The following is a 56,482-nucleotide window of genomic DNA, read 5'->3' as shown; positions in this document are numbered from 1 at the left end:
AAGTGGGCTCGTCAAACAGCATCAGCTCAGGTTGCATGCAGAGGGAGCGGGCGATGGCGACCCGCTGCTGCTGACCGCCGGAGAGCTGGTGGGGGTACTTGTCGGCCTGTGCCTGAATGCGCACCCGCTCGAGCAGCCCGAGCGCCCGGGCTTTGGCCTCCTGAGGGCGCAATCCCAGGGTATGCACCGGCGCCACCATCAGGTTCTCCAGCACCGTCATATGGGGGAAGAGGTTGAACTGCTGAAACACCATGCCCACCCGCCCTTGCAGGCGGCGCAGGTAGGCGGGGGTCACCGGCTCGCCAAACAGGCACAGCTGGCCGCCGTCGATCCCCTCCAGCCCGTTGATGGTGCGGATCAACGTCGATTTACCCGAGCCTGATGGGCCACAGATAACCCACTTCTCTCCCCGTTCAATGGTGAGATCGATGTGATGAAGAGCCTGAAAGTCGCCATAGAATTTGTCGACGCCACAAAAGCGCACACAGGGTTGCGAGCTGGTCAAGAAATGGGTTCCACTGAGAATCATTTACGCCATGGTATTGATTTTATAGGGGGATGACAAAGAAAACCCCCTTGTCAGTATCCTGATGGCTATTCACAATGGCGCCATTTCGTGATGACAGGAGCTTTTCATGCGTATTACATCCTTGCTTGCCGGTTCGCAGGTGCAGCTGTTGATGCCGCCAGCGGTGCGCTATCGCTGCGTCATTTTTCTGCTGTTGCTGGTGAGTTGGGGCGTGGTGGCGGCCTCCTTGTGGGATGGCTGGGGCGCCATGGGGCTGCTCAACTGGGTGGGGGTGGTGTTTGGTGGCATCACCGGGATCATGGTATCGCTGCCCCGCAGCTGGCAGCCCTGGCGCCTGGCGGAGCTGGGGTGGGATGAACAGCATATCTATTTGCTCAATGGCAACAAGGATGAGGCGCTGGCGCTGCCGCGCAGCCAGCTGGTGGCGCTTGAACGGGAGCGGCGAGTGGGCCACGACGGCCAGTGGCTCGACTTCAGCCTCGATCTGCAACTGAGTGAAGAGGAGCTGGCGGCGGCCATGGTCTTGCTGGATCTCAAGGCAGAGGAACTTCATCTGGTGAGCCCGTCGGTCTATCGTTTCGGCTTTAAACGGACCTGGCACGGTCGCCGGATGCTGGCGCGGCGATTGTCAGATCTGCAATCGGTCTGAATCGACTATTTTCTCGACAATTCCCGGCAAAGCTCAGATACTGCCAGTGACTCGAATTGATCTTGTCTGCACTGTTAACCCAAGAGATCAATCACTTGAAGACAGTGTAGTGAGGGCCACGGCATGACGCCATGGCAGGTCCGGCAGAGGGGTTGTGCCCTTACCGTTATGCCGGGAATTGCATAGAGAAGGCACCTTGAATCGAGAGTGGATGGCATGAAGATTTACGTAGGAAATCTGTCGTACCGGATGACGGCCGACGAACTGAAAACCCTGTTCAGCCAGTTTGGACAGGTCGACAAGGTTGATATCATCATCGACCGCGATACCGGCCAGTCAAAGGGATTTGGTTTTATTGAAATGCCGGTCAATGGTGATGCCGAAAAGGCCATCGCTGGTCTGCATGGCACGGAAGTCGGTGGCCGTACCATCACCGTCAACCAGGCCAAACCGAAGACAGATGCTCCCCGTGGTCGACCGCAACAGCGCCACCGCTAAGGTGCCTCGGCAATGAAAAACGGCATGGGTTTCCCCCATGCCGTTTTTGTTTCTGGACGTTTTTGTTTGTATCAGGGGACGTCGTAACCGAGCGCCGCCTTGCGGATGCGGAACCACTGCTGGCGGTTGAGGATGATGGATTCGGCAGCCACGGCGGCGGCAATCCGCTCCCGCTTGCCGGAGCCAATCAATGGCAGCGGTTGGCTCGGCAGCATCATCACCCAAGCGTAGACCACCTGCTCGATAGTCTGGGCACCCACTTCGTGGCGGATCTGCTCCAGTTCGGCGCGCAGCGGCCCGTAGGCGTCATCGCTGAATAGTCGGCCGCCGCCGAGACATGACCAGGCCATCGGCTTAATGCCAAGCTGCTGGCACTGATCCAGAGTGCCATCGAGGGTTCCTTCCTGATGGAGCGGCGAGATCTCCAGCTGGTTGGTGACCAGCGGGAAGGGGAGGCGTGATTGCAGCAGCTCGAACTGACGGGCGGTGAAGTTGGATACCCCGGCGTGCTTGATCTTGCCCGCCTGTTGCAGGGTGATGAAGGCGTCGGCCACTTCATCGGCGTTCATCAGGGGATCCGGGCGGTGGATCAGCAGCAGGTCCAGATGGTCGGTGCCGAGCTTGCGCAGCGAGGCCTCGGCGCTGGCGATGATATGGCCCTTGCCGGTGTTGTAGTGGTTGAGGGCATGCTCCGGCTTGGCGGTGAGGGCGATGCCGCACTTGCTGACGATCTCCATCCGCTCGCGCAGTGAGGGTTCGAGGCGCAGGGCGTGACCAAAGGCCTCTTCGCACTGATAGCCGCCGTAGATATCGGCGTGATCGATGGTGGTGACCCCCAGATCCAGATGATATTTCATCAGATCGAGCAGGGCGGCCGGGGAGAGCTGCCACTCCATCAGGCGCCAGTAACCCATGATGAGGCGAGAGAAGGTGGGGCCTTGCGGGTGCAGGGCGACACGGGATACAGACATGATTGACTCCTTGACAAACGAGATGCGAAAACGATGTGCAACATAGATGACTGCGGGCATCTTGGCCTCATGTGGTTGGCAAAGCAATAATGGGCAGTGGCATGATTCGAACTTTAGTTCTGACCAGAGAGGCATAGGGAGATAGATAGATGGAAGGATTTGCCGAGCGCTTGCAGAGCCTGATCGGGGAGATGAGCGTGAGTGCTTTTGCCCGCAAGGTGGGGCTCAGTGAAGCGCTGATCCGCAAATATTTGAAAGGGGCCGAGCCCGGCCTGGCGCGGGCCAACCAGATCGCCATGGGGGCCAACTGCTCGCTGGAGTGGCTGGCAACCGGCTGCGGTTATCTCTACCGTCAGGCGGAAGTGGTGGACAGGGAGGCGCTGGCGGCGGCGCAGCAACTGCTCAGCGAGCAGCAACCCGGGGTGGGGCTGCCCGATGAGGAGGCGCTGGTCACCCTGCTCGCCTATTACCAGTTTTTGCGCACCCACAAGAAAGCGGACGGTTTTCTCGATCTGGCGCTGGCGCGGGAGTTTGGCCGCCATCTGGGGGAAGCGTGATGAGGGGCGTATTACCCTTTGGTCGTGTCACGGCCGGTTGATTATTCTGATACGCTCTAAGCAAGATAACTCTCCATGGAATGGGCGATGAGCTACTTGATCCTCGGAAGCGGTGCGCTGGGCTCGGCGCTGGCAAGAGAGCTGATGGCAAGGGGGGAATCCTTCCTGCTGGCCGGGCGCACCTATCCAAAAGGGATCGAGATGGGGGCCTTCTTCCCGCTGCAAGAGATCGATGCCATCTCGTTCGATGCTCTGTTTACCCTCTACGATACCGATCCGCTTCCCACTGTGGTCATCAACACCATCGGCGTGTTGCACGATGTCAGCTTTATGCCGGAACGGCGGGTCGAAGAGGTGCACCCCAAGTGGCTATGCGACAGCCTGCTGGCCAATGCTTGGCCAACGCTGGCGCTGGCTGCCCGCTTCAGCCGGTTGATGGGGAATGACCATCCGCTGTGGCTCTGCGCCATCTCCGATCTGGCGGGCTCCATCGCTGCCAACCAGGAAGGGGGGCGTTACAGCTACCGGATGAGCAAGGCGGCCCTCGATATGGGGGTGAAAACATTGGCTCTTGAGTGGGCGCAACGTTTCCCGCAAGCGGGGGTGGTGGCGGTGGCGCCCGGTTTGATGGACTCCCCGATGAACGCTCCCTTTCTGAGCGAGTTGCCTGCGGAAAAAATGCAGGATCCTGCCGAGGTGGCGGTGAAACTGCTCAATCTCATCAAGGGGTTATCGTTGACTCAATCGGGCCAGCTACTGGATCTCAACGGTCAGCCGCTGCCCTGGTAAATCCCGCCTGCGGGTTCCCCGGACGCCTATTGGCTTCACATTCTGCTCATGCGCCCCTTGCCAAGCGAGGGGCGCATGGCTAACGTCACTCTCCTGTTTCAGGAGGGATCTCATGCGCTATATCGATTTACGAAGTGACACCGTCACCCAGCCTACTGATGCCATGCGTCAGGCCATGCTCCACGCCGAAGTTGGTGACGATGTCTATGGTGAAGATCCGGGCGTCAACGCGCTGGAGGCCCATGGGGCCAGATTGCTGGGTAAGCAGGCTGCGCTGTTTGTGCCGTCCGGCACCATGTCCAACCTGCTGGCGGTGATGAGCCACTGTCAGCGCGGTGAGGGGGCCATCCTCGGCAACGCCGCTCACATCTATCGCTATGAAGCGCAGGGGAGTGCCGTGCTGGGCTCCGTGGCCTTGCAACCCTTGCCGATGCAGCGCGACGGCACGCTGGCCTTCGATGATATCAAGGCGGCGCTGGCCCCTGATGATGCCCACTTTGTCCAGACTCGCCTTATCTGTCTTGAGAACACCCACAACGGCAAGGTGCTGCCGCTCTCCTATCTGCAGGAGATGGGGGCATTCGTTGCCGAGCGCGGATTGAAGCTCCATCTCGATGGTGCCCGGCTCTTTAACGCCGCCGTGGCCAGCAAAACCCCGGTCGAGGTGATCGCCGCGCCGTTTGACAGTATCTCGATTTGCCTTTCCAAAGGGTTGGGGGCACCGGTTGGTTCGCTGCTGGTGGGCAGTTACGACTTCATCGCCCGTGCGCGCCGTCTGCGCAAGATGCTGGGGGGCGGCATGCGTCAGGCGGGCATTCTGGCGCAAGCCGGTCTGTTTGCTCTCGAGCAGCATGTGACCCGTTTGGCCGATGATCACCGCCGTGCCAAACGGCTGGCCGAAGGGCTGGCGGCGCTGCCTGGCATCGAGCTCGACCTCTCGCTGGTGCAGAGCAATATGGTGTTCCTGCGGCTGCGTGAGGGGGAGTCCACCCCTCTGCTGGCCTTTATGAAGGAGCGGGGGATCCTCTTCTCCGGTTACGGCGAACTGCGGCTGGTGACCCATCTGCAGATCAACGACGACGATATTGAAGAGGTGATCGACGCTTTCACCGAGTATCTCGGGGTGCGTTGAGAGGGCTTGGTGATGTAGACGTTATACCGAGACTTGTTTATACCGAAACAACAGAGGGCGCCGCGGCGCCCTCTGTTGTTTGCAGCAAGCTTAAGCCTGCCGCTGGCCGCTCATCAGCATAGCCTCATCGGTGGCATCATAGATCATCACCGCGATGTGAGTCACCTGACCACCGAAATCGGCCAGTGGCACCAAGGTCAGGTTCTGGAACATGTGGGGGGCCGAGCCGGTAATGGGGCGATAGTTGGAGAAACGCAGCAGATAGGGCTTTTGCTCCCAGGTGCTGAAGGCGCGGTTGTTGAGTTTGAAGACCATGTTGGCCTTGCGTTCGAACCAGGCTTTGTCCACATCGGGGAACAGCTCGAACAGCACGCCGTCGCGCACTTCGCCGGCCAGTCGACCGCTGTGGCTCTCCATAAAGCCGTTCCACACCTGTACCTTGTACTCCTTGTCGAGTACCACCAAGCCTACGTCCAGGTTCTGGACTATGTTCATCAGCCAATGAAATTCACGGATTTCCATAGTCACTCCTAGAGCATGTGCATGATTTTGTTGTTCATGGTGGCGATGGAATCTTCGGTAAACAGCAGCAGCAGATCACACTGCACCGCGTAATCCTGGATCCGGTAGTTGATCTCGATGGCGAGCGTGCGGCGCCAGCGACTCTTGTTGGTGTTGATCAGTTCGTTGATAGATCTGTGCTGGCCAAGGACCACAGGATGCCCCTGACTGAAGGGGGTATCGAGCTGGTTGGCGTAGCCGCGCAGGAAGGCGCCGATCAGCACGTTGGCGGTGTCCATCAGCAGCTCCAGTTCGGCGGTGCGATCCAGCGTCCCCTGATGGTTCATCAGCTTGGCCAAATCTTTGAAGCTGGAGTCATGGAACAGGATCAGCGCTTCGCCGGCGATCCCCGCCCCGATAAACCCCTGACAGACGGCGGAGAGGGTATCCGAATCCGCGGCCGCCGAGAGGGCCATGTGCAGCTCGGAGACCTCCAGCACGTTGACGTTGGGGATGGGCAGCACCACGAAGGCGTTGAGCAGCCGCGCCAGCAAGTCGGCCGCCTGACCCATGGAGACGTTGGCCAGCTCCTGATAGACGTCACGAATTTCCGGTGTGATGATGACGCCCGCATCTGCTATCACGCCGCCGAGCAATTGCTCGATGGCGCCCGAATGACCGCTTGGGGCTGCGCTCCAGAAACCATGTTGTTTGAGCAGGGCGAGCAGGGTGTCAGGGGCGGCAGGCTTCTTGATGAAATCGAGCGCCCCCAGCCCCATGACCCGCTGATAGGCTTCCGGCTGGATGTCGCCGGAGACCACGATCACCTTGTTGCGCAGCCCCTCCCGTTTGAGGGTCTCCAGCACGCCGTAACCGTCCATCTCAGGCATGGTGAGATCGAGGAAGATGAGATCGCCATGACCCATCAGCACCTGTTCGATCCCTTCGAGACCATTGGCCGCGTAGTGCAAATCGACTTTCCAGTCGGCGGGGAGTGCCCGCGCCAGCTGTTTGCGGGCGAACCCGGAGTCATCACATATCAATACATTCATGGCGTTAGGCAGGCTCTGTTGGCAAGGATTGCTATAAGTGTGGCCCGCTAACGGTCAGATGCAATGGGTGAGGGTATCACCTTGTGAAAATTGGTTGTCCCATTGACGATTGCGATAGCGCGCTGAGTATTTTTCAACAAATTCAACGAACATCTTAACACGCAACGGGGCGAACTGGTGCTGGCAACACAACATGTAGAAGGGGCGGTTGCCAGTTTGCCAGTCAGTCAGTACCGGCACCAGCTGCTCGTCATGGAGGAAGCTGTTCAAATAGTGCAGGGGGGCATTGACGATCCCCAGATGACGCCTTGCCGCCCGCACCGCAGCCTGAGTCTGATTGACGGTCAGTTTGGCGGCGCGTTTGACACAGACACTCTGGCCATCCTGGTCGGTCAACTGCCAGTGTTGGTGCGGCCAGCAGTAGATGAGATCGTGTTCTTCCAGCTGATTGGGGTGGGATGGAGTTCCTTTTTTGGCCAGATAGAGCGGCGAGGCAAACAGGCCGTACTCGATATGACCGAGACAGATCGCATTGGGCAGCGATTGGGGCAGCTCACCATTGAAGAACACCAGATCCCGATCATTGTCGAACAGGTGCTGGTGATCATTGGTCTGGGTGATATCGAACTGCACCTCGGGATAGTGCAGCCCGAATTCGGCCAGCATATCGATCAGGATGGTGTTGGAGAGCGCGATCGGCGCGGCTATCCGGATAAGCCCGGTGATGTCGGCTTCTTTGCCCTGGATCTCGCTGGTGGCCTGTTCGATTTGCGCGAGCGGCGTGCAGATCCGTTCGTAGTATCTGAGACCCTCATCAGTAAGCCGGATTTTGCGAGTAGAACGATGTAGCAGGGAGCAACCCAGTTGCTCTTCCAGCTGGGATATGCGTCGACTGATGGTGCCTGTTGGCATGCCCAGTGCGGCGGCAGCGTGGGAGAATCCCCCCTCTTGCACCACCTTGACGAACAGGTAGAACTCTTCGATGTGCTTCATAAACGCTGTTCTGGGTGTAACAAGGGGGCAACCATAAAAAGAGCGTCCAGGGTTGGCAAGCGTAATTCAGCGTTTAATTGATCTGGATTCGATTTCTGCTGATACCACTTTTGCCGTGGCTTGTTAACTAAATGATTACACCCAGGTGGTAATATGGCACTCGCTACGTTTGCTGAGTGCGATATGGTCAATCGCATAGTCGGTGTGCAAAGGGGATGTGACTCGGTTGTATGATGCCGTCGTTTTGGTATGGCAGTAGTGGCGCGCTGAGTGATCGTCACATCGGCCTCCGATAAAAATGAGATCACGATCACGTATTCACGTTTTTCCCCTGTTTTGCCGGAGAATGAATATGGTGTATTTCAGAATCATGAATAATGCATAAATATTGTCCGCATGGGTGTGTTTTTGTCTGTTTCTCCATCCACTTGGTTAATTAATGGATGTTTTGTGAAAGGAATGACGACTATTTTTGTCGCTGATTAAACTGTTAATAAAAAAGTCGCCGCCGCAAAACAGTAATTCGAGTTGAAAGGGCTCGACTGAGCATCTCTTAGTGCTTGTTTTTAATGGAGAAAAAAGTTAAAAATTGACAATGGAACGCACTTGAATTAGCGGTGAAAACTGGCATTTCCCTTCGCTCTATTGCTGGAAATGCCTTTTTGTTACTGATTTTTGAAGTCGTGTTGTCTGCTCTTGGCCATATTAAAAATGGTGGTCGAGCGGTGTTTGCTCCTTGCATTCGACCTCTGGCAGTTTGCTAGATTTCTCTCTTGGTTAGCCAGTGACCATCCAGCAGGAATGACCTTGATCTGATGAATACCCTTGACGAACGGTTACTGAAAACCATGGATGTGCTACATACCCCGATTTGGGTGTATGACATCGAGCATCATCATATTTTCTGGGCAAATCGTGCGGCTCTTCCCGTCTGGGAGGCCTCGTCCCTCGCGGAGCTCTGTGGCCGTGATTTTTCGGCCGATATGGCCACCGCCATCGATCTGTTGTTGCAGCGCTATCTGGGGGATTTCCAGCAGGGACGCAGTTACAACGAGTGGTGGACCCTCTCCCCAAAGGGGGTCAAGAAGCAGATCTATCTGCGCCTCTCCGGCATTCAGCTGGCTGGCCGTTTGATGATGATGACCGAGGCTGTGCTCGACTCCGATACCCTCTATCAGGAGTCCTCTCTGGCGACCGGCGATACCCTGGCCTGCCTGTTCGATAGCCACGGTGTGTTCGAGAGTGGCAACTACCACTTCGAGATGTGTTTTGGTCACCAGATCGCCAAACTCTCCCAGATCTTCTCCGGCAATGACGACAGTTTTTACCAGAAGCTTTCTCGCCTTGATGAGGTGGTGACCGAGGGGGAGTGCCGTACCCTCAAGGGGATGCGCTGGTTTCAGTATCAGTTCCGCTATATCCAGCAGGGTGCCCGCATTCTGCTCACCATGCGGGACATTACCGATCGCAAACTCGAGGAGCTGGAGCATCGCCACCTCGCCTGGCACGACTCCCTGACCGGTCTGCTCAACCGTTATGGTTTGATGAAATCCCTTGAAGCCTATTGCGGCCTGGGTGAGCGTTTCGCGCTGGTATTCATGGATTTGGACAACTTCAAGCTGGTCAACGACAACTACGGCCACAAGGCGGGAGATCGCCTGCTGGAGCGGGTCGCCGGTCGCCTCAAACAGATCTGCCCGCGGGATGTTGAGCTGGCTCGCCTCGGTGGCGATGAGTTCACCGCACTGGTGCCGCTGGGCAATCAGGGGGATCGGGCACAAGAGGTGGCCGATCAGATGCTCTCCCAGATGACCAAACCGCTGCAGCTGAGCGGGCTGCCGGAGGTGACCATCGGCGGCAGCATCGGCATCGCCATCTATCCCGACGATGCCGATGATGGGGATAACCTCATCACCCGGGCTGACATGGCGATGTATCAGGCCAAGCAGATGGGGCGGCTGCGCTGGCAGCGCTTCACCCCCAGCATGCAGCAGACCCTGCAGCGCAAGCTCAACCTCAAGCAGTTTCTGGCCAAGGCCATCGGCCGTCAGGAGTTGAGTCTCTGTTACCAGCCGCAGGTTGATGCGGCCAAGGGAAGGTTGATTGGCTATGAAGCGCTGCTGCGCTGGTACAACCCGGTACTCGGCCATGTCTCACCGGTGGAATTTATTCCGCTGGCCGAAGAGATGGGGTTGATCCGCGAAATTGGCAGTTGGGTGCTCTCCACCGCCCTGGCTCAGATGGCCAGTTGGAAAACGCGCTTTGCGCAGCGAGTGCCGGTCTCCGTCAACCTGTCCGGTTTTCAGCTTTCATCTTCTCTGCCGGGAAAAGTGCGCCAGCAGTTGGTAATGCACGGGGTCGATGCCTCGTTACTGACGCTGGAGCTGACCGAAACCGTGCTGATGCTCGATATGAAGGGGTGTCTCGGCATTCTCGATGCGTTGAGCGAGCAGGGGATCAAGATTGCCATCGACGATTTTGGCACCGGCTACTCATCCCTTGCTTACCTGAATCGCTTGCCCATCGACACCATCAAGCTGGACCGATCCTTCGTGGTTGGCCTCAACCTGCCGGTGATCCGGGCAACCGCCGCCATGGCCACCAATCTGGGGTTGGAGATCATGGCGGAAGGGGTTGAGGAGCCTCACGAACTGGCTGCCCTGCAGACCCAGGGGTGTCAGGTATTCCAGGGCTACCTGTTCAGCAAACCGCTGACAGTGGCGCAAGTTGAGGCGAGTGGTTTCGTGGTGGAGTGTCAGGTTGGGCGTTATCCACTGCTTGACGCCGTAATGGCAGAGTGAAAAGTGTGCGTTAGGCCACAATTTGGGATTTTATCCCGCCATATTTAATCAATATTAATCATGTTTTTGCGGCCCGTCATGGGACGGATTGGCAGGGATTGCTAGCATGCGACCTCGTTTCTAGGGAAAGGAGTATCGCAATAATGAGTCATGCTGCTGTCAATGACCGTCCAGCCAGCCCTCCCAACGGCTGGCTGAACCGTTTCCTCAATGGCGTCGAGAAAGCCGGGAACAAATTACCCGACCCCGCCATGCTGTTCCTCTATGCCTTGCTGATCGTCTGGGTCAGCTCCTGGGTGTTGTCACAATTCCAGTTTGATCTGGTCAATCCCCGCACCGGGGAGGCGGTGGTGGTCAACAACCTGCTGACCGGCGCCGGTCTGGCCGAGTTTCTCTCCACCATGGTGACCACCTTCACCGGCTTTGCCCCGCTGGGCATCGTGCTGGTGGCCATGCTGGGGGTCGGGGTGGCCGAGCAGTCCGGTTTTATCAACACCGGCCTGAAAAAGCTGCTGAAAGTGACGCCTGCCCGTTTCCTCACCCCCATGTTGATCCTGGTGGCGATCGTCAGCCATACCGCCGCAGATGCAGGTTATGTGCTGGTGATCCCCATCGGTGGCATCATCTTCCACGCTGCCGGGCGCCATCCATTGGCGGGGATCGCCGCCGCCTTTGCCGGCGTCTCCGGTGGTTTTGCCGCCAACTTTTTGCCCTCCGGCGGGGATGCGCTGCTGCAGGGCTTTACCCAGTCCGCCGCTCAGTTGCTCGACCCCGACTACATGGTCAATACCCTGTGCAACATCATCTTCACCGGAGCTTCTTCGCTGCTGATCATCTGCGTCGGCTGGTTTGTCACCGAAAAAGTGGTGGAGCCGCGTCTCAAGCATGTGGCACTCAACGAGGATCTGGAGAGTGCCGACGAGATGGGCCGCTACAGCGCGCAAGAGAGCCGGGCGTTCAACTGGGCCGGGTTTGCCATGCTGGCGGCCATCGTGCTGCTGGCGTTGGCCTTGTCGCCGGCTGATTCCCCGCTACGTGCCGCTGACGGCTCCCTGACTACCTTCGCCGCGCCGGTGATGAAATCCATCGTGCCGCTGATCTTCCTGCTCTTTATCCTGCCCGGGATTGTCTACGGCTTTGCCGCAGGCAGCTTCAAGAGTGGCAAGGATGTGATCGATGCCATGTCGGCCACCATGAACAAGATGGGCTCCTACATGGTGATGGCCTTCTTCTGCGCGCTCTTTATCAAGGCGTTTGGCGACTCCAACCTGGGTACTCTGCTGGCCCTCTCCGGTGCCGAAGTGCTCCATGCGCTGGCGTTGCCTGGTCAGGTCACCATCGTCGGGATGATCTTGCTTACCGCAGCCGTCAATTTGGTGGTGGGATCAGCATCGGCCAAATGGGCGCTGATCAGCCCGATCCTGGTGCCGATGCTGATGGCGGTGGGGATCTCCCCCGAGCTGACCCAGGCGGCCTATCGGGTGGGGGATTCTGCCTCCAACATCATCACCCCGCTGATGGTCTTCTTCCCGCTGGTGGTGGTCTATTGCCAGCAGTATGTGAAGAGCACCGGGATCGGTACCCTGGTCTCCATGATGTTGCCTTACTCGCTGGCCTTCCTGGTTAGCTGGACCATTTTCCTGCTGCTTTACTGGGCGCTCGGCTTCCCGCTCGGGTTGCAAGCCCCTTACATTTATCCTGCCCCTTAAACAGGGTTATGCGAGGGAGCCTTGGGCTCTCTCGTTTTTTTCGCTATGGTGTGACCTCATTTTGGAGGTGCCATGAATCAGACCATCGATCTTATCCTTTCCCATCGCTCCATCCGTCAGTTCACTGCCGAGCCGATCGCCCCGCAGCAGCTGGATGCCATTCTCGCCGCAGCCCAGTCAGCCTCGACCTCGAGCTTCATGCAGGTGACCAGCATTGTGCGGGTGACCGAACCCGAGGTGCGTCAGCAGCTGGCCATGTTGGCTGGCAATCAACCCTATGTGGTGCAGGCGGCCGAGTTTCTGGTGTTCTGCGCCGATTACCATCGTCACAGCCAGATTGTGCCCGAGGCCCAGACCGGTTATGCGGAGCAACTGCTGATCGGTGCCATCGACGGGGCCCTGATGGCACAAAATGCCCTGCTGGCGGCCCAGTCGCTAGGGCTGGGCGGTGTCTATATCGGCGGCATTCGCAACCATCCGGCCGAGGTGAGCGAGTCGTTAGGCTTGCCCCATCAGGTGATCCCGCTGTTTGGCCTCTGTCTCGGTCATCCGGATCAACAACCAGAGCAGAAACCCCGTTTGCCCCAGGCGCTGGTGGTGCATCAGGATCGCTATCAACAGCAGCTGGATCGCGATCTGCTGGCCCGGTACGATCAGCAGATCGCGGACTACTATCAGGCGCGCAGCAACAACAATAAGCAGCAGACCTGGAGTGGCCAGATCCGCACAATTTTCAGTAAAGAGTCCCGCCCTTTCATGATGGGCTTCTTGCAATCGCGGGGCTATAACCTCAAGTAATGGCGCTGATGGGCGATACTATGGGGAAGTGGCCACCATGGTCATCATCCCCTGATCATGCAATCTCTCCCTGAGACCGGGGGTACAGCTTGGCGACAAATCGTGGGTAAGGGGGGATCTGCAGGCTACCTTAAGTGGGTAAGCTGTTGTAGGATCACGCAATTGGATTGGGACAGGGGTTTGGACATCCTATGATTTTAACTTTGGTATTGCTGTCTATCGGCGCACTCCTGTTTTTGGTTATCGCCTATAACGTGGTGCAGCAATATAAGCAGAAGGCTGAGGCGGACAAGCGTCACGCCGTTGCCAGACACAAGACGGTGGCCGACGAGACCGAAGAGGTGCTGCTGAACGTCAATCTGGTGCCTTTTTCCAAGAACATGGTGTTGCTGTTGCAGCACCGGATCCTCGATGCCTATCGTGCCATCGCCCAGGTGATGCCCAACAACCAGATCAAGCAGCGCATCGCCGATGTGCAGACCCAGATCAAGAACGTGCAGGAAAACTACAGTCCTCATGATGAAGGGCATTTCAAAACCCCTGAGTCTGATCGCCAGGCGATCCAGATGCTGCAACTGGTCAAAAAGATGCGGGCCGTGCTGCGAGTCGAGCACAACAAGGGCAAGATTGACCCGCAGGGGTTTGCTCAGGAAGAGCGCCGGCTCGAGCTGATGCAGCTCAAAATCAATATCTCCAATTTGATCAAGCGGGCGATGGATGCGCAGATCCAGGGCCAATTTGGTACCTGTCGCCAACTCTATACCAAGGGACTCGCTGCCATCAGCAATGTCGGCGACAAAGATCCGTATCTGGTCGCCCGAGAAGAGGATATGCGGCAGGGTCTCAAGGCGCTTGATGAGCAACAGCAACAGAACAGCGCGCAGGATCTGCAGAATATCAAGGACAAGGAAACCGACGAGCTCGATGTCCTGTTTCAACCCAAGAAGAAATGGTAAGTATGTCTCATTCACTCGATTCCACACTGGGGCCAATGGCCCCATTTGTTTCTCAGCTGTTGGCCGAACTGGCCGCCAGTGGCGTCACTATTCCCCAGCCAACGGTCGATCACCTCTGTTATCGGGCTGCTACGTTGCAGGAGTACCGCGCGCTATGCGCTGTGCTGGCCGAGGCGGGCACCTTGCTGGTGGAGGGGATGATCGGCGGTCGTCCCATCGTCACCTATCAGCTGCATCAGTCGGTGCAGGTTGGCGAGGTGCAGGTGCCCTGTATCGAACTGGCTGCGCCGAAACCGGGTCGCGTCCATCAGGCCGGGCTTGAGCATATCGAGCTGGTGGTTGCCTCGCTCCCTGCACTTGTGGCGCGCTATCCCGAGCTGCCGTTCAAAACCGGCAATATGCAAGATACCCGCAATCCTGATATCGGCCTGATGTTGCCCTCCGGCCAGATCAAGTTTCACCTGCGCCCGCTGGCTGAGGTGATCGCCGAAGAGGTGGCGACCGGCGCTGTGGTGGCGGTGCCTGCGGATTATTTCGAGCAGGATTGATTGTGCGCACAATGCCGTGCGAGCCTGACAGGCTCTTGAGTAACGCAGCAAAAGGGGTCACCAGTGTGACCCCTTTTGCTATCTGGCTGTCTTGATCGCGAGATGGCTATCGGGTTGTGAGTGACCCTGTTTGCGCTGATCCCGTTACCCGTGCCGGTGGGGTTGCTGGGCGGGCAGTGGGGATTCGGTTCGTTGCTTGAGGCGGCCGAGCCAGAGGCTCAAGCCCGCCGTCAGGATGAGGACCAGCTCAATCCCCATGACCAGCCCGCCAAGCTGGCCCTGCTCCCAAAATGGGTGTAAGTAAAGCCCCCCAGACTCGCCCCCAGATAGTAGGCCACCAGATAGAGGGAGGAGGCGAGGGCCCGGTGGTGTTCAACATGATGACCAACCCAGGCACTGGCGCAGGCGTGTGCCAGGAAAAAGCCGAAGCTGGAGACCAGCAAGCCACTCAGGATCCCGGGTAGACTACCCAGCAGCAGCCACAGAGTGCCGAGGGCCATCAGGGCGATCCCGACCAGCAGCATACGTTGTGCCCCCCAGCGGTTGGCAAAGCGGCCGCTCAGGGAGGAGGCAACCGTCCCCGAGAGATAGGTAAGAAACAACATGCCGAGCCACTGGGTAGGCAGGGAGAAGGGAGGCTTGGCCAGCAGGAAGGTGAGATAGCTGAACTGGTTCAGAAACACCATAAAGTTGAGCCCGCCGATAAGGTAAGCCCCTACCAGCAAGGGGTTGGTCAGGTGTTGCTGCAAGGCGCGGGCAAATTGGCCGCGAACGGGGGCGCTTGCCACAAAGCGGGTCTGATGGGGCAGCAGCCAGAAGACCAACGGCAGCAGCGACAGGCTGATAACACCAATCCCCAGAAAGGTGTGCTGCCAGTCGCCAAACCAGCCTGCCAGCAGGCCGCCCACCACCCGACCGGCAATACCACCGAGGGAGTTGGCGGCAATATAGACCCCCACCGCCGAGAGCAGCGCCCGTTTGCTGAACTCTTCCCCCATGTAGGCGATGGCGGTGGCGGGCAGCCCCGCCAGCAGCGCCCCCTGTACAATGCGCAGCAGCAGCAGGGAGCCAAACTGTTCAACCAGCGGGATCAGCAATGAGAGCAGGATCGCCAGGGTCAGCGTGCCCAGCATGACCTGTCGACGGCCATGGCGATCCGCCAGTCTGGCGCAGATCAGCAGGGAGGCGGCGAGGCCAGCAGTGCATCCGGCTAGCGTCCAGCTGGCCGACAGGGAGTTGACCGAGAAGACCTCGGCAATCAGGGGTAACAGGGGGTGGGTCTGGTAGAGGTTCAGAAACACCAGAAAAGATCCCAGGCTGAGGGCCAGGGTTGCGCGTATCCACTCGCGACTTCCGACTTCAATCATTGCGTATTGTCCTGACTGCTTTTGGTCAGGGTAGAGCCCTTGGCGTTATAAATATAATATATTTAAATTATCCATCTCATAAGATGAATTGATACATGGATCTGAAACAGCTCACCTATCTGCTGGCGGTCAGGGATGCCGGCTCGTTTACCAAGGCAGCCAACAGTCTGCACGTGGCACAACCGGCCATCAGCATGGCTATCGCTAAACTGGAGCAGCAGCTCGAGTTGCGGCTGTTTGATCGGCAGGACCGGGCGGTACGGCTGACCCCGGAGGGGGAGGTACTCTGCCGCCATGCCGAGCGCCTGTTGCTGCAAATGCATCAGGCCGAGGCCGAGATGGCCGAACTCAAGGGGTTGGAGCGGGGGGAGGTGCGGATCGGGATCCCCTACATGATGGGCTCCTACTATTTTCCCCCTCGCCTGATGGCCTTCAAGCATCGCTACCCCGGCCTCAAGATCCGGGTCGAAGAGGCCGGCACCCGCGAGTTGCTCAGCCGGATGGTGGATGGCTCCCTCGATCTGGCCATTCTCATCACCAGTGATCTGCCGCCCGCCATCGAGGGGGCACATCTGCTGAGTGAAGAGATGTTGATGGTTGTAGGGGACGATCACCCCCTGCGCGGCGAACCGGCCGTGACCCTCTCGCAGTTTTTTGCTCAGGAGCTGGCGCTGTTTCGCCGTGGTTTCTATCACCGGGAGCATATGGAGGTGCTGGCACAGAGCCTGGGTGTTGAACCCGACATCGCTTTTGAGAGCAATCTGATCCCTCTGCTCAAGGCGGTGGTGCGGCAAGGTTTTGCGGTGACCACCTTCTTGCGGATGGTGCTGGAAGAGGAGCCTGATCTGAGCGGTGTGCCCTTCGACCCGCCTATCTACCTCGATCTTTGCGTGGCATGGCGGCGTGGCGATCCGCTCTCCATGGCCAACCGTGCCTTGCGCGATTTCCTACTCAAGGATCGCCCAGCCTGATGGCTGCGGGCCATTGCTGAAAGTTTGTTACTATTAACGTGGGTTCGCTTGAGGGCTACACCATGAAACTGCAGCAATTGCGCTATATCGTCGAGGTAGCCAACCACAGGCTGAATCTGTCGGCCACCGCCGAGAGCCTCTTCACCTCCCAGCCCGGGATCAGCAAACAGGTGAGAATGCTGGAGGATGAGCTGGGGATCCAGATCTTCGAGCGCAGCGGCAAACACCTGACCCAGATCACCCCCATCGGTCGGGATGTGATCAAAGTGGCTGCCGAGGTGCTGGACAAGGTCGCCACCATCAAGGTGATGGCCAAGCAGCATGTGCATCCGGAGCAGGGAACCCTCACCATAGCAGCCACTCATCTGCAGGCTCGTTATATTCTGCCTGCCATTCTCAAGGGCTTCATGACCCGCTTTCCCAAAGTTGCCGTAATGGTGATGCAGGGGAGTGCGGCGCAGTGCCGTGCAGCCGTGTTTGATGGCGTTGCCAATCTGTTACTTGTCGATGATCTGCAAGAGGGGAGCGATCTGCTGATGCTTCCCTGTTTTCAGTGGCAACGGGGCTTGGTGCTGCCAAAGGATCATCCGTTGGCCAAAGCGACATCGCTGACCCCGGCCGAGCTGGTTGAGTTTGCGCTGGTGACCGACGGAAGGGCGCTCTCTGCCACTCATGGCACCGATTGTGCCCATGCCGAGAGCCGGATCGCCTGCAGTGCGAGCGACAGCGATGTGCTCAAGACCTATGTCAGACAAGGGATGGGCATTGGTGTCATGACAACCTTTGCCTGGGAGCCCCAGCGAGATGGCGATCTGGTGCTCAAAGCTGTGCCCTGGCTACCTGGTGGCGTGGCTGCTATCGGTCTGCGCAGAGGGGCCTTTTTGTGCGGCTATCTGTACGAACTGATTGAACGTCTCGCGCCGCAATTGGCCCGAGCGCAGGTCGATCAATGCTGCTCAGCCCGCATTGGCGAAGAGTTTGATGCACTGCTGGCCAATCTGACTGTGCCACTGCGATAGCCTTGGTCGCTGTGCGGTCGTCATAAGAAAAACGCCTCCCAACGGGAGGCGTTTGACCATCTCGCATTCGTCAATGCAGTCTCACTTCTTCAGCATGTGATCCAGCTTGTTGGCCTTGGTCGACAAATAGAACTCGTTGTGGGGATTACGCCCTTCCTGCAAGGGCACCCGTTCGGCGACCGGAATGCCGAAGGATTCCATCGCCTTCATCTTGCGCGGGTTGTTGGTCATCAAGCGTAGGGATTTCACCTCGAGCTGCTTGAGCATATCGGCGCAGATGGTGTAATCGCGCATATCGGCGGCAAAGCCGAGGGCCACGTTGGCCTCGACAGTGTCGGCCCCCTGATCCTGCAGGTGATAAGCGCGGATCTTGTTGAGCAAGCCGATACCACGGCCCTCTTGACGCACATATAACAAGACACCACGGCCTGCCTTGGCAATATTTTCCATGGCGGCTTGCAACTGGAATCCGCAGTCGCAACGCAGACTGAACAGGGCGTCACCGGTCAGACATTCAGAGTGGATACGACCCAACACGGGGTCATCGCCGGTAACGTCGCCCATCACCAGTGCGGCGTGATCCTTGCCTGTGCCGGTTTCCTGAAAACCTACCAGCGTGAAGGTGCCCCAGGGGGTTGGCAATTTGGATTTGGCCACGAGGGTAACGCTGCTCATAGGTTGCTCCTTACTACTCACTGCTCAAAAAAGGGGGGCCAGTTTAACGTGCCTTGTCGGGAACAACCATAAGAACAAGTCCCTGCATTGCTTACTGAAATTTCCAAACGTGATACTGGACTGCCACGAAGTGGCGCTTTTCAGTCTTTGTGCCGATTGATGACTGCCAGGCACATCACATTCGGGTATAATCGGCGCCCATTAACCCACCCCTTCGGGATGGGAGCAACACAGTGCAGGAGAGAAGTTATGCCTCAGATGGCCCCCGTAATGACAATTGATGGCCCCAGTGGTGCAGGTAAAGGCACCTTGTGTCAGCTGCTTGCTGAAAAGCTGGGTTGGCACTTGCTGGATTCCGGCGCCATCTATCGGGTGTTATCCCTGGCCGCTCTGCATCACGACGTGGCGTTGGATAGTGAAGCCTCACTGGTGCCGCTGGCCGCCAATCTGGATGTCCAATTTCAGGTGGAAGGCGATGCCGTGAAGGTGATCCTGGAAGGGGAGGATGTGTCACGCACCATTCGTACCGAAGAGGTGGGTAATGCCGCCAGTAAAATCGCTGCTTTCCCCCGGGTGCGTGAAGCGTTACTACGTCGTCAACGGGCATTTCGTCAAGCTCCGGGTCTGATTGCCGACGGTCGAGATATGGGCACCGTGGTTTTCCCAGAAGCTGAAGTGAAGATTTTCCTCGATGCCAGCGCTGAAGAACGGGCCCAGCGCCGCTATAAGCAGTTGCAAGATAAGGGCTTTGATGTTAACTTTGAGCGTCTTTTAACCGAGATTCGGGAACGTGACGACCGCGATAGAAATCGCGCCGTAGCGCCCCTTAAAGCGGCAGAAGATGCTCTGGTGGTGGATTCTACCGCCATGAGCATAGAGGAAGTGCTGGCAACAGTACTTGCCTATGCAGAGCAACAACTTGGTGATGCCAGCGCAAGCTGACATCCGGTCGTCTGCACCATGGATGGCGCAGATTATTTAAAACAGCCCCGCTTGTGCCGGATTGCAAGTGGATGTTTCATTTGTGACATAAACAATGATCGAATCTTTTGCTCAACTCTTTGAAGAGTCCCTGAACTCCGTTGAAACCCGTCAAGGTTCCATCGTCAAGGGTACTGTCGTTGCTATCGAAAATGGTTTTGTACTGGTTGACGCCGGTCTGAAATCCGAGTCTGCCATCCCGGCTGAAGAATTCAAGAACGCCCTGGGCGAGCTGGAAATCAGCGTGGGTGACACTGTTGACGTAGCTCTGGACTCTATCGAAGATGGTTTCGGCGAAACCAAGCTGTCCCGTGAAAAAGCCAAGCGCCACGAAGCCTGGCTGCAGCTTGAGAAGGCTTACGAAGAGCAAGCTACCGTTATCGGTATCATCAACGGCAAGGTCAAGGGTGGTTTCACCGTTGAACTGAATGGCATCCGTGCCTTCCTGCCGGGTTCTCTGGTTGACGTGCGTCCGATCCGTGACACCGCTCACCTGGAAAACAAAGAACTCGAGTTCAAAGTCATCAAGCTGGACCAGAAGCGCAACAACGTTGTTGTTTCCCGTCGTGCTGTGATCGAGACCGAGAACACCTCCGAGCGCGAAAGCCTGCTGGCTAACCTGCAAGAAGGTCAAGAAGTTAAGGGTATCGTTAAGAACCTGACCGACTACGGTGCATTCGTAGATCTGGGCGGTGTTGACGGCCTGCTGCACATCACTGACATGGCGTGGAAGCGCGTTAAGCATCCTTCCGAAATCGTCAACGTTGGCGACGAGATTGCTGTCAAGGTTCTGAAGTTTGACCGCGAGCGTACCCGTGTATCTCTGGGTCTGAAGCAGCTGGGCGAAGATCCTTGGGTTGCTATCGCCAAGCGTTACCCGGAGACCACCCGTCTGTCTGGCCGCGTGACCAACCTGACCGACTACGGCTGCTTCGTTGAAATCGAAGAAGGCGTTGAAGGCCTGGTACACGTATCCGAGATGGATTGGACCAACAAGAACATCCACCCGTCCAAAGTTGTTAACGTTGGCGACGTGGTTGACGTGATGGTTCTGGACATCGACGAAGAGCGTCGTCGTATCTCCCTGGGTCTGAAGCAGTGCAAATCTAACCCATGGCAGCTGTTTGCCGAAACTCACGCTAAAGGCGACCGTGTTTCTGGCAAGATCAAGTCCATCACTGACTTCGGTATCTTCATCGGTCTGGATGGCGGCATCGACGGCCTGGTTCACCTGTCTGACATCTCCTGGAACAACCAGGGCGAAGAAGCCGTGCGTGAATTCAAGAAAGGCGACGAGATCGAAGCCGTTGTTCTGCAAGTGGATCCGGAGCGTGAGCGCATCTCCCTGGGTGTCAAGCAGATCGAAGAAGACCCATTCAACAAGTACCTGGCTGATAACAAGAAAGGTGCTATCGTGAAGGGTAAGGTTACCGAGGTTGATGCCAAAGGTGCCGTTATCGAACTGGCTGACGGCGTAGAAGGCTACCTGCGTGCCTCCGACGCTGCTCGTGACCGTGTAGAAGACGCCACTCTGGTGTTGTCTGTTGGTGACGAAGTTGAAGCTCGTTTCATGGGTGTTGATCGTAAGAACCGCACTGTAAGCCTGTCTGTCCGTGCTAAGGACGAGGCTGATGAGCGTGTTGCTATCGATAGCCTGAACCAACAAGAAGAAGTTGTGTTCAGCAATGCTATGATGGAAGCATTCAAAGCCGCCAAGGGTGAGTAATCCTTGATGCATAAAAAGGGCGGCATTGCGCCGCCCTTTTTTATCTTGGCATAAATGAATATTGCATGTGATCGGGGAAGGAGATTTAACGTTATGACCAAATCAGATCTCATCGAACAACTGGCATCCAGCCGCATGCATATGCCGGCCAAGGATGTCGAAGCCGCCATCAAGGAAATCCTTGAACAAATGGCGTCGACCTTGCAAAACGGCGACCGGATTGAAATCCGCGGATTTGGCAGTTTTTCACTGCATTATCGTGCGCCCCGAGTGGGACGTAACCCCAAGACTGGGGACAAGGTTGAACTGACCGGGAAATATGTTCCGCACTTCAAGCCTGGTAAAGAGTTGCGCGAGCGCGTCAACATCATCGAATAATGTAGAAATGGGCATACCTGAGGTATGCCTTTTTTGTTTTTGGCATGGATTCCTGTGCCAATCGTCTTGTTTCTGAAACTCTTTTCCCATTCACGCTAGAGTCTGCCTGCGATTTTAAGGATAATCAGCCTCTCATTAGATACTGACAGGGAGCTCTTATGAAGCGTATCTTGGCACTCATTCCGTTGGTGCTGGCATTCATTCTGACGCTGGCGCTGGGTTCACAAAATGGCCAGCTGGTTCAGTTCAATTACCTGATCGCTCAGGGTGAGTTCTCACTTGCCATGTTGTTGGGCTTCTTTTTCGCTGGCGGTTTTTTGCTGGGCTGGCTGGTATTTGGTCTGCTGTTCCTGCGCCTGAAGATGCAAAACCGCACCCTCAACCGCACCATGCGTCGTCAATCCCGCGAGTTGGAGCTGGCCCGTTCACCGGGTAAGGAATAATGTTCCTCCATGCTTGAACTGCTTTTCCTGCTATTACCCATTGCCGCCGGCTATGGCTGGTACATGGGCCGCAGGAGTGTTCGCCAGGACACCCAGAAACAGAGTAACGAGTTTTCCCGTCAGTATGTGGCGGGCCTCAACTATTTGCTGTCCGATGAATCCGACAAGGCGGTGGATCTCTTTATCCAGTTGCTTGAGGTGGACAGTGAAACCATCGAAACCCACCTCTCTCTTGGCAATCTGTTTCGCCAGCGGGGGGAGGTCGATCGCGCCATCAAGATCCACCAGAACCTGGTGACCCGCCAACTGACCCGTGAACAGCGTCAGCTTGCCCTGCAGGAGCTGGCCCGCGATTTTCTGGCAGCAGGTTTGCTGGACAGGGCAGAAGCGCTCTGGAACGAACTGTGTGATGACAGCGATTTCGAAGAGACGGCGCTGGCGCAGCTACTGATCATCCATCAGCAGTTGCGGGATTGGGACAAGGCTATTGATACTGCAGTCCGGCTGCAAAAATTCCAGGGCAAGAAACTCGCAGCCCCCATCTCCCACTTCTATTGCGAACAGGCCGAGATTGCCTTGCGTGAGGGCAATACTGGCGAGGGGCTGGCCAGGTTGAATCGAGCGCTCAGCATCAACCCCGCCTGTGCCCGCGCCAGTTTGCGCTTGGCTGACCACGCCATGGCCCAGGGGGAGTATGAGCAGGCAGGTAAACAATTACTGCGGGTGTTTGAGCAGGATATCGATTTTGCATCCGAGGCGATGCCCAAGCTACTGGAATGCTATCAGCAACTGGGCCGCACGCCAGCCTTGATCCCGCTGCTTGAAAAGGCGGTGGAAGATCACGCCGGTGTCAGCGTGACCCTCGCCCTTGCCAAGCTGGTTGAAGAGCGTGATGGCCTGAGCCAGGCCCGTTCACTGGTGCTGCGTCAACTGCGTCGTCATCCCTCGATGAAAGGTTTTTACCAGTTGGTGGGTTTTCAGCTGGCCAGTGCGGAGGAGGGGCCTGCCAAGGAGAGTCTCGAACTGCTGCAACAGCTGGTTGGCGCGCAGATCAAAATCAAGTCAACCCACAAGTGTCGGCAGTGCGGCTTTGCCACTCACTCGCTGTTCTGGCAGTGCCCGTCTTGTCGTCAGTGGGGTTCCATCAAGCCGATCCGTGGTCTGGACGGTGAATAACAAGCAATAGGATGTGAGATGCAAGATCCCAAAGTACTGGTAGCGCTGGATTATCAGCACGAGGCAGATGCCTTAGCGTTCGTTGAACGTATCTCTCCGGCCCAGTGCCGTCTCAAGGTAGGCAAGGAGATGTTTACCCTGTTTGGCCCACATTTTGTACGTCAGCTGGTGGCCAAGGGATTCGATGTCTTTCTGGATCTGAAGTTTCACGATATTCCCAATACCGTTGCCAAAGCCGTGGCAGCCAGTGCCGAGCTTGGTGTCTGGATGGTCAACGTGCATGCCAGTGGTGGCGAGCGGATGATGCGTGCCGCCAAAGAGGCGCTGCTGCCTTATGGCGACAAGGCGCCGCTGCTGATCGGAGTGACCGTGCTCACCAGCATGGAGCAGTCCGACATGATCCCCCTTGGTCTGGATGTGAGCCCGGCCGAGCAGGTGATCCGGCTGGCTACCTTGACCAAGGCAGCAGGTCTGGATGGGGTGGTCTGCTCTGCCAACGAGGCCCATGAGCTGAAAGCCTTGCTGGGCGCAGATTTCAAGCTGGTAACCCCGGGCATTCGCCCGACCGGTTCGGCTGCGGGCGATCAGCGCCGGGTGATGACACCCAAAGCGGCGGTCGAAGCGGGTGCCGATTATCTGGTTATCGGTCGCCCCATTACGCAGGCTGCCGATCCGGCCGCCATGCTGGCCAGCATCAATGCCGAGCTGGCTGGTGCGTAACAGGCTCACTCAGTGATACACGGTGCAGGCCAAGCAGCAGGCCTGCACCTGCCCCGATAAGATGAGATCCGATGTGTACCCTGGCATTGATCAGAGTCGAGATCGGGCTATCTCCTGCGTTGTAGAAGTCCATCACAAGCTTGAGCCCCATCCCCGCTAGCAGCAGCCAGCCCGACGTGCGGCGTCCGTGGCGGATATCCTGCATCGCCCCCCAGACAAACAAGCCATGCAGCGAGCCGGATAGCCCCATGTACCACTGGGTCTGCGGGCACCACCACCAGATCCCCAAGCCCACTGCCAGCCAGAGCAGCAACATCAGCAGCGGCAGGCGAGCCTGACCCAGGTAGTCGCGAAACAGGCTATAGAGGATGGCTAGGCCGCCCAGATTGAGCAGCAGGTGCCACAGATTGGTATGGGCCAGATTGCCTGTTATGATCCGCCACCCTTCGCCTTCGGCGATCAAGGGCCGATCGAAGGAGAGCTGAAGATTGGGAACGGTAAAGAAGAGTAGCAAGCTGGTGAGAGAGAGCGTGATAACCCAGAGCAATCCAGATTTGTCTGACAACATGAAACAGCCCAACGACAAGAACAGTCGATACTGTACACGTTGCACCCGAGCCCTCAAAGCCTGCCTGTGCGATTATATTGTGGCGGTTGATAACCCAACGCCTCTCTACATCTTGCAGCACCCCAACGAGGTGGCACATCCCAAGGGCACGGCGGCGCTGCTGGCGGCCTCTTTGCTGCAGTGCGAGATCCATGTGGGGGAGGACTTTTCCGGCGATGAGTGGCTCAACGCACTGCTCGCAGATCCTTCCCGTCGCTGCTATCTACTCTGGCCGGATGAGGATGCCATTTCGCTGACCGATCTTCGCCAACAGCGGGAGAGTGAACCCTCTGATACGGCATCCGTCGCCTTTATTTTGCTCGACGGCACCTGGCGCAAAGCCTACCGCATGTTGCAGAGCAACCCGGCACTGGCCCGCTTGCCCCGCATCGGCATTGGCGCCATTGCCGGTCAATATGCCATTCGCAAGAAACCCTTTCCCGATGCCCTCTCTACCATAGAGGCGGGCTATCACCTCTTGTCCCGGTGGGAGGGGAGGCCGGAGCGCTATGCGCCCTTGCTGACCCTGTTCAACCGGTTGAATACCCAGTGGCAGGACTTTGCCGAAGGCCGCCGCTCGTGACATTTCAAGGAGTTATCAAGATGAAAAAAGCAGTCGTGGTTTTCAGTGGCGGTCAGGACAGCACCACCTGTCTGGTGCAGGCATTGGCGCAGTATGACGAAGTGCACGCCATCACCTTTGACTATGGCCAGCGTCATAGGGAAGAGATCGACACCGCGCGCCGTCTGGGCAGTGCGCTGGGGATCGCCGCCCACAAGGTGATGGATGTGACGCTGCTCAATGAGCTGGCGGTCTCTGCCCTGACCCGTGACGACATTCCGGTCAGCTGCGAGCTGCAGGATAATGGCCTGCCCAATACCTTCGTGCCGGGTCGCAATATTCTGTTCCTGACCCTGGCCTCCATCTATGCCTATCAGGTCGGCGCCGAAGCGGTGATCACCGGGGTGTGCGAGACCGATTTCTCCGGCTATCCCGATTGCCGTGACGAGTTCGTCAAGGCCCTTAACCAAGCGGTCTCGCTGGGGCTGGGTCGCGGCATCCGTTTTGAAACCCCCTTGATGTGGCTCGACAAGGCCGAGACCTGGGCGCTGGCGGATCACTATGGTCACCTCGACACGGTGCGCCAACAGACCCTGACCTGCTACAACGGCATTGCCGGTGACGGTTGCGGTACTTGTCCGGCTTGCGAGCTGCGCAGTCGCGGTCTGAACAACTATCTGGCCGACAAGGCGGGCATCATGACCAGGCTGTTTGAAAAAACCGGGCTGGATGAGAAAAGCGCAGAGTGAGCCTGCGTCTTGCCGTGGCTTGGGGTATAATCCGCGACTTTTGCAACAAGCCGTGATCGAGATGCACTACCCAATCAACGAGATTTTCCAGACCATCCAGGGGGAGGGCATCTTTACCGGCCTGCCCGCCATCTTTGTTCGCCTGCAGGGTTGCCCGGTGGGCTGCCCCTGGTGCGATACCCGCCATACCTGGGTTGTTGATCCGGCTCGTGAAGTGGGTAAAGAGGCGGTGCTGGATCGCTCCAACGAATCCGATTGCTGGAGCAAACTCAGCACCGCGCAGATCATAGCCAGCTTTAGCGATCTGGGTTATCAGGCGCGCCATGTGGTGATCACCGGTGGCGAGCCCTGCCTCTACGATCTGCACGACCTATCGTCAGCGCTGCTGGCGGCGGGTTATCAGGTGCAGATAGAAACCAGTGGTACCAGCGAGATCAAGACCCATGAGCAGACCTGGGTCACTGTTTCGCCCAAGATTGGCATGAAAGGGGGACTGCCTGTACTGGTCTCGGCGCTGGAGCGCGCCAACGAGATCAAGCATCCGGTGGCAACCGAGCACCATATTGAAGAGCTGGATGCGCTGCTGGCGACCGCGACCCTGCGTCCGGATGTGGTCATTGCCTTGCAGCCGATTAGCCAGAAACCACGGGCCACCCAATTGGCGATGGAAACCTGTATCGCCCGTAATTGGCGACTTTCAATCCAGACTCATAAATATCTGGATATCGATTAATATGGATTGGCTATCCGACGAACAGGTGCTACTGACCCTGACCAACAAGATGCCTTACGGAAAATATCAGGGGCGGCGTATCATCGATATTCCCGAGCCCTATCTGGTGTGGATGGCACGCAGCGGTTTTCCGGCGGGTAAATTGGGCCAGACCCTGGCGTTGGCTTACGAGATCAAACTCAATGGACTCGAGTCCATGATTATTCCCATTATTAACAGGATGTCGGTATGAGAATATATACGAGGCAGGGTGACAAGGGCATGACCCGGCTGGCCGATGGCATTCAGCTGGCCAAGGACCATTTGCGGGTCGAAACCTACGGTTATATCGATGAACTCAACTCCCATATCGGCCTGCTGATTTGTGAAGTGCCGTCGCAAGAGGCCGGTTTATTGGCTGACTTGCAGTTGCTGCAACAGGAGTTGTTTGATCTGGGGGGCGAGCTGGCATTCTCCAGTGCTGCCCAGAATCCATCTATTTGGCAAGTCAATGCCGCCTGGACCACTCGACTTGAACAGCAGATCGATCGTTATAGCGAGCCATTGCCACCGCTGCGTCAATTTATATTGCCCGGCGGTTCCCGCGCCGCGGCGCAGGCACATGTGGTGCGTACCCTGGTACGGCATTGCGAGCGCTTGCTGCTGACATTGAGTCATGGAGAGTGCGTCAATCCCGAGGTCTTGCCCTATCTGAACCGGATGAGTGACTGGTTCTTTACCGTTGCCCGCTATCTCATCTGTGTGGCGGGGGAGCGTGAAGTCGTGTGGGTCAAGGCCGCAGATCGTCAGCAATCGGTTATCTGATATTTCACGTTTAAGCGCCAATAAAAAACCTCGCCTTGGCGAGGTTTTTTATTGGCAAAGCAAGTGGGGTCAGATAGCAAAATCTTCCAGTGATTTACCTGCTGCCACGGCGCTAGCAATTGCCGAAGGCATACGACCCTGGCCGGTCCAGGTTTTCTCTACGCCATTATCCTGATAGCGATATTTGGCTGGACGTGGCGCGCGCTTGGCTTTCTCTGATTTGCCGGGAGCGGTAGCGACAACGTTAACCAATTCTGCCGGATCAATACCAGCCGCTTTCAGCATTTCGCTGTATTCATTAATCTTACGCTGATGCTCTTCGCGTGCCTGACGCCCAGCGGATTCATCCTGCTGACGTTCTGCGACGATAGCAGAAAGTTTTTCCAGTCCTTCTTCCAGTTGCTCCAGAGAAAGTTCGCGGCAGGTTGCACGCAGACTGCGGATATTAAGCAGTACCTTAAAAAATTCATTCATACAATTTACCACGCCGAGTCAGAGGGGAATATAGATTTCCTCCTGATTCTTGCGTGGCAATTTAAATAAGTCAAGAAGTGCAAAATATTATATCGAGGAGGAGTCACTTGCCGTGGATATACCATACGCAGGAATTTATGTATGAGGCTTGGATACCTATGAAACCATAATAGATGAAAATAGCGCCAAAACTGGGATTGTTGCATCATTTGACTACCATTTCTCGGTGTTGATGTTTTTATCATGAACATTTAATCAAAAAACTTGCTATAAGCTGCCATGTCGATAGAATGACCGGCGAATACCTTTAAGTAGAGGCGCGCTGCCTATGAGTATTTGTGCGGAGGGTGATGCCTGCGATGCACAAGGAAAGGAGTCAGCGCCGAAGTGGCCAGGCCATCATACCGGGCTGCTGGTTCTGCACCTAACAGATGCAGGACTGCCATAGTCATCCACTATGGAGCGCTACCTGAAGGGGCTGAGGAGTATAACCTCCCCATAGGTTTTGTTTCTTTAGATCCTCTCGGTAGATCTCCACCTGTCTTTTTAGGTGCAAAGAGATCATGGACATTAGTCATTTTGCCGACTCCGGTTGGTCAGTACTTCCCCCTTTGTTAGCTGTCGCCCTGGCGATCACCACCCGCCGTGTATTGCTGTCCCTTGGCGTCGGTATCGTGACAGGCAGCCTGCTGCTCAATCAGTTTTCCCCTCTCGACTCCCTGCATTACATGTTGAATACCGTGCTCAAGATCTTCTGGGTCGACGGTGCGCTCAATCGTGACAACGTCAACATGCTTCTGTTCATGCTGCTGCTGGGCGGGCTCATCAGTTTGATGAGCGTGTCGGGTGCCACCCGTGCTTTTGCCGAGTGGGCCGAGCGCCGCGCCAAGACCCGCAAGGGGGCCAAAGCGCTCACCGGCATGATGGTGTTTGCCTTCTTTATCGACGACTTCTTCCACAGTCTGTCGGTGGGGGCCATCTGCCGTCCGGTGACTGACCGCTTCCAGATCTCCCGTGCCAAGCTGGCATATCTGCTGGATTCGACCGCCGCGCCTGTCTGTGTGTTGATGCCCATCTCCTCCTGGGGTGCTTATATCATCGCCCTGGTTGGTGGCATCCTGGCGGCGCATGGCCTGACGGATCAGAGCCCCATCGCGGCGTTTGTCGAGATGATCCCGATGAACCTCTATGCGGTGTTCACCCTGATCATGGTGTTGGTGGTGATTGCGTTTCAGCTTGATATCGGCCCGATGCGTCAGCATGAAGCCTGGGCACTGGAAGGCAAGCTGTGGGATGAGTCCAAAGGGCGCCCCATCGGTCTGGACATGGAGAGCCCGGAGGAGAGCAACGGTGGCATGATCGACATGGTGTTGCCGATCCTGACCCTGACCCTGGCGACCGTCTACTTCATGATTGACTCCGGTGCGGCTGTATTGAGCGAGAAGGGGCTGCCGTTCAGCGTGCTTGGCTCGTTCGAGAACACCAACGTCGGCTCTTCCCTGGTGTATGGCGCGCTGTGCAGTCTGGTGGTCTCCATCGGTTTGGCGATGCGTCTCAAGCTGGGTGCCAAGAACTGGATGAAGGCTGCGCCGCAAGGTGTCATGGCCATGCTGCCGGCGATCAATATCTTGCTGTTCGCCTGGACCATAGGTGCCGTGGTGCGTGATGTGGAGACCGGCAAATACCTGGCTTCGCTCGCCAATGGTAATCTGCCGGTCGAAGTGCTGCCTGCGGTGGTCTTTGTCCTCTCTTGTGCCATGGCGTTTGCCACCGGTACCAGCTGGGGCACCTTTGGCATCATGTTGCCGCTGGCCGGTGACATGGCTGCAGCCAGTGACATCAGCCTGATGCTGCCGATGCTGGCCGCTGTATTGGCGGGCTCGGTGTTCGGGGATCACAGCTCGCCCATCTCCAGCACCAGTATCCTGTCGGCCACCGGTGCCGGTTGCCATCATATCGATCACGTGATGACCCAGTTGCCTTATGCGCTGGCTATTGCGTTCGGTGCTGCCATTGGTTATCTGGCCATGGGCATGATGCACTCGGTGCTGGCCGGTTTTAGCGTGAGCGCACTCTGGTTTGTGGTGTTTACCACTTATCATCTGCGCAAAGCGAAAACCCATGCCGTCCTGGCAACGGCATAACGCACATAAAATACACTTTACGCGCAGGGGCCTACGGGCCCCTTGGTTTTGTCAGGGGCTTTGGTTAGCATGCGCCCCATAAATTCAGTTTCGGAACAGTATCATGGCTTCACTGCACTACAAATTTGCCACCATGAATTCAGGCAAATCCACCCAGCTTATTCAGGCGCACTTCAACTATCTGGAGCGGGGGATGCACCCTCTGGCGATGACCCCCGCCATTGATGACCGTTTCGGCGTCGGGGTGATCAGTGCCCGGGTTGGTCTTGAGCTGAAAGTGGATGTATTTAGCGATAGCTGCGATCTGTTTGAAATGGTGAAGGTGCGTCATGCAGAGAAAGCCATCGATGTCTTTATCGTCGATGAGGCCCAGTTCCTGACCCGTGAGCAGGTTTACCAGCTGGCGCGCATCGTCGATGAGCAGGATATTCCGGTGATGGCCTATGGCCTCAAGACCGATTTTCGGGGCGAGCTGTTCCCGGGCTCCTACCATCTGCTCTGCCTGGCCGACAAGTTCGAAGAGTTGAAAAGCATCTGCTGGTGCGGCAACAAGGCCCACATGAACTCGCGGGTGAGCGAAGCGGGTCAGGTGATGCGTGATGGTGAACAGGTGGAGATTGGCGGCAACGATCGCTATGTGTCGCTGTGCCGCAAACACTATCTGGAAGGGCGAGCCTACAAGTAGTTAAAAAGTGAGAGAGCCACAGTTAATCAGCAATCTGTGGTATTGAGGCTTGCTGGTGATGGGGTGAAGCAACGTGCCCCTGATGCAGACTTGAAGGGGATGGTGGTGTTCAGATCACCGAGCCTTAATGGGTTCCATTCAAGCGCCATCAATTTAGGGAATTAGCAAAAAGGGGAGCCAGGCTCCCCTTTTTGCATATGGATGATCAGATGACGGCTGGCTAGAACCAAAAACCGATGATAAAGGAGCCTGCCAGGGTCAGCATCACGTTGGCCACCGCATAGGTGCCCGCGTAGCCAAGGGCTGGAATCGAGCTGTTGGCCGCCTCATTGACCACATCCATCGCCGGAGCACAGGTACGGGCGCCGGTGATGGCCCCGAGCAGCAGAGCCGGGTTCATCTTCAATACCCAGACTCCAAACAGGTAGCCAACCAGTACCGGCAAGGTGGTCACCAGCATGCCAGAGAACAGCACCACCATACCTACCTCACTGAGGTGATCCAGGATGCCGCCACCGGCTTTGAGGCCGGTACTCACCATAAACACCGCAAGACCGAGATCCTTGGCCAAGCGCAGCGCGCCTGGCGGCACATAGCCGACCGTCGGGTGGTTGGCACGCAGATAGCCCATCAGGATCCCCGCCAGCAGCAAGCCGACGGCGTTACCCAGGCCAAACTCAAGCTGGCCAAACACCAGTGAGACGGAGCCGATCAACAGGCCCAGCACAAAGAAGGTGGTGAAAGCCACCAGATCGGTGGTTTGGCTGTGGATGCTGATAAAGCCGATCTTGTTGGCCAGCAGTTTGACCCGCTGTTTCTCGCCGCTGATCTGCAACACGTCGCCTTTTTGCAGCATGATGTTGCGATCGAACGGCATCTCGATCTGGGAGCGCACCACCCGGTTGAGGAAGCACCCTTTCTCGGTGAGGTTGAGCTCCACCAGATGACGACCCACCACCGAGTCGTTCTTTACCACGATCTCTTCGGTGACGATCTGCAGGTCAAGCAGGTTGCGATCAAACACCTCCTTGCCGTTGCGGTAGTTGACGTCCAGCTTCTCGTGGCTCTCGGGATACCCCACCAGGGCAATCTCGTCCCCTTCCTGAATAACGGCATCCCCATCGGGACTGGCCAGAATGCCGTTACGGCGGATCCGTTCGACATAGCAACCGGTGTGCGGGTAGATGCTGGTTTCGCGCAAGGTTCGGCCACCGATCCAGGCTGCCAGCTCGGGACCTACCCGATAGGCGCGGATGATGGGCAGATAGGTCTTGCGGTTGTCACTATCAGAGAGCCCTCGCTCACGGGCAATTTTCTGGGCTTCGGTATTGAGATCAAGCCGTGCCAGGGAGGGGAGGTAGCGTACCACCAGCATCAAGCCCACCAGTCCAACCAGATAGGTCAGTGCATAACCAATACCCATATTATCGAGTACTGCCTGCATATCGGTCTGATGGGGCAGATTGAGCAGGCCGCTGCGCAGCGCATCCTGGGCACCCACCAGCGCCGGGGTGGAGGTGAGGGAACCCGCCAGGATCCCCGCTGCCATGCCGGGCCCCAGGTTGAAGAACTTGGCCAGCCCCACCGTCAGTAGCAGGGCGGTCAGCAAGATCACCAGAGTCAGGGTGATGTAGTGGATGCCATCGCGCAGGAAAACACTGAAAAAATGCGGTCCAGCCTCTATCCCCACGCAGAAGATAAACAGCATAAAGCCGACGTTTTCGGTGGTGGCGGTAAACTCGAAGCCCATCTGGCCAAACAGCAAGGCCGTAAACAGCACGCCAATGGTGTTACCAATCTGGAAGTTGCCAAGCCGTACTTTGCCAAGCAGCAGGCCAAAGGCCAATACCACGAACAGCAGCAGGGAGTCACTTTGATGTAGCAGTGTCACGAAATCTATGGTCATGCCCGGGAAAACCGAGAGAAAAGTGGGGTCGATATTGTGCCGGAACTATCGCCAATAAAGAAGCGCAAGCCACCGATTAATCGGGAGTTATCAGACACTATTTCACCGGCAAGAAGTTTGACAGTAAAGCGGATGGTTGAAAGTTAGTGTTTATTGCTGAGAGTCGGGCTGTCAATTAGTGAAATCTGCTGATGACCCGCGATCATCATGAGGGAGTGGGGCCACTTTAGATTCTGCTGCTTTAACGTACCTCCCAGCTCTGTTTCAGCAGATTCAACCAGGGGCACAGGCTGCTGGTGATGGACGAAAGTGGTGCCGTTGTTACCCGATCGCTGATGCACTAAGGTCTGGCGAAAAGAGATCGGAGTAAAGGGTCAAAAGAGCCCTGTAGCAGAGGGCCATGAGTGCGTTGGCAAAACAGCATAAAATCAGGTTGATGGGGGAAAAGTACCCCGGCAGGGTGGGATTACTGGCAATCCCGCGTCCTGACAGGGATTGCTGCAGTTACCCACAGAATCTGTGGATAACCCTGTTAATGAATCTTGCGCATTGACCGGAAAGCCGCGCCACTACTGGGATGCAAGTACTGTTCAAAAAATACCGTATTAAAAAAGTTGGTATAAAAATCATATAGTTAGATACGACGGCAGAAAACACTGTCGCGCATGGATGGGTAACAAAAGAGGAAGCCTGCAGCAAGAGGGGACTTGTGCATTAAAATCGGAAGGAGAAGATACTAAAGTGGATAACTTGCACCGAGATGGTGAGGAATTGGCTCCCCCGACTGGACTTGAACCAGTGACATACGGATTAACAGTCCGCCGTTCTACCGACTGAACTACGGGGGAACATCAGGCAAGGAGGAGCACTATACAGAAGCAGTCTGAGGGGGTCAAGCCATTCTCGGCAGGAGACACACGGGCAGCGCGCCTGTGTGTACCGGTGCCAATCCCTCGGTTACACTGCGCTTCTGCGGTTTTGTGTCGGGAGTGTTCATGAGCAAATTGTTCAAACTAGTCAGCCAGTTTCAACCTGCCGGCGATCAGCCTGCGGCAATCAGCCAGCTGCTCGATGGCATCGAATCCGGCCTTGCCCAGCAGACCCTGCTCGGGGTGACGGGCTCTGGCAAGACGTTCACTATCGCCAACGTGATTGCCACCCTGAATCGCCCGACCATGATCATGGCCCCCAACAAAACCCTGGCAGCCCAGCTTTATGGCGAGATGAAAGAATTCTTTCCCGACAACGCGGTAGAGTATTTCGTCTCCTACTACGACTACTACCAGCCTGAAGCCTATGTGCCAACCACCGACACCTTTATAGAAAAGGATGCCTCGATCAACGATCACATCGAGCAGATGCGGTTGTCGGCCACCAAGGCGCTGTTGGAGCGGCGCGACGTGATCATCGTCGCCTCGGTCTCGGCCATTTATGGTTTGGGGGATCCCCAAGCCTACCTCAGCATGATGTTGCATCTGAAAGTCGGTGATGTGATCAATCAGCGGGATATTTTGCGTCGTCTCGCTGAGCTGCAATACACCCGTAATGACATGGCCTTTCAGCGCGGCACCTTCCGGGTACGGGGGGAGGTAATCGACATCTATCCCGCCGAATCGGACAAATTGGCCTTGCGGGTGGAGCTGTTTGACGAGGAGATAGAGCGGCTCTCCCAGTTTGATCCACTAACCGGTGCCATCGAGCAGACGGTGGTGCGTTACACCATCTATCCCAAGACCCACTATGCGACCCCGCGCGAAACCATTCTCGGTGCCATCGAGCATATCAAGGAGGAGTTGCGCGGGCGGCGTGAGCAGCTGTTTTCACTGAACAAGCTGGTAGAGGAGCAGCGGATCAGCCAGCGTACCCAGTTCGACATGGAGATGATGCAGGAGCTGGGTTACTGCTCCGGCATCGAGAACTACAGTCGCTATCTCTCTGGTCGTGCGCCGGGGGAGCCGCCCCCCACCCTGTTTGACTACCTGCCGGGAGATGGCCTGCTGATCATCGACGAATCCCACGTCACTGTGCCGCAGATCGGCGCCATGTTCAAAGGGGACAGATCCCGCAAGGAGACCCTGGTGGAATATGGCTTCAGGCTCCCCTCGGCGCTGGACAACCGCCCCCTCAAGTTTGACGAGTTTGAAGCGCTGATGCCGCAGACGGTGTTTGTCTCAGCCACCCCGGGGCCCTACGAGCTGGAGAAATCTGGCGGCGATCTGGTGCAGCAGGTCGTGCGCCCCACCGGCCTGCTCGATCCCGAAATCGAGGTGCGCCCGGTGACCACCCAGGTGGACGATCTGCTCTCCGAGATCCGCAAGCGGGTGGCCGTGACTGAGCGGGTGCTGGTGACCACCCTGACCAAGCGGATGGCGGAGGATTTGACCGAATATCTGGCAGAACATGATGTCCGGGTGCGTTATCTCCACTCCGACATCGATACGGTGGAGCGGGTGGAGATCATCCGCGATCTGCGCCTTGGCAAGTTCGATGTGCTGGTGGGGATCAACCTGCTGCGGGAAGGTCTCGACATGCCGGAGGTGTCGCTGGTAGCGATTCTGGATGCGGATAAAGAGGGCTTCCTACGCTCTACTCGCTCGCTGATCCAGACCATAGGCCGGGCGGCGCGCAACCTCAACGGTCGGGTCATTCTCTATGGGGATACCATCACCAACTCGATGCGGGTTGCCATCGAGGAGACTGATCGCCGCCGCGCCGTGCAGCATGAACATAACCTCAAGCACGGCATCACCCCTAAAGGGCTCAACAAGTCAGTGGGGGATGTGATGGACATCGGGAGCAGCCGCACTGCCGGCAAAGCGGGTCGCGGCGCTCGTAAGGCGGCTGAACCACAAGGGGAGTACCATGCCCGTTCGGTCAGCGAGATTGCCAAAGAGATCAAGCGGATGGAGGAGCAGATGTTCCAGCATGCACGGGATCTGGAGTTCGAACAGGCCGCTGCGCTGCGGGATCAGATCCAGCGGTTGCGTGGCGAGTTGATCGCATCATGAGTGCGAAACGCTGGCTGGTTTGGCAACGCCTGCGCCGTCTCTATCGGGGCTTTCGTCATCCGGCCACCCCCTGGTGGGCCAAAGGGCTGGTCATCCTTATCCTGCTTTATGGCATCAGTCCGGTGGATCTGATCCCCGATGTGGTGCCCCTGCTGGGCTGGCTCGATGACATGACCTTACTGCTGGTGTTGCTGTGGGGCTGGGAGCGTTGCCTGCCAGAACAGGTCAGAAAGGGGTTGCAGCAGGGTGAATGACCTGGTGATGCAAGGCATTTATTGAGTCTGCCTGTTCGTTGATTAAAAAGCCCGCAAACAGGTGATTGTGACCCGGATTGCATTGGCGTAGACTCCACGCCGTTCACTTTATGAGTATGGAAAAATGGATCTAATCCTGTTTGCTATCGATTTTATTCTGCACGTTGACGTGCATTTGAGAGAATTGTTCGAGAACTATGGCGTGTGGGTTTACGCCATCCTGTTTCTGATCATCTTCTGTGAGACCGGGCTGGTGGTGACGCCATTTTTGCCCGGTGATTCTCTGCTGTTTGCTGCCGGAGCGCTGACCGTGGGCAGTGTGCTTGATGTGCATACTTTGGCAGGCGTGCTGATCGTGGCTGCCGTGCTGGGTAATGTGGTCAACTACACCATCGGACACTTCTTTGGTGAGCAGCTGTTTCGCAACCCGGATTCAAAAATCTTCCGTCGCGACTATCTGGACAAGACTCACGCCTTCTATGCCAAGCATGGTGGCAAGACCATTATCATCACCCGTTTTCTGCCTATCGTGCGTACCTTTGCACCGTTCGTGGCGGGGATGGGTGCCATGACCTATCCGCGCTTCCTGACGTTCAATCTGGTCGGCGGTCTGCTGTGGGTGTTGTCGTTTGTCTACGCGGGCCACTTCTTCGGTAACCTGCCAGTGGTGCGTCACAACTTTACCCTGTTGATCTTCGGCATTATCGCTATCTCGCTGTTGCCGATGGTGTTTGGCATGGTCAAAGCCAGGATGAGTGCCGCCAGGGCGGGCTGAGCGGTTGATGGATAAGGGATAAAAACGGGAGCCATGATGGCTAATGCCAGTCAGTTAAGCCTGACTGGCATTTTTTTATTGGTTTTTTGCACTGTGCTGCTGTGGCCCTGGCTTCACGCCGCGGGGATAAGGTCGCTCCCTTCGCGCGAAGCAGGGCGAGAATGAGCTCGGCGCATGACTCAAGCCGGGCAGCATGGGTGGCGTGAAGTCAGCCGGGATCCTGTTCGATAGAGATAAAAAATCCGAAACCAATCAACAGGTTTCGGATTTTTACAGATCAGAAGGCGCGATGAAGAGCTTCTTGACTGATTTGGCATCAGGCCATCTGGCGGCCTTGTTACTGCTTGCAGAGTCCGGTTTAGACCAAGGCTTTACCCTTGAGCAGTTTGCGCACCCAGTAACGGGCCGGGTGGAGTGCCTCCAGCAGATCGGCAGCCAGCGGCAGGGGATCGCCGCAGATCTCGCTGGCGAGCAGCTCGCCACAGAGCGGGGCCGAGCAGAGACCCCGTGAGCCGAGCGCCCCCAGCACATAGAGGCCGGGGTGAAGGGGCAGCGGTTGGGCATTGTGCTGATCCTGCTGCAGCTGCGCATAGTGCTCTGCCAGACCATGCAATCTGGCCACTGGCCCCACCACCGGCAGGTGATCCCGACTGGCGCAGCGCACCCCTACGCGCGCCTCATTGCTACTGACATCCACCTCCGTTGGCCAGCGTTGATCCGGCAGGCAGGCTTGCAGTCGCGCCTGATTTTGGGCTTGTTCGTCGGCGCGAAACTCAAGGCTGTTCTGGTTACGGCCATAACTGGCACCGATACAGTGCTGCTCGTTGTGCATTGGCGTCAGGTAGCCATCGTAGCAGAGCACTGTCTTGAGTTGGCGCAAGCTGGCCGAGGTCGGCACATGGCTCACCTGACCCCGTACCGGATAGAGCGGCAGCTCGGCGAAGGGGAGCAGTGCGGGTAACTGATGACCGGCGGCGACCACCAGATTGGGGCTCTGCCAGTGGCGGCCATCCTCACTCTCCAATCGCCAGCCATCCGCCTGTTCGGTAATGGCGCTCACCCGGGTATTGTATTCAACCTGCAGCAGGCCGCTGGCTTGCGCCTCCTCGATGGCGGCGCGGGTGAGATCGGCCGGACAGAGCCAGCCCCCCAGCGGGTAGCTGACCCCTTCATGGCCACTGGGCAGGCCAGCGACCGTTTCGGTATCTGCGGCGGTCAGGGGCTGCATCAGCGCCGGGGGGAAGGGGCCCTGGCTCATCTTGGTCAGCTTGGCGCGGGATTTGTCGTCATAGCCCAGTTGCACCACACCGCACAATTCAAAGGCGATGGGATGGCGCTCGGCCAGTGCCAGCAGCCGTTGGCGAGCGTAGCCAAAGGCCAGCGAATAGAAGCGCGACAGCGCATCGTGCTCACCATTGAGCAGCGGGTAGAGCGCGCCCTGGCGGTTGCCGGAGGCGCCGGTGGCCGGTTCGCCATCTTCGCACAACAGGGTCACCTTGCGGCCCCGCTCCACCAGCGACAGGGCGGTCATGGCCGAGGCGACACCCCCGCCGATGATCACTACCTCGCCCTCCCGCCCGGCAGGACGGTCATAGCAGGGGGCAATGCTCTGCTGCGGGAGCTTGTCTGCGCGCTGGCCTGCCAGCATGGACCACTTGCTGCCGAACCCCTTGATTTTTTTCGTGGCAAAACCTGCGTCAATCAGGCCACGGCGTACAAAGCCAGCGCAGGTAAATGTGGTTAGCGTGGCGTGGGGACGAGCAAGGCGTGCAAGGCCCTGAAAGAGTGTCTGGGTCCACATCTCGGGATTTCTGGCAGGGGTAAAGCCATCCAGATACCAGGCATCGACCAGCCCTTGCGGCCCATGAGGCACTCGCGGCAGCATCTCTTCGATATCTCCCAGCCACAGATCGAGCCGTACCCGGCCATGGGCAAAGTGCAGACGATGGCAGCCAGCGGTAGCGATCGGCCACTGCGCAATCAGCTGCTGACTCAAGGCGGCGAGTTCTGGCCAGGCACCATGAGCCTTGCGCAGGTCCTCGGTAGCAAGAGGGTATTTTTCAAAACTGATGAAGTGCAGGCGAGCGCCGGGGCCTGTATCGGGGGCATGGGCCAGAAAGGTTTCCATGGTCGCCAGAAAATTGAGACCGGTGCCAAAGCCGGTTTCGCCGATGACGAAACAGTCGCGATCGTGCTGTGAAAATCGCTCTGGTAGCTGGTTTTGCAATAAAAAAACGTAGCGGGTCTCACTGAGACCGTGGTTATCGGCAAAGTAGACATCCCCGAACTCGCTGGAGATAGGCGTACCTGTGTCGCTCCAGTCCAATCGGGCATGTTGTAAGGTTGTTTGACTCACGTTTTCCTCGGCTCGCGTCACACAAATCGCGGGCATTCTACGTGATTACCATCCCCCCTGCACAGAATGGCCGTCGATAACCGGTTTAAAGCGACATAGTGCCTTGCTGAGTGCCTTGCTGACCTCGCCGTAGCCCAAGTCGCTTTAGCCAGTGGCAGTGCCAGGAGCACGCGAAATGTTTAAACCCTGGGGCGCTGGTTTGCTGTGCCCCGGTCTTGTCCCTATTAGCCGGGAGGAGGGCAGTCATACCGGCGCAACCCGCGGATGCATATCTGCTGGTTATAAGGGGTATAACCAGCGCGTGACAGCATGACTCTTTATACTGCACCCCTCAAAACAGCAATTTTTCAGGCGGTGCGTTTATGGTGATTACTCCGGGTCCACAGTTCAACGGCAAGGCATCCAAGCGGATGCATGTGATGGCCAAACCGATCGGGGCCGTGTGTAACATCGACTGCACCTACTGTTACTACCTCAGCAAGCAAGAGCTGCTGGAGTACAAAAAGGGCTGCTCCCCCGAGATGGATGAGCAGACCCTTGAAACCTATATCCGCCAATATATCGAGGGGCAGAATACCCCCGAGATCATCTTCTCCTGGCAGGGGGGCGAGCCAACCCTGCTCGGGCTCGGCTATTTTCGCAAAGTGGTCGAATTGCAGCGCAAATATCAGCCGCAAGGGGTGGTGATTGCCAACGATCTGCAGACCAATGGCATCTTGCTCAATGACGAGTGGTGTGAATTTCTGGCGGCCAACAACTTCCTCATTGGTCTGAGCATCGATGGCCCCGAGCTGCTGCACAACACTTACCGGGTCAACCGTGCCGGGCGTGGTACCTTCCGCCAGGTGATGGCGGCGGTGGCGCTGCTGCACAAATACAAGGTGAAGTTTGCCACCCTGACCTGCGTCAACAACCTCACCAGCAAGAATGCGCTGGAGGTCTATCGCTTCCTGCGTGACGAGGTGAAGTCGCCCCAGATGCAGTTCATCCCCATTGTCGAACAAAAGAGTTTTCGCACCACGGCGCCCCAGACCTGGCAGCCGCAGGAGCAACTCAAACAGGGAGACAAGCGCCTCAACCCCTGGCACAAAAACTCGGTGGTCGAACCCTGGTGCGTCTCGGCCGAAGGGTGGGGGGATTTTCTCATCACCATTTTCAACGAGTGGGCAGAGCGGGATCTGGGCCGGGTGTTTGTGCAGTATTTCGAAGCCAGTGTCGAGACCTGGATGGGGCGCAAAAACCCGCTCTGCACCCTGGGGGAGATCTGCGGCAAGGGGCTGGCGATGGAGCCTAACGGCGATGTGTTCGCCTGTGACCACTATGTCTATCCCAAGTACCAGATCGGCAATATCCACCATCAGCCGCTGAACGAACTGGCCTATTCACCGGCTCAGCAAGCATTCGGTTTTGCCAAGTCACGTACCTTGACCCGTCAGTGTCAGCAGTGTGACTACCAGTTTGCCTGCTATGGCGAGTGCCCGAAGAATCGCTTTATTCGCACCCACGAGGGAGAAACCGGTTTGAACTACCTCTGCGCCGGCTGGCACAAGTTTTTCAGCCACATCGATCAGTCGATGGCCTTCATCCTGCGCCGGGCCGGTTATCCGGTGGCGCACGGTAAATTCCGTGATGCGGTGATGAACTCTGTGCAGGGGAAATAGAACAATGAGCATGTTGAGCAACATAGCGGGTCGGCAGCGACTTGCTGGTAGCGTTCGCACCTTGTGGCTGACCCTGGGGTTGGTCTCTTCCTGCGCCGCACTGGCGGTATCGACGAGCGGACCGGCAACCCCGGATCCGCAGAGTGCGGCAGTCACTGCGCCGGCTGCCGCCAGTGCGCCGTCAGCGACCCAGATCCAGCAGTGGGCTTACAGCGCCCAGGATCTGTCCCAACCCGAGACAGTGCGGGCCGATGCCCTGCGCCAGCTGGCGGCTTATCCGAACCAGAACAGTCTGGTGGCGGTGGCCAGAAGCCTGCGTGACGAGAGTGCGCTGGTGCGCGAGGCTGCGGTGATTGCGGCAGATCCCTATCAGTTTACCCACCGCTGGCGGCTGCTCTCGCCGTTGCTGGCAGACAGCAGTGCCGAGGTGCGTCGCGCGGCCACCCTCAATCTGGCCCGCGATTATGGCGCCATGGATGAGGGGCAGCTGAGCGCCATTCGCCAGCCGCTGGCGGAAGTGAGCGGTTATCTGGCCCGGCAGCAAGACCCGGCGCTGCAGCAGTTGCACGCTGACCTGTTGCGCTGGACCCGACAGTGGGCCAAGGCACAGGCAGGCTACGAGCAGCTGCTTGCCACCCAGCCGAATAATCCCCAGCTCTGGCTCGGCCTTGCCGACAACCTGCGGGCCCAGCAGCAGGATGCGAACGCGCTGGTTCTGCTCGATAAAGGGATTAAAGCGGTGCCGGAAAATGCCAGCCTGTATTACGCCAAAGCGCTGACCCAAGTCCGGCTTGGCGATAAAACAGCGGCTGCGGCGACCATGGAGCAGGCGGCAGAGCTGGCCAGCAATAACAGTTACTTCTGGTATCTCAACGGGGTGCTGCAAGAGCCGCTGGATCTCGATAAAGCCATCGGTTCATTCGAGCTGGCCTATCGAATTTCCGGCGCGCCGGAGCAGCTCTATGCGGTGTGCGATATCTATCTGCGCCACGCTCATCCCAAAAGCGACGCTTGTATGACTGAGCTTGGCAAGATAGCGCCCCCCGAGGTGCTGGCGGAGCTCAATGGCAAGCGGGTGAGCAAGGTTGGCGCTTCCCCTGTTTCTGCTGGCCAATAACGGCGGCACTCCTTTTTACTGCACAGGTCAGATGATGAAAAATAGCGCATTCAAATTCGCACTCCCGCTGCTGGCCACCACAGTGCTGGTGGCAGGCTGCACTTTCTGGGTAACCCGGGCCAATAAACCTATCCATCCGTTGCAACAAAAAATTGAAGCGGACATGGTGCTGGTGGAGGGGGGGCGCTTCGAGATGGGCTCTGAGGAGCCCGCCGCCAAATCGAGCGAGGGGCCGGTTCATACGGTATCGGTCAACAGTTTCTACATGGCGAAGTTCGAGATGACGCAGGCGTTGTTCGAAGCCGTAATGGGGCCCTCGATCAGCTATTTCCAGGCACCCAGTGTGCCGGTAAACAACTTGAGCTGGCAGCAGGCCAACCTGTTTGTGGCAAAGCTCAACGAGCTGACCGGTGGTCACTACCGGCTGCCGACCGAAGCGGAGTGGGAGTATGCCGCCAAGGGGGGCAAACTTAGCCAGGGTTATCGCTATAGCGGGTCCAATGATATTGATGAGGTTGCCTGGTACAGCGACAATGCCAAGAATCGCGCTTATCCGGTGGGGCAGAAAAAGCCCAATGAGCTGGGGCTCTATGACATGACCGGCAATGTGGGGGAGTTTGTGTCCGATGCCTATGAAGAGACCTTCTACCGTCACAGCCCGCAAGATAACCCGAACAATGCCCAGCAGAGCAAGATCCACCTGGCCCACAAATCAGTGCGGGGCGGCAGTTACTCCTACGAGGCGGAACTGTCGGAAAACTACCGGCGGGATTTTGCCAGCCAGTCGGTGATGATGGCAGATATGGGATTGCGTCTGGTGCGTGATGCCCGCTAAGGCGGAGTCATTGCGCCGCTTGGGCGGTGATCAGCCCCAGCTCGTTGATCACCTCAAACAGCTGCTGGCGTAACCAGCGGTGCCCCGCTTCGGCACTTCTGCTCGGGTGCCAGATGGCCGAGAGGCTGAACACTGACTCCGCAAAGGGGAAGGGCAGCGCTCGCACATCATACATATTGCTAAAGGTATCTATGGTGGAGTGGGGTAATACCCCGATGATCTCGCTGCGCGCGATGATCGGCAGCATCTCCATGGCGGTGGGTACCCGCACCACGATATTGCGATTGGCCATTTGTGGCAGGTGCTCGGCGGTGATCATGCTGCCTCTGACCTGCCACTGGGCCAGCGCCACATGCTCCTCGGAAAAATACTCCTCTACAGCCAGGGTTGTGCCCAGTCGCGGGTGCCCGCTGGCACATACCACCTTGACTTGCTCGGCATAGAGCACCTCACTCTTGAGCATGCTGCGCCCGTTCGGCGTCATGTCGATGATGAGATCATAACGCTGCATGCGCAGATCGCTTTCCATGTCTTCGGTAAACAGTGGGTGCACTTCCAGCGCAATACCCGGTGCCTGCGCTTTGATCTTGCAGAGCAAGGCCGGGATCAGGTTGGCACTGACCAGGGTAATGCAGGCGATGGAGAAGACCCGTTGCGAGGTCTTTGGATTAAAGGTGCGCGAGGTTGACAGGGTCGAACTGAAGTTCTTCAGGGCAGCGGCCATCGCCGGGTAGATGTCGATGGCAAACGAGGTGGGCTCCATCCCCGTCACCTTGCGGTGAAACAGGGGATCATCGTAGATCTCCCGCAGTCGCTTGAGGGCTTTGCTAACGGCAGGTTGGCTGATCTCCATGCGTGTTGCCGCGCGGGAGAGGCTGTGCTCTTCATAGATGGCGACAAAGATCGGGATGAGATTCAGCTCGGTACTTCTGATGTCAAGCAAAGGGGGCCTCGTTACATGTTCGTGAAGTAGATCACGCGGCCGCCATGATTGCTTGGTAGCAAGGGAAAGAGATGCTGCCGCGCCAGTGCATTGGCGCGGCAGCAGGCCGGTGTCCAGTCTCGGCAGTGTAATGAAGTGCGTCTGCGGGTACAACCATCCAGGGGCCGGGTGGTGGCTTATCTCTCCTTGTCGCTGGCTGGGAGGCCGGTAGTAGCCGATTTGTCCACCCTGGTTGTCAGCCCCGGCAAGGCGGGTCGCCAGCCAACGGTGCGACACAGCCGGGCAACGCCATCACCGGTCGGCAATGACAACCGCTTCACCAGTGCCCATCCCATCTTGAACGCTTGCGGGCGGTCGCCATCTGCTTGCTGAAAGGCCGCCTGTTGCTGCTGCCACGCCGGATCACTGCTGATACTGGCCAGCTCCAGCGACCCGCGTCGGGCCCGCAGATAGCGATAGGCCAACACCCGCACCGTTCCCCACTGTTTGCGCCAGATGGCGGTGCCGTATTGCCAGCTGAGTGGGCGAGGGTGGTGACGGTAGTAACGGGCGATGGCCAAGCGTGTCAGTGCCAGCAACGCCAAACCGCTTGCCACCCCGATCAGCCAGGGCCAATAGGCTGCCAGCCAGGAGGCGGGAGTATGGTGCACCCGCAGGGTTTGCCCCGGGAGGGTCAGGGTTTCCAGTTGGCCGAGCTGGCTGTTCCACCATCTCAGCTCCAGTGGGGGCAGGGTCAGTTCCCCCCCTTGCTGCACTATGTAGGTGGTCTGATCTTCCCGGGTCGAGAGGTACTCCCCCCGCTCCTGAGTGTCGCTCAGGCGAGGCTGCGCCGGATAGGCCTGCAGGCCAGTGCCTTCGATCGTCGGGATCAGCGCCGGGATCAGTACCGAGAGGGTATCTTGCCCGCTGGCGGTGACGGTGCGGGTGATGGCATCCCCCACCCGCAGTTCGCCCGCGTCACTACCATTGTCATCCTGGGTCCTGTTGTCGCCGGAGCTGCGCCATGTCTGGTTCAGGGTGAGCTTGCTGGCGCTCAACCAGCGCCCCCCGACCGTCAGGGCGGGGTCGGGCAGAGCGGCCGCAAAACGCTGGGGCCGGGTGGTGAGGGTGATCTGCCGGGAGTCCCCTTCAGGACGCGCAACCGTAGCGCGTACCGCAATTGCGGGGATCTCGAACTGGCCCGATTGCTGGGGATAGAGGCTCAACTCCCAGCGCTGGTGCGACCAGGTCTCCCCGTCTTGGCGCTGGGTGAAGTTGGTGGCCATTTCACTGCGTTGCTTGACCATCACCCCAGGCAGTTCGAACTGACTGATGCGGGTACCGGCGGTAAACCAGCGGTTGGTGGCCAGTTCCAGATAGAGGGTGATCTGCTGGTTGACCGCATAAGGGCCATGTTCCGCTGGCTGCTCTTTCAGCCAGCTTTTCAGGGTGATCTGGGTCGCAGGTTGCGCCTCTGCCCCCAGGGTAACCGGGGCCAGCAGCAGGGTGCTCAGCACTGTGGTCGTGGCGAGCAGCCAGCGGCAAATGTTATTGCGCCTGTTGCACATGGGCAGGCTCCTCGGTGGTGGCTGCGGGATGAGGGCGTGAGATCGCCTGAGTCTGCCGCGTGTGTAACTGCAGGCGGAATTTGGCTTGCAGAAAATCAGCGGGGTCGGATTCGACCCGGCGCAGCCATTTTTCGGCCTGGGCAGGATTGGCCAGGATCTGGTCCGCGGTCAGGGTCTCGCGCTCCATCAGGGCGGCGGCGACTTTCTCCTCTGCCCCTTCGGCGGTGCGTGGTTCATTTTCGGGCAACTCACGGGAGTGGTCAGGCCCGTCCGGTGTCCCGGTCTGGCTCTGGCTGGCGCGGTTGATCTCATCGACGATCCCCCTCATCACCTGATAGTTGTGGGCGGCTGATTGACGCACCGCTGGGTCATTGGCTTCGTCAGCCAGTTGCTGGAACAGCCGGCGGGCGGCCAGATACTCCCGTTGTCTGGCAAGGGCATTGCCCGCATAGAGCAACGCCTGTTCGGTATCGGCTTGTAAAAAGGCCGACTGGGCCAGCGCAAATTCGGCGCCATAGTAGTAGGCCACCCCTTTGTAGAGGGGATCTTCATAGCGTTTGGCTGCTTCGAGATAGTCGCCGCGCTGGAAGTACCACTGCCCTTGCTGATCCGGGGTGAGCCAGAGATCGAGCCACTGCTGTTTCAGCTCCTCAACCCAGTGATTAGTCGCAGGCTCTGTGGGCTCTGCGGGGGCCAGTGAAAAGGTGGTGGCGTGCGCCGGTGCCGCTTGCAGCAGGGAGAGGCTGACTGCCGCCACCAGACCCCACTGCACCAGCCACCCTTTGCGAAACCACAGCAGCAACAGGGCTACAACCGGAAACAGCAAGTTGTAGCCGATGTCATGCCAGGGCATCAGGGAGTCGCTGTGGATCAAGAAGTGGCGAGCAATCGCCCGGTTGATGCTCGCTACATCGTCATTATCCACCGTCATGGTAAGCAGGGTGGCGTTGCTGTCGCTCGCCAGTCGCCGCAGTGAGGCCAGCTCCAGCGGGCGTTTGCCACTGAGGGCAGGATCGCCGGCAGCCAGGATCAACAGTTGATGGGATTGCGCCTTGAAATAGTCAGCCAGTGGGGCAATGGCCGACGGGCTGATGCCGTCACTGACCAGCAAGACGGTGCTGCCAGCTTCATTGGCCAGCTGTTCGGTGAGCAGCGGGATCACCTGCTCGGTGTGCTTGCCCGCTTTGGGCATGATCGCGGGGCTGATGGCAGCGAGAAACGGGGTGAACACCGTATTGTCGCGGGTCAGCGGCATGGCGGTATGGGCCGAGCCGGCAAACACCACCAGACTGGTGCGTCCGCCACTGCGGGTGGCCAGCAGATCACCGATCTTCTGTTTGGCACGGGTCAGCCGGTTGGGGGCGATATCCTCTTCCAGCATGGAATCACTGTTATCGAGCAGGATCAGCAGTGCGCCCTGATCTTCACCAAAGGGGGAGGGCTCACGGCTCCAGGTCGGGCCGGCGCAGATCAGGATGGCAAGCCCCATGATCAGTGCCAGCGCCTTGAGGGGCAGGTTCTTTTTCCAGCCCTCTTCCCCCAGGGTCAATGCCTTGCGCAGATGAGATGGCAGTCGCTGTTGCCAGTTTTTCGCGTCATCCATGCGCCAGCGCAGCAGGATGATGGCGGCAAGGGGGATAAAGGCAAGCAGCCACCAGGGGCGCAGAAAGTGGGCATTTAACCAGAGCTGTTGCCAGAACAGGGTATCAATCATGGGGTGTCTCCTTGGCGAGCAGGGCGCAGGCGGTAGCGCCTGAGGGTCAACAGGGAAAAGAGACCGAGATAGAGGCCGACGCTGGCGGCAATCAGGTAGTGGTGCAGGCTTTCGCGGGTCTGAAAATGGGTGCTCTCGTAACGTTGCGGTTCCAGGGTATCGATCACCTGATAGGCCTGCGCCAGCGCGGCCTGGTCGAGGGCTTGAAACAGCTGGCCGCCGGTCAGGGTTGCCAGTTGCTGCAAGGTATCGAGATCGAGCGCCTGTTCGCCAACGGTCGCCGGATCCCCCATGGCGATGGTGTGCAGCCGCACCCCGTTGACCGCAGCTACCCGGGCCGCATCGCGGGGGCTGACGAAACTGCCGGTGTCGTTGCCATCGGTGAGAATGATGGCGACCTTCTCCCGTTTGCCGGCCGTCTGGACATTCGGCTCAGTGCGCTCACTTTGGTTGAACACCTTGATAGCCAGACCGATGGCATCCCCCAGATGGGTGCTCTGGCCCGCTATGGCCACATCGGTCTCTTGCAGCAGGGTCTGCCAGGTGTCGAGATCGGCGGTAAACGGTGCCTGAATAAAGGCGGCATCACCAAACAGGATGAGCCCCAGCCGATCACCTTGGCGCTTGGCGGCAAATTGGGTCAGTACCCCTTTGGCCGCCTCCAGCCGATTGATGGGCTTGCCGGGATCCGGTGAGAAGTCGGTTTCGGCCATGGAGCCGGAGAGGTCCAGCACTATCATCACATCCCGCCCGAACCGCTCCCGTACCTGGGGCGGTCCATAGATGGTCGGTTTGGCCAGCGCCACTACCGCCATCAGCCAGACCAGCAGCAGCGCGATCCGTTGCCACCAGCTGGCGGTGAGCTGGGTTGCCCCCTCTTGCGGCGGTTCGTCCAGCAGGGAGACCAGCAGATCGAAGAAGGGCACCTTGATGGCACTTTGCCGGGTGCGATAGGCCGGAATGAGGCGAAACACCAGCAAGGGCAGGGGCAGCAGCCAGAAGCAGTGGGGGTGGGCAAACTCGAGACCGGCATCAAGCATGACGAGCCTCCACCGTCAGCGCAGTGCTGGGGCATGGCGCTTGATGATGTTGCAGCCAGTCGCTGCACAGGGAGACCAGACAGAGCTGATCGCCGACACTCAGCACCACCTGATCACACACCAGCGAGACCAGCCAGCGTTCACCCAGTTCGGTGGCGAAGCGGGTTTGGCGATCAGGCATGGCGCTGTCGAGGGTCTGCAGCAGAGGGGTGCCGAACAGCTTGGCGTAGCCGGGTGAGAGATGGGTCAGCACCTCTTTGATGATGTGAAACAGTGTCAGGCTGGTGTCCGCATGGGACCAGTTGAGGGTGTGCAGGGCGGCCAGCGCCTCACGCCGGTAGCGCTGTTGCCACCACAGTTGCACCCTGTGATAGATCCAGAGCAATGCCAGTGACCCGAGGATCATGGCCATCAGTACCCAGCCAGCGGTTTGTGGTTGCCAACTGATGGCTGGCAGGACAGTCACATCCTGCAGTTCACGCAGCATATAGGTGCCGGGCAACTTGTGGATCATCGATGATTTCCTCCCAATGCGGTGGTGAGATGGGCGAGGTGGTGGCCACGGGTGTCGAGGGTGATAAGCGGCAATCCTTTGATGGCCATCAGCCGCAGCAACTGATCTTTTTTGAGCTGCTGTTGGCACGCCAGACCCTGATCCAGCAGGGGCAGTTGATGAGGGGCGATATTGAGCTGGTATTGACCATTGCCGACCACCCAGCTGGCGTCAGAGGTGGTGCCAGACAGGGTTGATTCAAGGGGATCGGCGATGTGCAGGGCCAGCACGTCGTTATGCTGCTGCAAATAGCCGAGGCGGGTCAGATCGGCCTCGGTGACGCCCGCCCAGTCGCTCAAAAAGATCAAGGTGGCATTTTTGAGCTTGAGGCGGCCCAACATGGCCAGCAATGGCGCCAATCCGGTCGCCTCGTGGTCGTGGCTGCTGACCGAGAGGGCGTGGTTGGCCGCACAGAGCTGGCGCAAGCGGGCCAGCCAGTGGCCGCGAGAGCGCTGTGCTCGCATCCACTCCACGCCGTCACTGCGCATGATGGCAAGCCCGACCCGATCGTTCTCTTTAAGCACCTGCCAGCCAAGCAGCGCCGCCACTTCAGCGGCCACCACTGACTTCATCACTTCGACCGAGGAGAAGAACATGCTGCTGCGCTGATCAACGCAGAGGATCACATGGCGATCTTTCTCTTCGCTGTAGCTACGGACATGGGGGCGGCCGGTGCGCAGGGTCACTTTCCAGTCCAGGGTCCGGATATCGTCCCCTTGCTGGTAGTGACGCAGCTCCTCGAAGTTGAGACCACGGCCACGAAAACGGGATTGATGGCGACCGCACAACACGCTGCCGCTGTTGCGCCGAGGCAACAGGGAAAACTGCCCGACCAGACTCTGTAGCCGGACCAGTCGCAAGTAGTCACAGTGGATCCGTGGATCTGGCTGGGGGGGCGTTGCGCCATGGGGCAAGGTACGGTGATCCATAGGATGGCTTACCCGATGACAACGTGATCGAGCAGCGCCATCACCACCTGCTGGTGATCCACCCCGTCTGCCAGTGCGTCGTAACTGAGGGTAAAGCGGTGACCCAGCACGCTGGGCACCATGGCCCGCACATCATCCGGCAGCACATGGTTGCGGCCCTGCAGCCAGGCGTAGGCGCGGGCACATTTATCGAGCGAGATAGAGGCGCGGGGGCTGGCACCGACCGCAATCCACTGGGGCAGCCCTGTGTCCGGGTAACGGTCGGGATGGCGGGTTGCCATCACCAAGCCGATGATGTAGTGCTCCACCAGCGGTGATACCGTCATGGCCGAGAGCTCTGCTCTTGCCTGCAAAATCAGCTCAGGGGAGAGCGGGGCGAAATGGTCGCCTTGCTGGCGGTTGCCACTCTCTTCGGCGCGCACCAGCCGAATGATGGCCAGCTCGGCCTCATCATCGGGGTAGGCGACCGAGACCTTGAGGGCAAAACGGTCCATCTGGGCTTCCGGCAGCGGGTAGGTGCCCTCCTGCTCGACGGGGTTCTGGGTGGCCAGCACCATAAAGAGCTCGGGCAGGCGATGGCTCTTGTCACCGACGGTGACAGTGCCTTCTGCCATCGCCTCCAGCAGGGCTGCTTGCACCTTGGCCGGGGCGCGGTTCACCTCATCAGCCAGTACAATGCTGTTGAAGATGGGGCCGGGCTGGAAGCGCAGCTGGTGGGCACCGTCATGCTCCTGATACATCTCGGTGCCGGTCACATCGGAGGGGAGCAGATCGGGGGTGAACTGAATACGGCCGAAGCTGGCATTGAGCGCCTCGGCCAGCGCCTTGACCGAGCGGGTCTTGGCGGTACCGGGCAAGCCTTCAAGGAGCACATGACTATTGGTCAGCAGACCAATCACCAGGGCACGGATCACATGGGACTGGCCGACCACGCTTTGACCAACCTGTTCGATGAGTTGAGAGAGCTGTTGTTGCAAGGGGTTCATAGGGATTTCCAGTGCAGATAACGAGGCGATGAGAGATGTTTGACAGACGAGTCAACGGGTTTTCAATTTTCACAGGGTTCGGGACGAGCCATGTGGAAATTGAAAACGCCCACCAGAGATTGATGGGCGTTGGAGTCACCGTCTTACTTGATGGTGGCGACTTTCTGCTTCAGTGCTTCCAGCTCGGCGAGCTTGCCCTGCAGCATCAGGCTCTGGGAGCTGATGTTGGCTGGGTTCATCTGGAAGCTCTGCTGCATCGGGTAAGCTGGCAGGGTGTCGAAGAACCCTTTCAGGATCCCCTGTACCGGTACGAACAGCCACATGTTGTCAGCCATCCAGCGCATGTACATGCCTGACTCGTGCGGTGCCTTCTCGAACGGATCGGCGCGCAGGTTGATGATTTGCGGCCAGTTCGGGATCACGCGGGTGGCATCGGAGATGTTGCCCTGCATGGTGGCGAAGTTCAGCTTGAAATCATTCCAGCGCACGGCGTTCAGCTCGCCGTTGGCAGAGAAGTAGAGCATGGAGTTGCGCGGTGCAGTCTCGGTTTTACCAGACAGGTACGGCATGAAGTTGTAGCCGTCCAGGTGTACACGCCACTCTTTGCCGTTAGCCTTGTAGCCTTTGGCCAGCTGCTCTTTCACATCCGGTACACCGGCGGCGGCCAGCAGAGTAGGCATCCAGTCCTGGTGCGCCATCATGGCGTTGACCTTGGTGCCCGGCTTGATCACGCCCGGCCAGCGAACCAGCTGAGGTACGCGAGTACCGCCTTCCCAGGTGGTGCCCTTCTCGCCGTAGAACGGAGTGGTACCGCCATCTGGCCAGCTACCGGTCTCGGCGCCGTTGTCGGTGGTATAGATAACGATGGTGTTGTTGGCGACACCCAGCTCGTCCAGCTTGTTGAGCAGGATACCTACGTGGTCATCGTGCTCCAGCATGCCATCGGCATAGATGCTGATACCGGATTTGCCCTGATACTTCTCTTGCAGGCGGGTCCAGACGTGCATACGGGTGGCGTTGTGCCAGATGAAGAAAGGCTTCTTGGCCTTGACCGCTTTCTCCATAAAGGCCAGTGAGGATTCGAGGAACTCCTCGTCAGCGTGCTCCATGCGCTTGCGGGTCATGGGGCCGGTATCTTCAATCTTGCCATCAGCAGAAGACTTGATTACGCCGCGCGGGCCGAACTTCTTCTTGAACTCCGGATCTTTCGGGTAGTAGTAAGTTTCCGGCTCTTCTTCTGCGTTCAGGTGGTAGAGGTTACCGAAGAACTCGTCAAAGCCGTGTTTGGTCGGCAGATGCTGGTCACGGTCACCCAGGTGGTTCTTGCCGAACTGACCTGTCATGTAACCCTGCTCTTTGAGCAGATCACCAATGGTGGGAGTCCATTCTGGAATACCGTGGGTAGAGCCAGGCATGCCGATAGTCAGCAAGCCGGTACGGAAAGGCTCTTCACCGGTGATAAAGGCGGCACGACCGGCGGTACAGGATTGCTGACCGTAGTGATCGGTAAAGATCGCGCCTTCATTGGCGATACGTTCCAGGTTAGGGGTCTGGTAGCCCATCATGCCCTGGTTGTAGGCGCTGATGTTCCAGTAGCCGATGTCATCACCCATGATGGCAAGAATGTTGGGTTTGGCGGCTGCTGCGGCACTACCAGCAGTGGCCATTAATGCAAGGCTCATTGCTATTTTGTTTAAATGAATGGCCATTATTGGCTCCCACTCCTAATTTGATGTGATTTAGTACACAAAAATGCTGTATGAAAGCAGATAAATAATGTGCTGTTACCGTTATTCCGAATCAGCGCAGACACCGAAACAGACACCGAAATAGCAATCTACTGTGCATATATTGTTACGGCGGTGGGCTATCCCATCGGGGAATTAAACACAATAAGCTTTCAACCGTTTTACTCTATGCAGTTCGGGGTAAGTTGTCGCCTTATAGCGAATATAACTGGTGGTTATCCGAGGGGGGCTGCAGCCGGTAAAATCGTGGCTGGTAGCGCACTGTCGGCGGATATTCATCCATCGCTGTACATTATAAAACCTGAAAACAAGTGGCCTGTTTTCTTATAAACAGACAACCATTAAATATCTTGTATTTGATAATTAAGTGAGGCTTCACGGTTGGTGTGATGCGGTGCAAAAATATTATTCCACCAGCCTTAAAAAGGCATCCATCATATCGACGCCCGCTTTTATCAGCGGGTGTTTCAGGTCGGGAAATACCTTATCGGATAAGGAAAATGGTGAGCCATCTGCGATGGCTTTCTGGCCCGTCACGAAACTCTTGAGCCGATGGTATGAGACGATGGAACTTGACCTTGACCTTGACCTTGACCTTGACCTTGACCTTGACCTTGACCAGCGGCCATATGGTCAGGGTCTCGTGGTCGCCAGAGTTTGTCGGTGGCCATGGTTGGCGGGTTGGGATTTGCCAACCGTTGCGGTAGTCTGAAAGTTCGGTTACTCACAGGAGTTCAAGATGATCCTCTCGACCACCCCCACGCTGGAAGGCAAAACCATTCGTGAATACCGCGGCATAGTGGTAGGCGAAGCCATTCTCGGCGCCAATATCTTCAAGGATCTCTTTGCCGGGATCCGCGACATCATCGGCGGCCGCTCCGGCGCCTACGAAAAAGAGCTGGCTCGTGCCCGCGAGATCGCCTTTGACGAATTGAAAGAGCGCGCCGCCGCCCTCGGTGCCACTGCGGTGGTCGGCATCGATATCGACTACGAGGTGGTGGGGCAAAACGGCAGTATGCTGATGGTCAGCATCAGCGGCACCGCCGTGGTGGTCTGATATCCTGCCGCCAGCTGTGCAGGCCAAAGCCGATAACCGGGTTATCGGCTTTTTTGATGCCCCATTGCGGGCAAAGAGGAGTGGCCGAGGCGTTGAAAAAATGCCATCAGTGACGGTAACATTATGATTTTAAGCATTTATATTTTTTCATAACTTGATGGCGCGGGTTTTATTTTTTTTAACTGGGTCCCCCTGAACAGCTGGACTAGATTAGGTGCCATCAGGACGACACCTCTCACGGATGAACCCCACGTTGCTTGAACCACTATTTTTTGGCTTGCACCACAATTTTTGAAGGCGTATCAAGATGCACAAAAAATCTGCTCCGTTGACTGTTATCACGCTGGCCATCGCCGCTTATGCCGGTAGTGCCGCCGCGGCCGTTCCCAACTTTACCGCCAGCTGCCCGATGAATATTCAGGTCAAGGCGCAAGGGGGCAATGTCTTTATCAATGGTAAAAAGGCCACCCTGAAAACCGATGCGCCGACCGCCTATAGCGCCCAGAGCGGCAAGATCATGATCGGCATTACCTCTGCATCGGCCAACAGCGAACCCAGCGTTGATTACGCCATCAAGCATGACAAGCGGGCCAACGGCATCTGTACGGTCAGCGCCTGGTCGGCGGGCAAGGATGCTGCGCTGCCGATGGCCAAGGGGGACTCTCCCTATCAGGGCAAGTGGACCGCCAAAAATAGCGAGACCGGTGCCACGGTGGCCAATATTCAGATCGATGGCAAGGAGCAGGTGTGGGTCAACGGCGTGAAGGTGAAAGCCAAGCGCACCGACGGCGCACTGCAATTTCGTCAGGGCACCATCCTCTACACCTTGCAGGGGGACCCGCGTATTCGTAATGAGAGCGACTGGAATGACAGCGATGCCCAGAATAGCGGCCCCATCACCCTGCAGTAACGGGCGCGCGGTTTAGCGCATATATTACTGATGAAAAAGCAGACACCGGTTACCCGGTGTCTGCTTTTTGGCCTCTGGGGGGCTAAGGGATTAGCTCGCCGCTTGGCGCGACTGCCGGATCAGACCCCGATGATGGTATTGGCCTCCCCATACCAGTCCAGTTTGTCGGCCAGGGTGACCACCGAGCCGATGATGATAAGACTCGGGCTCCTGACTCGCCGGGCCAGTGCCGCCAGTTGTTGCAGCTCGCCGCGCACCACCCGCTGGCTGAGCCGGGTACCTTGTTCCACCAGTGCCACCGGGGTGTGGCCGGGCATGCTGTGGGTTTGCAGCTCATCCTGAATACGGGCGGCGTGGGCCAACCCCATGTAGAACACCAGGGTCTGGTGAGGGGCGGCCAGCGCCGACCACTCCTGGGCGATGCTGCCCTCCTTGTCGTGACCGGTGATGAACTGCACCCGCTGGGCGTGATCGCGGTGGGTGAGGGGAATGCCGCTGTAGGCGGCGCAGCCCGAGGCGGCCGTGATGCCCGGCACCACCGAGAAGGGAATGCCCGCCTCGGCCAGGGTCTCCAGCTCCTCACCGCCCCGGCCAAAGATAAAGGGATCGCCCCCCTTGAGCCGTACCACCTGTTTGCCCAGCTGCGCTTGTTCCAGCAACAGCTGGTTGATCGCCTGCTGGGGTACGCAGTGGCGGCCCGCCTCCTTGCCAACAAAGATCCGCTCGGCATCCCGGCGAACAAGCGCCAACACCTCCTGCGAGACCAGCCGGTCATAGACCACCACATCCGCTTGCTGCAGCTGCTGCAGACCGCTCAGGGTAAGCAGCCCCGCATCGCCGGGCCCTGCTCCCACCAGGGTGACGCTCCCCTTGCTCTGCGGTTGCTCCTCGAGTAGCTCGGCGACGCTCTGCTCGGCAGCCTGCTGCTGGCCGCGGGCCAGTTGGCGGGCGAGGCGATCGTGGCTAAAGAGCCGCTCCCAGAAGCGGCGGCGGGCCAGCTTGTCCGGAATCAGTTTGACCCGCTCGCGCAGCTTGCCCGCCAGCGCTGCGAGTTGGCCGAGGTGTTGCGGCAGCATGGCTTCGAATTTTTCCCGCAGCTGGCGGCTTAGAACCGGCGCCGAACCTGCGCTGGAGATGGCCACCATCAGCGGCGAGCGGTCAATGATCGCGGGCATGATGGCGCTGCAGTGGGCCGGGGAGTCCACCACATTGCAGAAGATCTGGCGCAGGTTCGCCTCGTGAAAGACATGATGATTGACATCTTGTTGGTTGGTGGCGGCGATCACCAGCCACTTGCCATCGAGCAGTTCGGGATGAAAGCCGGCGGCGCAGACGGTCAGGCGACCCTGCTCGGCCCAGCTCATCAGCTGGGGTTCCAGGTGCGGGGCATTGATGGTGATCTTCGCCTTGGCATCGAGCAGCAGGCGCGCCTTGCGCACCGCCACTTCACCGCCGCCGACGATCAGGACCGGCTTGTTTTGCAACTGACAGAAGAGAGGGAGAAAGTCCATAACAGGCTCCGGATGCTGGCCCGCTCGCAATGCCGCGCCGGGCGAGATAGCAGGGCACGCTGTGACGTACCCCGGATGGTCGGGGGAAAGATCCCCCGACGGGAATAAAAAAGGGGAAGGGTGATCTACGCCCGGGCCAACGACAGATCCCCACCGGTGTCGGCCACTTGATCACGCTTCCCCAAACGAGGTTTTTCCTATTGCACCGCTTTGACGTGCATGTTGGCGACGTACTGATCTTCGGCCCAGAAGATGCGGTCAGCGACCATGGCTTCCGGGTTGAGGGTGACGCCGCGCAGCACCCGCTCCTTGAACTTGTGATAACCGGCCCGGTCGATAAGGTGACCCATGTGCAGGTAGATGGGTTTGCCATCCAGCATCTCGGCCTCGAACTCGAACAGGTTCTTGATCACCGCATGCAGCACCTCTTCGGTCACCCAGTTGAGGAACAGCTTGCCGGTACGGGGGGTCTTCTTGCTGGTGCGTCCCCCCAGCTTGACCATATAGAGCTGCTTGGGATCCCGCTGCCAGGCGAGGGTCGGGCAGGCCAGCACACACTCGCCACAGCCGATGCACTTGCTCTCCTCCTTGACCGCCTTGCCATGCTTGATGGCGAGGCAATCCACTGCGTGGTGGCTGCATGCCTTGACACAGGCGCCGCAGCCGATACAGCGCTCGGCATTGAAGTGGATTTTGGCGATGCCGAGGATACCGAAGTCGGCCATGTTGGCCTTGGCGCAGTCGTTGGGGCAGCCAGCGATCACCATCTTGAGGTGATAGGGGTTGGGGTAGAGGTGTTTCTCCATCCGCTGGGCCAGCCCGGTGCAGTCGATATTGCCCTTCTGGCAGATGGTGTTGCCCTGACAGGCGACGATGTTGCGCCCGCCGATGGTCTGGTAACCGGCTTGGGTATCCTCAACCTCGATGCCGCAGGT

General features: G+C 58.0%; 53 protein-coding genes, 1 tRNA gene, 1 pseudogene and 1 riboswitch (2 of these 56 running past the window's edge). Of the genes and pseudogenes, 33 read left to right on the top strand and 22 right to left on the bottom strand.

Annotation, left to right across the window (positions count from 1 at the left end):
- A protein-coding gene (locus CK911_RS08765; protein WP_098969666.1) for an amino acid ABC transporter ATP-binding protein crosses the window boundary here: on the bottom strand, window positions 1–529 show its 5' portion. The gene continues 242 nt to the left of window position 1, outside the view; the window shows 529 of its 771 coding nt (coding positions 1–529); its start codon is at window positions 527–529; the stop codon falls past the left edge of the window.
- A gap of 106 nt (window positions 530–635) precedes the next feature.
- Here CK911_RS08765 and CK911_RS08760 point away from each other — a divergent pair, with 106 nt between their 5' ends.
- Both CK911_RS08760 and CK911_RS08755 read left to right on the top strand, forming a co-directional pair.
- Window positions 636–1,178 (top strand): hypothetical protein, encoded by a 543-nt coding sequence (locus CK911_RS08760; protein ID WP_098969665.1) that lies wholly within the window; start codon window positions 636–638, stop codon window positions 1,176–1,178.
- 249 nt (window positions 1,179–1,427) lie between these two features.
- The gene (locus tag CK911_RS08755; RefSeq protein WP_013723828.1) at window positions 1,428–1,676 is read left to right on the top strand and encodes an RNA-binding protein; all 249 of its coding nucleotides are present in this window, start codon (window positions 1,428–1,430) and stop codon (window positions 1,674–1,676) included.
- Between the two features lie 71 nt (window positions 1,677–1,747).
- Here the strand turns inward: CK911_RS08755 and CK911_RS08750 are convergent, their stop codons facing one another.
- Entirely contained in the window at window positions 1,748–2,647 is a 900-nt protein-coding gene (locus CK911_RS08750; RefSeq protein ID WP_098972552.1) for an aldo/keto reductase family oxidoreductase, read from the bottom strand.
- A 149-nt stretch (window positions 2,648–2,796) separates the two neighbouring features.
- Here CK911_RS08750 and CK911_RS08745 point away from each other — a divergent pair, with 149 nt between their 5' ends.
- The 3 genes from CK911_RS08745 (at window position 2,797) to ltaE (ending at window position 5,125) form a co-directional block, all read left to right on the top strand.
- Window positions 2,797–3,204: a helix-turn-helix transcriptional regulator gene (locus CK911_RS08745; RefSeq protein WP_098969664.1), complete on the top strand. Its 408-nt coding sequence runs from the start codon at window positions 2,797–2,799 to the stop codon at window positions 3,202–3,204.
- Window positions 3,205–3,291: 87 nt separating this feature from the next.
- Window positions 3,292–3,993, top strand: a complete 702-nt coding sequence (locus CK911_RS08740) for an SDR family oxidoreductase (protein ID WP_098969663.1) — start codon at window positions 3,292–3,294, stop codon at window positions 3,991–3,993.
- A gap of 112 nt (window positions 3,994–4,105) precedes the next feature.
- Window positions 4,106–5,125 (top strand): low-specificity L-threonine aldolase, encoded by a 1,020-nt coding sequence (gene ltaE / locus CK911_RS08735; RefSeq protein ID WP_098969662.1) that lies wholly within the window; start codon window positions 4,106–4,108, stop codon window positions 5,123–5,125.
- A 90-nt stretch (window positions 5,126–5,215) separates the two neighbouring features.
- On the opposite strand, the gene CK911_RS08730 is transcribed toward ltaE, so the two are convergent.
- Genes CK911_RS08730 through CK911_RS08720 form a run of 3 tightly spaced genes read right to left on the bottom strand, consistent with a single transcriptional unit; the run spans window position 5,216 to window position 7,671 of the window.
- Entirely contained in the window at window positions 5,216–5,647 is a 432-nt protein-coding gene (locus tag CK911_RS08730) for a PAS domain-containing protein (protein ID WP_033137631.1), read from the bottom strand.
- A gap of 8 nt (window positions 5,648–5,655) precedes the next feature.
- Window positions 5,656–6,678, bottom strand: a complete 1,023-nt coding sequence (locus CK911_RS08725; RefSeq protein ID WP_098969660.1) for a response regulator — start codon at window positions 6,676–6,678, stop codon at window positions 5,656–5,658.
- A gap of 54 nt (window positions 6,679–6,732) precedes the next feature.
- Entirely contained in the window at window positions 6,733–7,671 is a 939-nt protein-coding gene (locus CK911_RS08720) for a LysR family transcriptional regulator (RefSeq protein WP_098969659.1), read from the bottom strand.
- Window positions 7,672–8,519: 848 nt separating this feature from the next.
- Here CK911_RS08720 and CK911_RS08715 point away from each other — a divergent pair.
- The 5 genes from CK911_RS08715 (at window position 8,520) to CK911_RS08695 (ending at window position 14,483) form a co-directional block, all read left to right on the top strand.
- On the top strand, window positions 8,520–10,472 hold the full coding sequence (locus CK911_RS08715; protein ID WP_172954095.1) for a bifunctional diguanylate cyclase/phosphodiesterase: 1,953 nt from the start codon (window positions 8,520–8,522) through the stop codon (window positions 10,470–10,472).
- A gap of 143 nt (window positions 10,473–10,615) precedes the next feature.
- Window positions 10,616–12,181, top strand: coding sequence for an AbgT family transporter (locus CK911_RS08710; RefSeq protein ID WP_098969658.1), 1,566 nt, complete (start codon window positions 10,616–10,618; stop codon window positions 12,179–12,181).
- A gap of 72 nt (window positions 12,182–12,253) precedes the next feature.
- A complete protein-coding gene (gene nfsA / locus CK911_RS08705; RefSeq protein WP_098969657.1) occupies window positions 12,254–12,979 on the top strand; it encodes an oxygen-insensitive NADPH nitroreductase in 726 nt (241 codons plus the stop codon).
- A 191-nt stretch (window positions 12,980–13,170) separates the two neighbouring features.
- A complete protein-coding gene (locus CK911_RS08700) occupies window positions 13,171–13,935 on the top strand; it encodes a hypothetical protein (RefSeq protein WP_042019119.1) in 765 nt (254 codons plus the stop codon).
- On the top strand, window positions 13,929–14,483 hold the full coding sequence (locus CK911_RS08695) for a VOC family protein (RefSeq protein ID WP_172953989.1): 555 nt from the start codon (window positions 13,929–13,931) through the stop codon (window positions 14,481–14,483). Before CK911_RS08700 ends, CK911_RS08695 begins: the two co-directional genes overlap by 7 nt.
- Before the next feature lie 144 nt (window positions 14,484–14,627).
- On the opposite strand, the pseudogene CK911_RS08690 reads toward CK911_RS08695, so the two are convergent.
- Window positions 14,628–15,850, bottom strand: a pseudogene (locus CK911_RS08690) (MFS transporter).
- 95 nt (window positions 15,851–15,945) lie between these two features.
- On the opposite strand from CK911_RS08690, the gene CK911_RS08685 reads away from it, so the two are divergent.
- Window positions 15,946–16,821, top strand: coding sequence for a LysR family transcriptional regulator (locus CK911_RS08685; RefSeq protein WP_098969655.1), 876 nt, complete (start codon window positions 15,946–15,948; stop codon window positions 16,819–16,821).
- A gap of 62 nt (window positions 16,822–16,883) precedes the next feature.
- The gene (locus CK911_RS08680) at window positions 16,884–17,840 is read left to right on the top strand and encodes a LysR substrate-binding domain-containing protein (protein ID WP_098969654.1); all 957 of its coding nucleotides are present in this window, start codon (window positions 16,884–16,886) and stop codon (window positions 17,838–17,840) included.
- Window positions 17,841–17,921: 81 nt separating this feature from the next.
- Here CK911_RS08680 and ribA read toward each other — a convergent pair whose 3' ends face one another.
- A complete protein-coding gene (gene ribA, locus CK911_RS08675; protein ID WP_042019127.1) occupies window positions 17,922–18,515 on the bottom strand; it encodes a GTP cyclohydrolase II in 594 nt (197 codons plus the stop codon).
- A 249-nt stretch (window positions 18,516–18,764) separates the two neighbouring features.
- Between ribA and cmk the strand changes: the two genes are divergently transcribed.
- The 6 genes from cmk to pyrF all read left to right on the top strand — a co-directional run bounded on the left by cmk (window position 18,765) and on the right by pyrF (window position 23,939).
- On the top strand, window positions 18,765–19,457 hold the full coding sequence (cmk, locus tag CK911_RS08670; RefSeq protein ID WP_042019128.1) for a (d)CMP kinase: 693 nt from the start codon (window positions 18,765–18,767) through the stop codon (window positions 19,455–19,457).
- A 94-nt stretch (window positions 19,458–19,551) separates the two neighbouring features.
- Window positions 19,552–21,222, top strand: a complete 1,671-nt coding sequence (gene rpsA, locus CK911_RS08665; RefSeq protein WP_042019129.1) for a 30S ribosomal protein S1 — start codon at window positions 19,552–19,554, stop codon at window positions 21,220–21,222.
- A gap of 93 nt (window positions 21,223–21,315) precedes the next feature.
- Window positions 21,316–21,600 (top strand): integration host factor subunit beta, encoded by a 285-nt coding sequence (gene ihfB / locus CK911_RS08660; RefSeq protein ID WP_033136607.1) that lies wholly within the window; start codon window positions 21,316–21,318, stop codon window positions 21,598–21,600.
- Window positions 21,601–21,758: 158 nt separating this feature from the next.
- Complete coding sequence (locus tag CK911_RS08655) at window positions 21,759–22,043, top strand: LapA family protein (protein WP_042019130.1); 285 nt, start codon at window positions 21,759–21,761, stop codon at window positions 22,041–22,043.
- Between the two features lie 9 nt (window positions 22,044–22,052).
- Window positions 22,053–23,219: a lipopolysaccharide assembly protein LapB gene (gene lapB / locus CK911_RS08650; RefSeq protein ID WP_068977931.1), complete on the top strand. Its 1,167-nt coding sequence runs from the start codon at window positions 22,053–22,055 to the stop codon at window positions 23,217–23,219.
- A gap of 18 nt (window positions 23,220–23,237) precedes the next feature.
- Window positions 23,238–23,939, top strand: a complete 702-nt coding sequence (gene pyrF / locus CK911_RS08645) for an orotidine-5'-phosphate decarboxylase (RefSeq protein WP_098969653.1) — start codon at window positions 23,238–23,240, stop codon at window positions 23,937–23,939.
- On the opposite strand, the gene rrtA is transcribed toward pyrF, so the two are convergent.
- Entirely contained in the window at window positions 23,914–24,507 is a 594-nt protein-coding gene (gene rrtA / locus CK911_RS08640; protein WP_172953988.1) for a rhombosortase, read from the bottom strand. The genes pyrF and rrtA overlap by 26 nt on opposite strands.
- Between rrtA and CK911_RS08635 the strand changes: the two genes are divergently transcribed.
- The 5 genes from CK911_RS08635 to CK911_RS08615 all read left to right on the top strand — a co-directional run bounded on the left by CK911_RS08635 (window position 24,506) and on the right by CK911_RS08615 (window position 27,394).
- Window positions 24,506–25,129 carry a tRNA-uridine aminocarboxypropyltransferase gene (locus tag CK911_RS08635; protein ID WP_098969652.1) on the top strand — a complete coding sequence of 208 codons (624 nt, stop codon included), beginning with the start codon at window positions 24,506–24,508 and terminating at the stop codon, window positions 25,127–25,129. The genes rrtA and CK911_RS08635 overlap by 2 nt on opposite strands.
- Window positions 25,130–25,149: 20 nt before the next feature.
- On the top strand, window positions 25,150–25,857 hold the full coding sequence (queC, locus tag CK911_RS08630) for a 7-cyano-7-deazaguanine synthase QueC (protein WP_098969651.1): 708 nt from the start codon (window positions 25,150–25,152) through the stop codon (window positions 25,855–25,857).
- A 61-nt stretch (window positions 25,858–25,918) separates the two neighbouring features.
- Window positions 25,919–26,590 carry a 7-carboxy-7-deazaguanine synthase QueE gene (gene queE, locus CK911_RS08625; protein ID WP_172953987.1) on the top strand — a complete coding sequence of 224 codons (672 nt, stop codon included), beginning with the start codon at window positions 25,919–25,921 and terminating at the stop codon, window positions 26,588–26,590.
- A gap of 1 nt (window position 26,591) precedes the next feature.
- Window positions 26,592–26,822, top strand: coding sequence for a DUF3820 family protein (locus CK911_RS08620; protein WP_005337126.1), 231 nt, complete (start codon window positions 26,592–26,594; stop codon window positions 26,820–26,822).
- Complete coding sequence (locus tag CK911_RS08615; protein ID WP_098969649.1) at window positions 26,819–27,394, top strand: cob(I)yrinic acid a,c-diamide adenosyltransferase; 576 nt, start codon at window positions 26,819–26,821, stop codon at window positions 27,392–27,394. Before CK911_RS08620 ends, CK911_RS08615 begins: the two co-directional genes overlap by 4 nt.
- 69 nt (window positions 27,395–27,463) lie before the next feature.
- On the opposite strand, the gene CK911_RS08610 is transcribed toward CK911_RS08615, so the two are convergent.
- Window positions 27,464–27,868: an H-NS family nucleoid-associated regulatory protein gene (locus tag CK911_RS08610; protein WP_042019137.1), complete on the bottom strand. Its 405-nt coding sequence runs from the start codon at window positions 27,866–27,868 to the stop codon at window positions 27,464–27,466.
- Between the two features lie 304 nt (window positions 27,869–28,172).
- Window positions 28,173–28,344, top strand: a riboswitch (Lysine riboswitch).
- A gap of 87 nt (window positions 28,345–28,431) precedes the next feature.
- Here CK911_RS08610 and CK911_RS08605 point away from each other — a divergent pair.
- Both CK911_RS08605 and CK911_RS08600 read left to right on the top strand, forming a co-directional pair.
- The gene (locus CK911_RS08605) at window positions 28,432–30,012 is read left to right on the top strand and encodes a Na+/H+ antiporter NhaC family protein (protein ID WP_042019138.1); all 1,581 of its coding nucleotides are present in this window, start codon (window positions 28,432–28,434) and stop codon (window positions 30,010–30,012) included.
- A gap of 103 nt (window positions 30,013–30,115) precedes the next feature.
- Window positions 30,116–30,697 (top strand): thymidine kinase, encoded by a 582-nt coding sequence (locus CK911_RS08600; protein WP_042019140.1) that lies wholly within the window; start codon window positions 30,116–30,118, stop codon window positions 30,695–30,697.
- A gap of 220 nt (window positions 30,698–30,917) precedes the next feature.
- Here the strand turns inward: CK911_RS08600 and CK911_RS08595 are convergent, their stop codons facing one another.
- Together CK911_RS08595 and CK911_RS08590 are read right to left on the bottom strand one after the other, a co-directional pair.
- On the bottom strand, window positions 30,918–32,603 hold the full coding sequence (locus tag CK911_RS08595) for an aspartate:alanine antiporter (RefSeq protein ID WP_042019141.1): 1,686 nt from the start codon (window positions 32,601–32,603) through the stop codon (window positions 30,918–30,920).
- Between the two features lie 772 nt (window positions 32,604–33,375).
- Window positions 33,376–33,451 (bottom strand) — tRNA-Asn (locus CK911_RS08590).
- A 147-nt stretch (window positions 33,452–33,598) separates the two neighbouring features.
- Between CK911_RS08590 and uvrB the strand changes: the two genes are divergently transcribed.
- The 3 genes from uvrB (at window position 33,599) to CK911_RS08575 (ending at window position 36,640) form a co-directional block, all read left to right on the top strand.
- Window positions 33,599–35,611, top strand: coding sequence for an excinuclease ABC subunit UvrB (gene uvrB / locus CK911_RS08585; protein WP_042019142.1), 2,013 nt, complete (start codon window positions 33,599–33,601; stop codon window positions 35,609–35,611).
- Entirely contained in the window at window positions 35,608–35,865 is a 258-nt protein-coding gene (locus CK911_RS08580; protein WP_042019144.1) for a YkvA family protein, read from the top strand. Before uvrB ends, CK911_RS08580 begins: the two co-directional genes overlap by 4 nt.
- A gap of 124 nt (window positions 35,866–35,989) precedes the next feature.
- A complete protein-coding gene (locus tag CK911_RS08575) occupies window positions 35,990–36,640 on the top strand; it encodes a DedA family protein (protein ID WP_042019146.1) in 651 nt (216 codons plus the stop codon).
- Between the two features lie 358 nt (window positions 36,641–36,998).
- On the opposite strand, the gene mnmC is transcribed toward CK911_RS08575, so the two are convergent.
- Window positions 36,999–39,017: a bifunctional tRNA (5-methylaminomethyl-2-thiouridine)(34)-methyltransferase MnmD/FAD-dependent 5-carboxymethylaminomethyl-2-thiouridine(34) oxidoreductase MnmC gene (gene mnmC, locus CK911_RS08570; RefSeq protein ID WP_216640703.1), complete on the bottom strand. Its 2,019-nt coding sequence runs from the start codon at window positions 39,015–39,017 to the stop codon at window positions 36,999–37,001.
- 341 nt (window positions 39,018–39,358) lie between these two features.
- On the opposite strand from mnmC, the gene CK911_RS08565 reads away from it, so the two are divergent.
- The 3 genes from CK911_RS08565 to CK911_RS08555 are packed head-to-tail and all read left to right on the top strand — an operon-like array spanning window position 39,359 to window position 42,609.
- Window positions 39,359–40,657 (top strand): anaerobic sulfatase maturase, encoded by a 1,299-nt coding sequence (locus CK911_RS08565; RefSeq protein ID WP_098969647.1) that lies wholly within the window; start codon window positions 39,359–39,361, stop codon window positions 40,655–40,657.
- Between the two features lie 10 nt (window positions 40,658–40,667).
- Window positions 40,668–41,774: a hypothetical protein gene (locus CK911_RS08560; RefSeq protein ID WP_172953985.1), complete on the top strand. Its 1,107-nt coding sequence runs from the start codon at window positions 40,668–40,670 to the stop codon at window positions 41,772–41,774.
- Window positions 41,743–42,609 carry an SUMF1/EgtB/PvdO family nonheme iron enzyme gene (locus CK911_RS08555; protein ID WP_241658070.1) on the top strand — a complete coding sequence of 289 codons (867 nt, stop codon included), beginning with the start codon at window positions 41,743–41,745 and terminating at the stop codon, window positions 42,607–42,609. Before CK911_RS08560 ends, CK911_RS08555 begins: the two co-directional genes overlap by 32 nt.
- A 7-nt stretch (window positions 42,610–42,616) precedes the next feature.
- Here the strand turns inward: CK911_RS08555 and CK911_RS08550 are convergent, their stop codons facing one another.
- The 8 genes from CK911_RS08550 to CK911_RS08515 all read right to left on the bottom strand — a co-directional run bounded on the left by CK911_RS08550 (window position 42,617) and on the right by CK911_RS08515 (window position 52,003).
- Window positions 42,617–43,552, bottom strand: coding sequence for a LysR family transcriptional regulator (locus CK911_RS08550; RefSeq protein WP_098969645.1), 936 nt, complete (start codon window positions 43,550–43,552; stop codon window positions 42,617–42,619).
- Window positions 43,553–43,728: 176 nt separating this feature from the next.
- Window positions 43,729–45,099 (bottom strand): BatD family protein, encoded by a 1,371-nt coding sequence (locus tag CK911_RS08545; RefSeq protein WP_098969644.1) that lies wholly within the window; start codon window positions 45,097–45,099, stop codon window positions 43,729–43,731.
- Window positions 45,080–46,813 carry a VWA domain-containing protein gene (locus CK911_RS08540; protein WP_098969643.1) on the bottom strand — a complete coding sequence of 578 codons (1,734 nt, stop codon included), beginning with the start codon at window positions 46,811–46,813 and terminating at the stop codon, window positions 45,080–45,082. The genes CK911_RS08545 and CK911_RS08540 overlap by 20 nt, the downstream gene beginning before the upstream one ends.
- Window positions 46,810–47,853 carry a VWA domain-containing protein gene (locus CK911_RS08535; protein ID WP_098969642.1) on the bottom strand — a complete coding sequence of 348 codons (1,044 nt, stop codon included), beginning with the start codon at window positions 47,851–47,853 and terminating at the stop codon, window positions 46,810–46,812. Before CK911_RS08535 ends, CK911_RS08540 begins: the two co-directional genes overlap by 4 nt.
- On the bottom strand, window positions 47,846–48,367 hold the full coding sequence (locus tag CK911_RS08530; RefSeq protein ID WP_098969641.1) for a DUF4381 domain-containing protein: 522 nt from the start codon (window positions 48,365–48,367) through the stop codon (window positions 47,846–47,848). The genes CK911_RS08535 and CK911_RS08530 overlap by 8 nt, the downstream gene beginning before the upstream one ends.
- The gene (locus CK911_RS08525) at window positions 48,364–49,335 is read right to left on the bottom strand and encodes a DUF58 domain-containing protein (RefSeq protein ID WP_098969640.1); all 972 of its coding nucleotides are present in this window, start codon (window positions 49,333–49,335) and stop codon (window positions 48,364–48,366) included. The genes CK911_RS08530 and CK911_RS08525 overlap by 4 nt, the downstream gene beginning before the upstream one ends.
- Window positions 49,336–49,343: 8 nt before the next feature.
- Complete coding sequence (locus CK911_RS08520) at window positions 49,344–50,321, bottom strand: MoxR family ATPase (protein WP_098969639.1); 978 nt, start codon at window positions 50,319–50,321, stop codon at window positions 49,344–49,346.
- A gap of 143 nt (window positions 50,322–50,464) precedes the next feature.
- Window positions 50,465–52,003 carry an arylsulfatase gene (locus CK911_RS08515; RefSeq protein WP_253860402.1) on the bottom strand — a complete coding sequence of 513 codons (1,539 nt, stop codon included), beginning with the start codon at window positions 52,001–52,003 and terminating at the stop codon, window positions 50,465–50,467.
- 805 nt (window positions 52,004–52,808) lie between these two features.
- Between CK911_RS08515 and CK911_RS08505 the strand changes: the two genes are divergently transcribed.
- The gene (locus CK911_RS08505) at window positions 52,809–53,126 is read left to right on the top strand and encodes a heavy metal-binding domain-containing protein (RefSeq protein ID WP_042019164.1); all 318 of its coding nucleotides are present in this window, start codon (window positions 52,809–52,811) and stop codon (window positions 53,124–53,126) included.
- 307 nt (window positions 53,127–53,433) lie between these two features.
- Window positions 53,434–54,036, top strand: coding sequence for a hypothetical protein (locus tag CK911_RS08500; protein ID WP_098969636.1), 603 nt, complete (start codon window positions 53,434–53,436; stop codon window positions 54,034–54,036).
- Window positions 54,037–54,155: 119 nt separating this feature from the next.
- Here the strand turns inward: CK911_RS08500 and cysG are convergent, their stop codons facing one another.
- Window positions 54,156–55,547 (bottom strand): siroheme synthase CysG, encoded by a 1,392-nt coding sequence (cysG, locus tag CK911_RS08495; protein WP_098969635.1) that lies wholly within the window; start codon window positions 55,545–55,547, stop codon window positions 54,156–54,158.
- A gap of 197 nt (window positions 55,548–55,744) precedes the next feature.
- Window positions 55,745–56,482, bottom strand: partial view of a sulfite reductase subunit C gene (gene asrC, locus CK911_RS08490; RefSeq protein ID WP_058056676.1) — the 3' portion only. The gene runs 273 nt beyond the window's last position; 738 of the gene's 1,011 nt are visible here — the last part of the coding sequence; its start codon lies off the right edge, out of view; the stop codon is at window positions 55,745–55,747.

Origin of the sequence: Aeromonas sp. CU5 (assembly GCF_002586745.1) — a bacterium.
GTDB classification, from domain to species: domain Bacteria; phylum Pseudomonadota; class Gammaproteobacteria; order Enterobacterales; family Aeromonadaceae; genus Aeromonas; species Aeromonas sobria.
Note: the sequence above shows the minus strand (reverse complement) of the source record. Positions and strands in the feature narration are given on the sequence as shown.

Coding starts and splice junctions, on each gene's coding strand:
- CK911_RS08680 (WP_098969654.1), top strand. CDS start 16,884: ATGAAACTGCAGCAATTGCGCTATATCGTCGAGGTAGCCAACCACAGG.
- CK911_RS08600 (WP_042019140.1), top strand. CDS start 30,116: ATGGCTTCACTGCACTACAAATTTGCCACCATGAATTCAGGCAAATCC.
- cysG (WP_098969635.1), bottom strand. CDS start 55,547: ATGGACTTTCTCCCTCTCTTCTGTCAGTTGCAAAACAAGCCGGTCCTG.
- queE (WP_172953987.1), top strand. CDS start 25,919: ATGCACTACCCAATCAACGAGATTTTCCAGACCATCCAGGGGGAGGGC.
- CK911_RS08755 (WP_013723828.1), top strand. CDS start 1,428: ATGACGGCCGACGAACTGAAAACCCTGTTCAGCCAGTTTGGACAGGTC.
- rrtA (WP_172953988.1), bottom strand. CDS start 24,507: ATGTTGTCAGACAAATCTGGATTGCTCTGGGTTATCACGCTCTCTCTC.
- CK911_RS08595 (WP_042019141.1), bottom strand. CDS start 32,603: ATGACCATAGATTTCGTGACACTGCTACATCAAAGTGACTCCCTGCTG.
- ltaE (WP_098969662.1), top strand. CDS start 4,106: ATGCGCTATATCGATTTACGAAGTGACACCGTCACCCAGCCTACTGAT.
- CK911_RS08615 (WP_098969649.1), top strand. CDS start 26,819: ATGAGAATATATACGAGGCAGGGTGACAAGGGCATGACCCGGCTGGCC.
- CK911_RS08575 (WP_042019146.1), top strand. CDS start 35,990: ATGGATCTAATCCTGTTTGCTATCGATTTTATTCTGCACGTTGACGTG.
- CK911_RS08725 (WP_098969660.1), bottom strand. CDS start 6,678: ATGAATGTATTGATATGTGATGACTCCGGGTTCGCCCGCAAACAGCTG.
- CK911_RS08745 (WP_098969664.1), top strand. CDS start 2,797: ATGGAAGGATTTGCCGAGCGCTTGCAGAGCCTGATCGGGGAGATGAGC.
- CK911_RS08505 (WP_042019164.1), top strand. CDS start 52,809: ATGATCCTCTCGACCACCCCCACGCTGGAAGGCAAAACCATTCGTGAA.
- CK911_RS08580 (WP_042019144.1), top strand. CDS start 35,608: ATGAGTGCGAAACGCTGGCTGGTTTGGCAACGCCTGCGCCGTCTCTAT.
- CK911_RS08565 (WP_098969647.1), top strand. CDS start 39,359: ATGGTGATTACTCCGGGTCCACAGTTCAACGGCAAGGCATCCAAGCGG.
- CK911_RS08655 (WP_042019130.1), top strand. CDS start 21,759: ATGAAGCGTATCTTGGCACTCATTCCGTTGGTGCTGGCATTCATTCTG.
- lapB (WP_068977931.1), top strand. CDS start 22,053: ATGCTTGAACTGCTTTTCCTGCTATTACCCATTGCCGCCGGCTATGGC.
- CK911_RS08560 (WP_172953985.1), top strand. CDS start 40,668: ATGTTGAGCAACATAGCGGGTCGGCAGCGACTTGCTGGTAGCGTTCGC.
- CK911_RS08760 (WP_098969665.1), top strand. CDS start 636: ATGCGTATTACATCCTTGCTTGCCGGTTCGCAGGTGCAGCTGTTGATG.
- CK911_RS08730 (WP_033137631.1), bottom strand. CDS start 5,647: ATGGAAATCCGTGAATTTCATTGGCTGATGAACATAGTCCAGAACCTG.
- CK911_RS08610 (WP_042019137.1), bottom strand. CDS start 27,868: ATGAATGAATTTTTTAAGGTACTGCTTAATATCCGCAGTCTGCGTGCA.
- cmk (WP_042019128.1), top strand. CDS start 18,765: ATGCCTCAGATGGCCCCCGTAATGACAATTGATGGCCCCAGTGGTGCA.
- pyrF (WP_098969653.1), top strand. CDS start 23,238: ATGCAAGATCCCAAAGTACTGGTAGCGCTGGATTATCAGCACGAGGCA.
- CK911_RS08720 (WP_098969659.1), bottom strand. CDS start 7,671: ATGAAGCACATCGAAGAGTTCTACCTGTTCGTCAAGGTGGTGCAAGAG.
- CK911_RS08605 (WP_042019138.1), top strand. CDS start 28,432: ATGGACATTAGTCATTTTGCCGACTCCGGTTGGTCAGTACTTCCCCCT.
- CK911_RS08750 (WP_098972552.1), bottom strand. CDS start 2,647: ATGTCTGTATCCCGTGTCGCCCTGCACCCGCAAGGCCCCACCTTCTCT.
- CK911_RS08520 (WP_098969639.1), bottom strand. CDS start 50,321: ATGAACCCCTTGCAACAACAGCTCTCTCAACTCATCGAACAGGTTGGT.
- uvrB (WP_042019142.1), top strand. CDS start 33,599: ATGAGCAAATTGTTCAAACTAGTCAGCCAGTTTCAACCTGCCGGCGAT.
- CK911_RS08635 (WP_098969652.1), top strand. CDS start 24,506: ATGAAACAGCCCAACGACAAGAACAGTCGATACTGTACACGTTGCACC.
- CK911_RS08710 (WP_098969658.1), top strand. CDS start 10,616: ATGAGTCATGCTGCTGTCAATGACCGTCCAGCCAGCCCTCCCAACGGC.
- CK911_RS08540 (WP_098969643.1), bottom strand. CDS start 46,813: ATGATTGATACCCTGTTCTGGCAACAGCTCTGGTTAAATGCCCACTTT.
- rpsA (WP_042019129.1), top strand. CDS start 19,552: ATGATCGAATCTTTTGCTCAACTCTTTGAAGAGTCCCTGAACTCCGTT.
- CK911_RS08530 (WP_098969641.1), bottom strand. CDS start 48,367: ATGATCCACAAGTTGCCCGGCACCTATATGCTGCGTGAACTGCAGGAT.
- CK911_RS08515 (WP_253860402.1), bottom strand. CDS start 52,003: ATGAGCCTTGCATTAATGGCCACTGCTGGTAGTGCCGCAGCAGCCGCC.
- CK911_RS08715 (WP_172954095.1), top strand. CDS start 8,520: ATGGATGTGCTACATACCCCGATTTGGGTGTATGACATCGAGCATCAT.
- nfsA (WP_098969657.1), top strand. CDS start 12,254: ATGAATCAGACCATCGATCTTATCCTTTCCCATCGCTCCATCCGTCAG.
- CK911_RS08500 (WP_098969636.1), top strand. CDS start 53,434: ATGCACAAAAAATCTGCTCCGTTGACTGTTATCACGCTGGCCATCGCC.
- CK911_RS08535 (WP_098969642.1), bottom strand. CDS start 47,853: ATGCTTGATGCCGGTCTCGAGTTTGCCCACCCCCACTGCTTCTGGCTG.
- CK911_RS08740 (WP_098969663.1), top strand. CDS start 3,292: ATGAGCTACTTGATCCTCGGAAGCGGTGCGCTGGGCTCGGCGCTGGCA.
- ihfB (WP_033136607.1), top strand. CDS start 21,316: ATGACCAAATCAGATCTCATCGAACAACTGGCATCCAGCCGCATGCAT.
- CK911_RS08695 (WP_172953989.1), top strand. CDS start 13,929: ATGGTAAGTATGTCTCATTCACTCGATTCCACACTGGGGCCAATGGCC.
- CK911_RS08700 (WP_042019119.1), top strand. CDS start 13,171: ATGATTTTAACTTTGGTATTGCTGTCTATCGGCGCACTCCTGTTTTTG.
- CK911_RS08525 (WP_098969640.1), bottom strand. CDS start 49,335: ATGGATCACCGTACCTTGCCCCATGGCGCAACGCCCCCCCAGCCAGAT.
- CK911_RS08620 (WP_005337126.1), top strand. CDS start 26,592: ATGGATTGGCTATCCGACGAACAGGTGCTACTGACCCTGACCAACAAG.
- CK911_RS08545 (WP_098969644.1), bottom strand. CDS start 45,099: ATGTGCAACAGGCGCAATAACATTTGCCGCTGGCTGCTCGCCACGACC.
- ribA (WP_042019127.1), bottom strand. CDS start 18,515: ATGAGCAGCGTTACCCTCGTGGCCAAATCCAAATTGCCAACCCCCTGG.
- queC (WP_098969651.1), top strand. CDS start 25,150: ATGAAAAAAGCAGTCGTGGTTTTCAGTGGCGGTCAGGACAGCACCACC.
- CK911_RS08685 (WP_098969655.1), top strand. CDS start 15,946: ATGGATCTGAAACAGCTCACCTATCTGCTGGCGGTCAGGGATGCCGGC.